Consider the following 52,529-nt stretch of genomic DNA (forward strand, 5'->3'; position numbering starts at 1 on the left):
CTCGACCAAGGCGCTCCCGCCGACTTCGCCTGCTACGCGTCCAATCCACTCGACGACCTGAGCGTGCTGCGTACTCCTGAGCGAGTCGTCCTCCGCGGAGTCGTCTACTAGCTCCGCAGTGCGGCTCTCGCCGCGTGCCGGACGGCGTCGCTGAGCAGGCCGAGGGCGGGAGAGTCGATCCGCCAACGCTGCCAGTAGAGCGGGACGTCGACATGAAGGCGCGCGCCGAGCCGCCGCAGGCTGCCGCGGGCGAGCGAGTCCCCGAGATCGGACTCCGGCAGCGCTCCCCAGCCAAGACCGGCGTGCACCGCCTTCGCGAAGCCCTCGGACGACGGCATCACGTGGCATACGTCGGGCCTGCTCACGCCGTGTGCCGCGAGGATGTCGTGCTGCAGGTCGTCCTTGTCGTTGAACCGGACGACGGGAAGCGCTTGCCAGTCGATCCGGCGTCCGCTGGTGTGCATCTCCAGCAGTCCGGGAGTCGCGACCGGGACATAGCGCATCGCCCCGAGTGGCTCCACCGAGCAGCCCTGCACCGGTGCCCGATCGCTGGCCACCGCCGCGAGCGCGGTCGCATCACGCATCAGGGCCGTCGTGTGCTCCTGGTCCTCGACGTACAGCCGCAGCTGGATTCCGCGATGTGCCGCTACGCGGCTCAGCACCGTGGGAAACCACGTGGCCAGCGAGTCCGCGTTGACCGCGACCGGGAGGTCGACGACGGGGCTCTGCGAGCCCATCCCGGAGAAGGTCTCACGCTCGAGCAGCTCGATCTGTCGCGCCATCCGCAGCAGCCGCGCGCCGGGATCGGTTACCCGGCAAGGGTTCGAGCGGATGACGACCACGTGGCCAAGCTGCGACTCGAGCGCCTTGATGCGTTGGCTGATAGCGGACGGCGTGACGTGCAGCGCGGCCGCAGCCGCCTCGAAGGTCCCGGTGTCGACCACGGCGAGGAGCGCGGCAAGATGTTCACGATTCGGGCGCATGAAGCAATGCTAATCAAGGTGCAGAAACATTCGCTGGTCTAATGCAGGCGAGATGCCTAGCGTCAGGGGCGTGACCTACCTGCTGACCGGACTGCTCACCGGGCTGTCGCTCATCATCGCGGTCGGCGCACAGAACGCCTACGTGCTGCGCCAGGGCCTGCTACGCAACCATGTGGGGGTCGCGGTGCTGATCTGCGCCGCTGCGGACATCGCCCTGATCGCAGCCGGCGTGGCGGGACTCGGTGCGATCGTCGAGCGGGTTCCCGACCTGCTCACCGTGCTGACCTGGGCGGGAGCGGCGTACCTGCTGTTCCTGGCGTTCTCGGCATTTCGCCGTGCCGCGGGCAAGGAGCAGCTGGACCCGTCGTCCGTGCCGGCTAGCACGCTGAAGACGGTGGCGCTGACCACGCTCGCGCTGACCTTCCTCAACCCGCACGTTTACCTCGACACCGTGCTGATGCTCGGCTCGCTGGCGAACGCGCACGACGGAACGCGGTGGTACTTCGGCGCGGGCGCGATGATCGCCAGCGTCGTGTGGTTCTGCGCTCTGGGATTCGGGGCGAAGGTGCTCGCGCGGTACGTGCGCAAGCCGTCGACCTGGCGGGTGGTCGACACCGTGGTCGGCGTCGTGATGGTCCTCGTCGCCGTGCGGCTGCTCACCATGTAGTGGGCGAGGCGATGTGAGCGGGATCGCCTCTGGGTAGGCACTACGATCGTCCGCATGGCCAAGAGCGTTCTCACCCCGCAGTCCGACGACTTCCCTCGTTGGTATCAAGATGTCATCGCCAAGGCAGAGATGGCCGACAACGCACCGGTTCGCGGCACGATGGTGATCCGCCCGTACGGATACTCCATCTGGGAGCGCATGCAGCGCGAGATGGACGACCGCATCAAGGCCGCCGGCGCGAAGAACGCCTACTTCCCGCTGTTCATCCCCGAGTCCTATCTGACCCGTGAGGCCGAGCACGTCGAGGGCTTCAGCCCCGAGCTCGCCGTCGTCACCCATGCCGGTGGCAAGCAGCTCGAGGAGCCCGTCGTCGTCCGGCCGACCTCCGAGACGGTCATCGGCGAGTTCATGGCCAAGTGGATCAACTCCTATCGCGATCTGCCGCTGCTGCTGAACCAGTGGGCGAACGTGGTCCGGTGGGAGCTGCGTCCGCGGGTGTTCCTGCGCACCAGCGAGTTCCTGTGGCAGGAGGGGCACACCGCGCACGCCACCCGCGAGGACGCCGCGGCGTACGCCGCTCGAATCCACCGCGAGGTCTACGAGGACTTCATGGTCAAGGTGCTGGCGATGCCGGTGATCCGGGGCCGCAAGACCAACGCCGAGCGGTTCGCCGGCGCCATCAACACGCTCGCACTCGAGGCGATGATGCGCGACGGCAAGGCGCTGCAGATGGGCACCTCGCACGAGCTGGGCCAGAACTTCGCCAATGCCTTCGGCATCAAGTACCTGTCGGCGGACGGCAAGCAAGAGACCTGCTGGACGGCGTCCTGGGGCACCTCGACCCGCATGATCGGAGGCCTGATCATGACGCACGGTGACGACAACGGCCTGCGGATCCCGCCGCACCTCGCCCCGGTCCAGGCGCTCGTCATGGTGGTCAAGGACGGCGAGGGGGTCTCGGAGGCCGCGCACTCGATCGTCTCCGAGCTCACCAGGTCCGGCGTCCGCGCCGAGCTCGACGACCGCACTGACACGCCGTTCGGTCGCCGCGCAGTGGACGCCGAGCTCAAGGGCATCCCGCTGCGCATAGAGGTCGGCCCACGCGACGTCGCAGAGAGCAAGGTCACCGTCGCGCGACGGATCGTCGGCGGCAAGGAGCCGGTGGGGCTGGACGCCGTGGCGGGCTACTGCCTGAGCGCACTCGATGCCGATCAGCAGGCGCTGTACGACGAGGCCGTCGCGCGACGTGACGAGAAGACCTCGGACGTCAAGACCATCGACGAGGCGCGGGAGGCTGCGCAGACCGGGTTCGCGCGCATCCCGTGGGCCACGCTCGGGGTCGAGGGGGAGAAGAAGCTCGCCGAGTCGGCGATCACGGTCCGTTGCCTCGTGCGCCCGGACGGCGAGATCCCCGAGTCCGACGACGAGGACGGCGCCATCGCGGTCGTCTCCCGCGCCTACTGAGCAGGAGTCGAGGGCGTTCCTGGGCCTAGCTCAGCTGGAGCGTGGTGACGCACGTCGGGTCGTCGGCGCCGGTGGCGAACGGCGCCTCGACCGACTTGCCGTCGTACGACACGCTGATCGTGCCCGCGATGTCGCGCGGCAGCCAGAACCCGACGAAGCCGTTCTGGTAGGTGGTGACCGTCTCGTCGACGAGCACCTCGCCGTCGTCGGCGGTGATCGTGACGTCCAGCTGCTGGTCGACCAGCTCGCCCTGGCAGGAGGCCAGGTTGTGGTAGTAACATTCGTGGGTCTTGTCGACATACGGCGCCATCGAGAGGTAGAACTCGTCCTCGATCGGCAGGCTCACCGTCTCCGCGGTCTCGCCGTCGGTCAGCTCGACGACGTCGTAGCGCACTGAGCCGACGAGCTGCGTCATGAGATCCTCGTCGGTCTTGTCGAGCTCGGTGATGATCTCCTTGGTGCTCTTGCCCTCGAGATCATGCACCTCGATGAAATCCGCGGCCGCACTGCTGGCGGCGGGCGGCGTGTCGGTGTCGGCGTCCGAGTTGCAGCCCGAGAGCAGCAGGGCGGTGCCGCCGATCACGGCGGCGAGGGCGCGGGTGACTCGATGTGGCACGGTTGCCTCCAGCTGACTGCGGTGTCCTTCCATTGTGGTCCCGGCAGGCACTCAGCGCAGTGTGATCCCGAGGACTGCCTCCAGCTCGCCGAGCGCGACGTCCGGGTCGCCGACCTTGATCGTCTGCATCCCCATCGCCTTGGCGGGCTTGAGGTTGATGCCGAGGTCGTCGAGATACACGCACTCGTCGGGCTGCACGCCGAGCAGCTCGCACGCAGTCTCGTAGAACTTCGGCTCCGGCTTGCGATAGCCGACCTTGCTGGACTCCACGACCGCGTCGAAGCGCGCCATGATCGGCTTGACGTCCTCGCGCTCGTTCGCGGTCGGGTCCAGACCGTCCTGCTTCTTCATGACGTTGTTCGTCAGGCAGGCGATCTTGTATCCGGCCGCCTTGACCGCATCGAGCGCGGCGACCATCTGCGGACGCACCTCGCCGGCGAGCAGCGCCAGGATGTCCGCGCCGCGGATCTCGTGTCCGAGCTTCTTCGACTCGGCGGCGAAGGCCTCGTCGAACTCCTCGTGGCTGAGCTCGGAGCGCTCCAGACGCGCCCACGCGTTGGCATCCGGGTCGTGCGTGTTCACCGTCCGCACGAAGTCCGCGGGCAGGCCGCGCTCCGACTCGTACCGGTTGAAGGCCTCGAATGGGCTGGAGAGGATGACGCCGCCGAAGTCCCACAGCACGGCCTTGATCTGGTTCGCCTCAGTCATGCCAGCGAGCGTAGCGACGTACGCATCCGGTGTGGACTTGGGTCTACCGGTCGGTGACGCGTCCGAGGCAGAGGTACTTCATCTCCAGGTACTCCTCGATGCCGTGCCGGGATCCTTCGCGCCCGAACCCGGACTGCTTGACTCCGCCGAAGGGCCCGACCTCGTTGGAGACGATGCCGGTGTTGATGCCGACGATGCCGTACTCCAGCCGCTCGCTGATCCGCCAGTACCGGTTGAGGTCGTTCGTGTAGACATACGACGCCAGACCGAACTCGCTGTCGTTGGCGAGCTCGACGACCTCGTCATCGGTGTCGAAGACGAACACCGGGGCCACCGGCCCGAAGGTCTCCTCGTGGGCTATCTGCATCTCGTGCGTGGCCCCCGTGATCACGATCGGCTCGACGACCTGCTTGCCCTTGGGAGGTAGCGATCCGGCGACCACCTTCGCGCCCTTGGCCTCGGCGTCGTCGACGTGCTCGCGGACCTTGTCCACGGCGTCCTGGCTGATCATCGGGCCGATGACGACGTCCTTGCCGAACCCGTCGCCGGCCTTCATCCGGCGCACCTTGCCGGCTAGCTTCTCGACGAAGGCGTCGTGGACGTCGCGGTGCACATAGATCCGGTTCGCGCACACGCAGGTCTGCCCGGCGTTGCGGTACTTCGACGCGATCGCGCCGTCGACCGCGGCATCGAGGTCTGCGTCGTCGAAGACGATGAACGGGGCGTGCCCACCGAGCTCCAGGGCAAGGCGCTTGACCGTCTGACCGCACTGCTCCATGAGGATCCGGCCGACAGCCGTGGAGCCGGTGAACGACAGGTGGCGCACCACCTGCGACTCACACATGACCTTGCCGACCTCGCTGGAGCTGCTGCTGGTGACCACGTTGAACACGCCCGCCGGGATACCCGCGCGTGCGCCGAGCTCGGCCAGGGCGAGCGCGCACAGCGGCGTCTCGCCGGCCGGCTTCAGCACGACCGTGTTGCCCGCTGCCAGCGCGGGGGCCGCCTTGCGGGTGCCCATCGCGATCGGGACGTTCCACGGCGTGATCGCCGCGCACACGCCGACCGGCTGCTTGAGCACCACGATCCGCTGATCGCGCCCGACCGGAGCCGGGACGTCGCCGCACACCCGCTTCGCCTCCTCGGCGAACCACTCGATGAACGACGCGCCGTACGCCACCTCGCCCTTGGCCTCGGCCAGCGGCTTGCCCTGCTCATAGGTCATCAGGGCACCGAGATCGTCCTGGTTCTCCATGATCAGGTCGTACCAGCGCCGCATGATCCCGGCGCGCTCCTTGCCGGTCATCGCGCTCCACGCGGGCAATGCCTTCTCCGCCGCACCGATCGCCTTCTCGACCTGCTCGGGGGAGAGATCGGCAACCTCCGCGAGCACCTTGCCGTTCGACGGGTTGCGCACCTCGAAGGCCTTCTTGCCGGTTCCGTGCACCCACTTGCCGCCGACGTACGCCTCACTCTTGATGAGGGACCTGTCCTTCACGCGCTTCATCAGCTCAGCCATGGACCCACGATGCCACGTTCGCCGCCGCAAGGGGAGTCGCTCGCGCTGCGCCTCTCGCCGGTCTACGGTCGGGTGGTGATCAGCGGTCGATCGGTGACGGCGCAAGCCCTGCTGGGGATGACGGTCGCCATGGGCATCGGGCGGTTCGCCTACACCCCGCTGATGCCGCTGATGATGGCCGACGGCGTGCTCACCCGCGAGCAGGGCGCGATGGTGGCCACCGCCAACTACCTCGGGTATCTCATCGGCGCTGTCGTCCTCACCCTCTGGCCACAGCTGAACACCCGCTTCACGTACCGCGTCTGGACGATCATCCTGGTGCTGTCCGAGTTGCTCATGGTGCCGCTGGACGGCATGGCGGGATGGACGACGATGCGGTTCTTGGCCGGGTATGCCAGCGCGGTGCTGTTCATCGGCATCGCCAGCACTCTCGGTGCGTACTCCGGCAAAGGGGCGTCCGCGGGCATGGCCTTTGGCGGCGTCGGGATCGGCATCGCGCTCATGGGCGGGTTCTCGCTGCTGCTGGCCGAGCACCTGACCTGGCAGCAGATGTGGCTGGGTACGGCGGGGATCAGCGTGCTGCTGGCGATCGGGCCGTGGCTGTTGCCGGTGGAGGCCGAGTCCTCGCCTGAGCGTCGGGGATCGGGCAAGCGCCGCCTGCCCCGGCCGATGAGGCTGATCTGGCAGCTGCTGTTCGCCGCGTACTTCCTGGAGGGCCTGGGCTACATCATCATCGGCACCTTCATCGTCGCCGCGGTCGGTACCGGGACGGGGCCCAGCGCGGCCGTGTGGGTGGTTGCCGGCCTGGCGGCGATTCCGGCGACCGTCCTCTACGGGCGCCTCGCCCAGCGGGTGCCGATGAGCATCGTGCTCGTCGGCGCCTACCTCCTGCAGACCATCGGCGCGCTGCTGCCTGTCGTCGTCGACGCGACCTGGGCCAGCTTCGTCTGCGCCGCGCTCTACGGCGGGACCTTCCTCGGCATCGCGATGCTCACCACCAGCCAGGGCCGGCGGCTGCCGGTGGAGCGAGCGGCCGCGGCGCTCACTGCCGGCTACAGCATCGGACAGGTGCTGGGGCCGATCGTGGTGACACCGGTGATCGGAAGGTCGTACGGCACCGCGTTCCTAGTGGCCGCCGTCGTGATCGCCGCCGGCGGTCTGCTGATGACGGCGGTCGCCGTGCTGATCGCGCGGCACGGGGAGGGCGACGGGGCTCCGGGCGTGAGTGCCGTCTCGCCGGTGCGGGGCTGACTGCCGGCGCATCGTCTGGCAGAATGAACAGGTTGACTTCTGCGGTCGCATCGGGCCCTCTACCTGACTTTGCCCCGCGGATTCACCACGGTGCACTCCCGCACGTACCCCCACGCGGCGCGGGGCGTCCCGACCCGAATACCAAGATGGAGCACTAGGAAACAGTGGCAACCAAGATCAAGCTCATGCGCCTGGGCAAGACGCGCGCCCCGTACTACCGGATCGTCGTGGCCGACGCACGCACCAAGCGCGACGGCCGCTCGATCGAGACGATCGGCAAATACCACCCGAAGGAGGAGCCCTCCTTCATCGAGGTCGACTCCGAGCGGGCGCAGTACTGGCTGGGCGTCGGCGCGCAGCCGACCGAGGCCGTCACCGCGATCCTGAAGGTCACCGGCGACTGGCAGCGGTTCAAGGGCGAGCCGGCCCCGGAGCCGATGAAGACCAAGAGCGCCGCGGAGGACAAGAAGGCCCGGTACGAGGCCGCGCTGTCCGGAGCCATGGCCGATGCCGAGGCGGGCAAGGGCCAGGCCACTACGCCGAAGAAGAAGGCTGCTCCGAAGGCCGACGAGGCCGCGGAGCCCAAGGCCGATGAGCCAAAGGTTGACGAGGCCAAGGCCGAGGAGCCGAAGACCGAGGCTCCCGCTGACGAGGCGAAGGCCGAGGAGGCCCCCGCCGAGGAAGCCAAGTAGTGCTCGAGGAAGCCCTCTCGCACCTGGTGCGCGGCATCGTCACGAACCCCGACGACGTTCAGGTCGACATGGTCACCACTCGGCGTGGCCGGGTGCTCGAGGTGCGGGTGCATCCTGAGGATCTCGGCAAGGTGATCGGTCGCAGCGGACGCACCGCCAAGGCGTTGCGCCAGGTCGTGTCCGCGGTCGGCGGCAAGGGTATCCGCGTCGACGTCGTGGACGTCGACGAGTAGACCGGGCAGCGATGGATCTGGTCGTCGGACGGATCGGCAAGGCCCACGGCATCCGCGGCGAGGTCAACGTCGGCGTCCGGACCGACGAGCCCGATGAGCGCTTCGCCGTCGGCGCCGTCCTGCGCACCGACCCCGCCGAGCGTGGGCCGCTGACGGTGCGCTCGCAGCGATTCGTCAGCGGTCAGAAGCTCGTGCTGGGTTTCGACGAGGTGCCCGACCGCACGGTCGCCGAGACCCTCCAGGGCACGATGCTCGTCATCGGCATCGACGAGCTGCCCGAGCTCGACGATGACGACGACTTCTACGACCATGAGCTGATCGGGATGCAGGCCCAGACCGAGGACGGCGAGCTGATCGGCGAGGTCGTCGACGTCGTACACGGCCCGGGCGGGGACACCTTGGCCATCAAGGCATCCGGCCGCGGCCGGGAGATCCTCGTGCCGTTCGTCCGGGACATCGTCCCGACGGTCGACCGCTCCACGCGCACGATGACCCTCACCCCGCCCGAGGGACTGCTCGAGCTGTGAGGATCGACGTCCTGACCGTCTTTCCGGAGTATCTCGACCCGCTCCGGCAGTCGCTGGTCGGCAAGGCCATCGACCGCGGTGACATCACGGTCGGCGTCCACAACCTGCGCGACTGGACGCACGATGTCCACCACAGCGTCGACGACGCGCCGTACGGCGGCGGCCCCGGCATGGTCATGAAGCCCACCGTCTGGGGCGATGCCCTGGACGAGGTCCTGTCCGGCGGGTCGGTGCTTATCGTGCCGACCCCGGCCGGGCGGCTGTTCACCCAGCGTGACGCCGAGCGGCTCGCAGGCGAGCAGCACCTGGTCTTCGCCTGCGGGCGTTACGAGGGAATCGACCAGCGAGTCGCCGAGGACGCCGCCCGGCGGGTACGCGTCCTCGAGCTGTCGATCGGTGACTATGTGCTCGCCGGGGGAGAGGTCGCCGTCCTCGTGATGGTCGAGGCGATCGCCCGGCTGCTCCCCGGCGTCCTGGGAAACCGGGACTCGGCCCGGCTGGACTCGCACGCCGACGGACTGCTCGAGGGCCCGTCGTACACCCGGCCCGAGGTGTGGCGCGAGCTGGCCGTGCCCGACGTGCTGCGCTCGGGGAACCACGCCGCGATCGAACGCTGGCGCCGCGACGAGTCACTTCGGCGTACCGCGCGCAGGCGCCCGGACCTGCTCGCCGCCTACGATCGAGCGCTGCTCGACTCGCATGACCTGGCGGTTCTCGAGGACGTCGAGCAGGCCGGGTAGTGAAGGTCACGCGCCGGCTTCCGGGGGTCGGTGTTCCCTAAGCCGGCCCGATAAGGCACACTAGACAGGTTGCCTTTGGCCAGAAGTGCGCTCGACGCCCCGGCCCGGCAGCCACCAGACTTCGATGCTCGAGGCCCCGGCATGAGCATCACATGTACGCAAGACGAAGGAAGCGACAGACATGAACGTCCTCGACGATCTCGACCGCGAGCTGCTGCGCGACGACATCCCCGAGTTCCGCCCCGGCGACACCCTGAAGGTGCGCGTGAAGGTCATCGAGGGCACCCGCTCGCGCATCCAGGACTTCCAGGGCGTCGTCATCCGCCGTCACGGCGCGGGCGCCCGCGAGACCTTCACCGTCCGCAAGATCTCCTCCGGCGTCGGCGTCGAGCGCACCTTCCCGGTGCACACCCCGGTCATCGAGGCCATCGAGGTCATGACCCGCGGCGACGTCCGCCGCGCCAAGCTCTACTATCTGCGCAACCTGCGCGGCAAGGCCGCCAAGATCAAGGAGCGTCGCTTCAAGTAGCGCATGCTTCAGGAAGCGCGGACCGGCCGCCGGCTGGTCCGCGCTTCGTCGTCCGATGTCCTTTCTGACCCGGGCGCCTGACGAGCCGCACGCCGCCGGTCGCCTACCCTTGGATCCGATGAGCACGAACGAACCTGCCGGGCGCGACGACGAGTTCGTCGACCCGCAGCCGCGGGTCGAGTCCGAGCAGGATCCTGACGGCGGCGGCGCAGGCGCCCCACCGGAGGACGACGAGCCCGCGACCAAGCGCCGCAGCGGCTTCGTGCAGTGGCTCAAGGAGCTCCCGATCATGCTCGCGATCGCGTTCGTGATCGCGGTGCTGCTGAAGTCCTTCGTCGTGCAGGCCTTCTGGATCCCGTCAGGCTCGATGGAGCAGACCCTGCACGGCTGTCCCGGTTGCACCGGCGACCGGATCCTGGTGAACCGGATGAGCTACTGGTTCTCCGATCCCGAGCCCGGTGACATCGTCGTGTTCCAGTCCCCGAGCGGCTGGGAGCCCGAGGTCCAGGTGGACGAGCCGGACGACCCCTTCGGCCAGGCCTGGTTGTGGCTCAAGCGGATGGTCGGGGCGGCGCCGCCCGCCGAGCGGGACCTCGTCAAGCGGGTGATCGCCACCGAGGGCCAGACCGTCTCGTGCTGCGACGCCGAGGGCCGGGTGATGGTCGACGGCCAGCCGCTGGAGGAGCCCTACGTCTTCCTCGACGGGCAGCCCCCGACAGCTGCGTACGCGCTGCGTGACTTCGGGCCGGTAACCGTGCCCGAGGACCGGCTGTTCGTGATGGGCGACCACCGCAACGCGTCGGCGGACTCCCGCGCCCACATCGACGACCAGTACCAGGGCACCATTCCCGTCGACTCCGTGGTCGGTCGCGCCTTCGTGATCCTCTTTCCGTTCGACCGGTTCGAATGGCTCTCGAGCGAGAACCCGCAGACCCAGAACGCCGCGGCCGGCCCGCTCAGCCTGGCCCTCCACCCGCCGGTGCTGGCACTGGTCTTCGTCGCACCGCTGAGCGGGCTGCAGGTGGCTCGCCGGGAACGGGAGCGTGACCGGTGTACGCGGTAGCCGACCTCGCCCCTCCCCGCTACGTGCTGCGCCACGCCGCGCACGAGGCCTTCGTCCCGATGGAGACGGTGCTGGCCCGAGCCGGATTCCGCATCGTCGCGGGCGCCGACGAAGCCGGCCGGGGCGCGTGCGCAGGACCGCTTACCGCAGCCGCCTGCATCCTGCCCGCCGGACGCCGGGGGCAGATCGCGGGGCTGGCCGACTCCAAGCTGCTCACCGAGGCGACCCGAGAGCAGCTCTACGACGAGATCGTGGGGCGGGCGCTGGCCTGGCAGGTGGTGAGCATCGAACCGGACGAGGTCGACCGCATCGGGCTGCACGTGGCCAACCTGCAGGCCATGCGCCGCGCCGTCCGCGGGCTGCGGATCGAGCCCGCGTACACCCTTACCGACGGCTTCCCCGTCGACGGGCTCTCCGTGCCGACGCTCGCGGTGTGGAAGGGCGATCGGGTGTCGTGCTCGATCGCCGCGGCGAGCATCCTGGCGAAGGTCACGCGTGACCGGCGGATGCGAGAGCTCGCCCGGCAGTTTCCCGAGTACGGCTTCGATGTGCACAAGGGCTACGGGACGGCGATGCACGAGCAGGCGCTGCGGGAGCACGGGCCCTCTTCCCAGCACCGGCTGCGATACGCGAACGTGCGCCGCCACCGTGTGGTTAACTCGCAGGCGACGTGGCTCGATGGGCCGGTGGAGCACGCGCTGGCGGAGGAGGCGACCCGATGAGCGCAGAAGACCTCGAGCGGTACGAGACCGAGCTGGAGCTGCAGCTCTACCGCGAGTACAAGGACATCGCCCGCCAGTTCAGCTACGTGGTCGAGACCGAGCGCCGCTTCTATCTCGCCAACTCCGTCGACCTGCAGGTGCGCAACGCCGGCGGCGAGGTGTACTTCGAGCTGCAGCTGCAGGACGCCTGGGTCTGGGACATCCACCGCCCCGCCAGGTTCGTGAAGAACGTTCGCGTGGTGACCTTCAAGGACGTCAACGTCGAGGAGCTCGACAAGCCCGACCTCGAGGTCCCGTAGCCCTGCTCAGCCCGATCCGCCGGTCCCGGGCTCTGGCGGCTCGACCTGCTGGTGGCCGGGGAAGACATAGACGCGGAAGCGTTGCTCGCCCGAGCCGTCCTCGACCTGGACGTCCACCCGGCTCTCGGTGGCCTCCTCGTCCGCGGTCGCGAGCACCAATGCTGCGGAGGCCGGATCCGACAGCTCCTCGCGCAGGACGAGGATCGTCGCGCCGTCCGGCGCCGGGTTCAGCTCCTCGGTCGGCAGGCCGATCCAGAAGGTGTACGTCGTGGCCTCGAGGTTCGTGAACACTGCGGCACGACCGTCGTCCCACGCCTCGGGCTGCCGCGCCGGGTGCAGGGTGTTGCTGAACTGGACGGTCCAGGGGTTCTCGACGACGCGGCACGCATCGGGATCGAGCGAATCCGGGATCTGCCCGTCGCAGTCGAGCATCGTGAAGCTGATGGACGCCGACTCGACCGGCGGATTCGCACTGACGTACTCCACGATGTGCCAGGTGGAGGTTCCCGCACGTACCTCGATCTCGCGCTCCCAGGAACGCTCACCCATCGGCCGGTTCGTCATGGCCGAGAAGGTCGTGGCGAGCCGGAAGTCCTCGCCGTCCTGCTCGTAGACGAAGACGCTGCGTGCTGCGCGATCGGCCGACAGCTGCGCCACGACGGGAAAGGCGCCACTGGGCAGGTCCAGGGCGGACCCTGACTCGAAGGTGTCGATCGGCTCGGAGTCGCGGCGTTCTGCCACGAGCGCGTGCGAGTGACGGGTGGAGCTGCGCGATGTGCAGTGCGCGAGATCCTCCCGGGACTGGACGAAGGTCTCCAGCGAGCACGACCAGTGCTCGACCGCGACTCGACGCTCGTCCGGGATCAGCAGCGCGATGGCGGGGACGCCGGCCACGAGAGAGAGCGCGGCGAATGCGACGGTGATGCGACGCGTCGCACCCGCCGACAGCAGCGCTGCCCAGGCCAGCAGGGTGAGGGCGAGCAGCACCAGAGCCGCCGCCGGGAGCCACGGAGTCCACCGGGCCGCGAACAGGCTGTCGAACCGTGCCGAGCTCCCCACGCCGCTGCGGCCGAGCACCCACCAGATATAGAGAGCCGCAGCGACCGTCGCCCCGGTGGCGATGATCGCTGCGGTCTTCATGCCGCGGTGGCGCCTGGGCATCATGTCGACTGGGTCCCGTCCGTGCTGAGGGTTCGAGGACCCTTCCGACCGTGACTCGTGCGCCGTGGTTCCCCGCTCGTCGGGCGCTAGCACACCACACCCTCGATTCCGCCATTGGATCGCGTTCTCGTCCACAGGTGCCGTGGGCGCTCCACAGCACCGGTGCGCCGGCCCCGGCACCTGGCCCGTGCGGGCACTCTCTACGGCGAGGAAGGGAGGGTGCGAGATGGCGCTCAAGGATGACCTCGGCCGTCTGGGCGAGGATCTCGCCGCCGCGGAGCTCGAACGGTCCGGACTGCGGATCGTGGCCCGCAACTGGCGGTGTGACGCGGGGGAGATCGACATCGTGGCGATCGAGGGATCGACGCTGGTGATCTGCGAGGTGAAGACCCGCTCGTCCAACCGGTTCGGCACGCCGATGGAGGCGTTGACCCCGGCGAAGGTCGAACGCATCTATCGGCTCGCCACGATATTCCGCCGGCAGCACCGAGTCGGCGCCGAGCGGGTCCGCTATGACGTCGTGTCGGTGATGGCCCCCCGTGGCTACCGGCCGGTCGTGGAGCACCTGCGAGGAGCGCTGGGATGAACGGGGTCAAGATCGCCGCGGTGTCCTCGATGACCATCGACGGTGTCACCGGCATCCCGGTCGGGGTCGAGTGCGGGCTGAGCCCCGGCTCGCCCCAGGACTCGCGCATCCTCGGGCTACCCGACACCGCGGTCCGCGAATCGTTCACCCGGATGCGGTCGGCCCTCGCCAGCTGCGAAGGGTATGAGTGGCAGACCCGCAAGATCGTGTTCAATCTGTCGCCGGCGCACGTCCGAAAACAGGGCAGTGCCTTCGATTTGGCGTTCGCGATGGCCATGCTGGTCCTCGACGAGAAGGTCGAGAAGTCGCGTGTCGAGGACACCGTCTTCTTTGGCGAGCTCGGCCTCGACGGACGCCTGCACCCGGTGCGCGGAGCGCTGCCGGTACTGCTGGCCGCAGCCCGCGCCGGTGCCCGGCGGGTCGTGCTGCCGTTGGCGAACCGGGCCGAGGCGTCGATCTCGCTCGGCTCCGAGATCGACCTCGAAGTGCTGTGCGCGCCGTCGCTGAACGAGTTGTATCGCATGTACTGCGGCCACGACCACGCGGTCGAGACGATCCGGCCCGCAGCCCCGGCCCGTCCGCCACACTTGCCGGACCTGGCCGACGTGAAGGGACAGCCGGTCGGCAAGCGGGCGCTGGAGATCGCCGCTGCCGGCGGGCATCATCTGATGCTCGGCGGTCCCCCGGGCGCCGGCAAGACGATGCTCGCGCAGCGGCTGCCAGGCATCCTGCCAGCGCTGACCGAGCAGGACGCTCTGGTCGTCACCTCGATCCGGTCCGTCAGCGGGAGCATCGATCCCGACTATCCGCTGCAGACCTGGCCGCCGTTCGAGGACCCCCACCACAACGCCAGCCCGGTCTCGCTGATCGGTGGGGGCTCGCCGGTCGTGCGGCCGGGGGCCGTGAGCCGCGCCCACCGCGGCGTGCTGTTCCTCGACGAGGCGCCGGAGTTCGCCGCACACGTGCTCGACCAGCTCCGCCAACCGCTCGAATCGGGCACGGTCACCGTGCATCGCGCCGTGGGCAGCTACACCTTCCCGGCGCGTTTCCAGCTCGTTCTGGCCGCCAACCCGTGCCCGTGCGCGGCGGCGTCGGGCACGTGCGTCTGCACGAGCATCGTGCGCCGTCGCTACCAGTCCCGGCTCTCGGGCCCGTTGCTGGACCGTGTCGACCTCCTGGTCGACCTGCTGCCGCCGGCCCGCGGTGCGCTTCTGGACCACTCCGGTGCCGAGGAACCGAGCGCGGCCGTGGCGCAGCGGGTCACCGCCGCACGCGAGCGAGCCGCGGCCCGATGGACCGGCCGGCTGAACGCCGAGGTCGCCAGCAAGACGTTGCGCCGTCACTGGCAGCCCCAGGGGACCAGCCGCGACATCCTCGCGAAGGCATACGACGCGGGACGGCTGACCGGCCGCGGATACGAACGTGTCCTGCGCGTCGCCTGGACGATCGCGGACCTCGCCGGGCACGAGCAACCGGCGTTCGACGACATTGCCGAGGCGCTCGCGTTCCGGCAGCGGCTCCGCGGGGTGGCGGCATGAACGGGCTCCGGCAGGTCGGCGACGGCTCCCCGCGCGCGGCGTACGCCTGGCTCAGTCGCGCCTGTGAGCCCGGCAGCCGCGAGCTGTGGGCCTACGTGTGCTCGCTGGGCGCGGTCGAGGTGGCGGCCCAGCTGCGGGCGGGAGATGCGCCGTCCCGCCTGCAGCACGCCGTCGGTGCTCGCGCCGGCGAGGACCGCAGCCTGCACGATCTCGATCTCGTGCACCGGGCCGGGGGCCGGTTCGTGATCCCCGAGGACGACGACTGGCCGGGTGAGGTGCTCGAGCCCATGGCGGCGGCGTCCGCCGGCGGCGAGGTGCGGGTCGTCCCGCCGTTGGCGCTGTGGGTCCGCGGCAGCGCCCCGCTCACGCCGATGCTCGAGCGAGCCGTGGCGGTGGTCGGTGCCCGCGCATCGAGCAGCTACGGAGAGCTGGTGGCGGGGGAGATCTCGTACGGTCTCGCCGAGCGCGGGGTGGCGGTGATCAGTGGTGGCGCGTTCGGGATCGACGCCGCCGCGCACCGCGCCGCCCTGGCCGCGAACGGCGTCACGGTCGCGGTGCTGGCCGGGGGAGTGGACCGGGTCTACCCGAAGGGAAACGCGCACCTGCTCGACGAGATCGCGCGGCGCCACGCGTTGATCAGCGAGTTCCCGCCCGGGGCCGCGCCGATGAAGCAGCGCTTTCTGATCCGCAACCGGCTCATCGCCGGGCTCTCGACCGGCACCGTGGTGGTCGAGGCCGCGCTGCGCAGCGGTGCGCGGTCGACGGCTGCTCGCGCTCGAGAGATGGGCAAGGCAGTCATGGTGGTCCCAGGGCCCGTTACCTCGGCCGCCTCGGCCGGCTGTCTGCAGATGCTGCGGGAGGAGTCGGTGATCGCAGTCGGCAGCACCGCGCACGTGCTGGACGCCGTCGGGGCAGCGGGCGTCGACCTCGCGCCGCTCGAGCGCGCGCCCGACCGTGTAGGTGATGACCTCGATCCGGGGCTGAAACGGCTGCTCGATGCAGTCCCCGCGCGCCGCGCGGTACCAGCCGACTCCATCGCCGGCGTGGCCGCGACCTCCGCCTCCGAGGCGCTACGCGGGCTGATCGTGCTCGAGATGATGGGCCTCATCGAGCAGCATGACGGGCGATGGCGGCTCATCCCCCGCAGTTAGGGATTAACCAGCTCGGTACATAACGATCCAGGACGCTGGCGGCGCGTCGGTTTGGACGCGGCCGGGACCGCTGGTCACGGTAGGCGAGTGGACGAGTTCGACCTTCCGGACGATCTGGCCCGCGTGCTGGGCCAGTACGAGCGGAGCCTGACGCTCGAGCGTGCGGTGTCCGCGCACACCGTCAAGGCCTACATCTCGGACGTCCGCGGCCTGCTTGATCATCTGGTGCGCATGTCGGGCGAGTCCGTGAGCGCACTCGACCTAGGTGTGCTGCGCTCCTGGCTGGCCAAATCGCGCACCATGGGTGCCTCCCGCAGCACTCTGGCCCGCCGGGCGGCGAGCGCCCGGTCGTTCACCTCGTGGGCGGCGGCCAAGGGTCTGATAGACGCCGATCCCGGGCCCCGGCTGGCCTCACCTTCCGCGCGCCGCGCATTGCCGGAGGTGCTCAGCCAGGAGCAGGCCGCCGGCTTGGTCGACTCGATCGAGGGCGATGATCCCGTGGCGCTGCGCGACCGCGCGATGCTCGAGCTGCTGTACGCCGGGGGGATCCGGGTCAGCGAGCTGGTCGGGCTGGACCTCGACAGCTACGACGCGGCCCGGGTGCTGCTGCGCGTGCTCGGCAAGGGTGACAAGGAGCGCAGCGTGCCGATCGGGTCGCCGGCCCGCGCGGCGCTCGAGGGCTACCTACGCCAGGGCCGGCCGGGCCTGGTCTCCAGCCGGACGACGACCGCCTTGTTCCTCGGCGTCCGAGGCGGCCGGATCGACCAGCGGGAGGTCCGCCGGATCGTGCATCGGGCCGCGAGCGCCGTTGACGGAGCCCCGGACATCGGTCCGCACGGCCTGCGGCACAGCGCGGCGACGCATCTGCTCGAGGGCGGCGCGGACTTGCGCTCGGTGCAGGAGCTGCTGGGACACGCCTCGCTGGCCACCACCCAGATCTACACGCACGTCTCGGTCGAGCGGCTGCGTGCCGCGTTCAACCAGGCCCACCCGCGCGCCTAGCCGATCGCGGCCGCCCGATCGAGAGCGGCGGTCAGATCCGCGACCAGATCCGCCGGATCCTCGATACCCACCGAGAGCCGGAGCAGCCCGTCGCTGATCCCGGCGACCGCGCGGGCCTCCGCGGTCATCGAGGCATGCGTCATGGTCGCCGGGTGCGCCACGAGTGACTCCACGCCACCCAGCGACTCGGCGAGGCTGAACAGCGCGAGGCCGTCCAGGAACGCCCGCACCGCGGACGTGCCGCCGGCGAGCTCGAACGACAGCATGGCGCCGTATCCATCCTGCTGCCGCGCCGCGATCTCGTGACCCGGATGGCTCGGCAGCCCCGGGTAGTTCACCTGCGCGACCGCCCGGTGCGCACAAAGCGCGTCGACAACGGCTGCCGCGCCGTCCTGGTGCGCCCGCATCCGGGGGGCGAGCGTACGAAGTCCACGCAGCGTCAGGAAGGAGTCGAACGGGCTGCCCGTGATGCCGATCGTGTTCGACCAGTAGGCCATCTGCTCATGCAGCTCGGGCGTCGCCGAGACGATGGCGCCGCCGACCACGTCGCTGTGCCCGTTGAGGTACTTGGTAGTCGAGTGGACGACCACATCGCAGCCCAGCTCGATCGGGCGCTGCAGCACCGGTGACAGGAAGGTGTTGTCGGCGACGACGGTGGCGCCCACCTCGTGCGCGCGCCGCGCGACGTCGGCCACGTCGGTGATCCGCAACAGGGGGTTGGACGGCGTCTCGATCCACACCACGCTCGGCGCGGGCTGCGCCGTGAGCGCCGCGTCCAGGGCGCGGGGATCGGTGAAGTCCACGAGGTCCACGTCGAAAGCGCCCTTCTCGCCGAGCGAGTCCAGCAGCCGCCAGGTGCCGCCGTAGCAGTCATGCGGGGCGAGGATCCGCTGGCCGGGGGAGAGCAGCGCGTGCAGGACGACCGTGATGGCCCCCATGCCGGTGGCGGTGATGATCCCGCCGGCCCCGCCCTCCAGATCGCTGATCGCGCCGCCCAGCTGGTCTCGGGTCGGGTTGCCGCTGCGCGTGTAGTCGTACTGGCGGGGCTCGCCGAACCTGGCGAAGGTGAAGTTGCTCGACAGGTGCAGGGGCGGGACGACGGCCCCGTGCTGGGTGTCGGACTCCAGCCCGGCGCGGACGGCGCGGGTCACGGGGGAGTGCTGCTGAGTCATGGTGTGGCACCTCTCGGTCGAAGGGCACGACGCCATGCGGATCGACCAGGTGCAATCGCGCCGGCCGCGGCCTGGCGCAACCCATCTGCCGGTCAGCCCGAGGGCTACCGCAGGACTTGGCACCGGCCTTCGATCTTGCGTGTCGAAGGTGGTTGCCCCGGCGTCAGCGGGCCTGTCCCTCAGCCGGTCGTGATGGTTGTGGGAACACCCTACTACAGCGGCAGCAGCCGGACGCGACGTGGTCGCAGCAGGCTCAGCGGGTCGAGGTACCGCTCGCCGCGACGGGCTCCCCAGTGCAGGCACGCCGCCGCTGCGCACTCAGGATGCGCGGCCTGCAGGACGCCAATCGGCTGTTCTCGCGTCACGGGGGCGCCCGCGCTCACGGAGGCCACCACCGGCTCGTACGTCGTGCGGATGCCGTCGGGGTGGTCGATGGACACGACCGGTTTGCCCGCGACCTCTCCCGCGAACGCGACGACGCCGTCCCCCGCAGCGAGGACCGTGGCGCCGGGCGACACCGCAAGGTCGACTCCGCGGTGTCCCGGGAGCCACGGCTTGTCGGGCGGATCGAACTCCCTCGAGACCGTCGGGTTCCCGGCCAGCGGCCAGTCGTAGCGCGAGGACGCCGCGTCCGCCCGTTCGACCAGCGCGGCGATCGATAGGAGCGCCATCAGCAGGGTGATCGCGGCGCGACGCAGTGGGTGGGTTCGGGTCATGGCGCGATCCAACGCTGTACCGGTCGCGCCGTCGCGCGGCCCGGCCTGGGCTGTGGACGATCCACGGGAGTGTGGACGGCGAGCGGCGTGCCGCGTCTTTCCACCTCGGGGTGTGCTACCGACCGGCGGCCCGCCCGCCTCCGCTGCCCCGCAGAACCTACGCGCGGCCGATCCCGTATGATTCTTGCCAGCGGTTCGTGCGGGGCAGACCGGCGAGCCGACTTCGCGCGTCCAGACCCGTTCACGGGTCGACTCAGCTACGGTCCGGCGAGAGCCGGTGGAGTCGGGGCGCCAGGGGCCCTGCCGAACCCGGCCGGGCCGACAACCATAGAAAAGGACCGTCCGGCGTGCTTGGCCGAGACGGTCAGAAGAAGGAGAACGGCAATGGCCGTCGTCACCATGCGTCAGCTGCTCGACTCGGGCGTGCACTTCGGACACCAGACCCGCCGCTGGAACCCGAAGATGAAGCGCTTCATCCTGACCGAGCGCAACGGCATCTACATCATCGACCTGCAGCAGACCCTGTCATACATCGACAAGTCCTTCGAGTTCGTCAAGGAGACCGTCGCGCACGGCGGCACCGTGCTGTTCGTGGGCACCAAGCGCCAGGCCCAGGAGGCGATCTCCAAGGAGGCCACCCGCGTCAACATGCCGTACGTGAACCACCGCTGGCTCGGCGGCATGCTCACCAACTTCGGCACCGTGCACAAGCGCCTGCAGCGGCTCAAGGAGCTCGAGCAGATCGCCGAGACCGGCGGCGACACCGTGATGACCAAGAAGGAACAGCTCATCCTGGACCGCGAGCGCGAGAAGCTATCGAAGACTCTCGGTGGCATCCGTGACATGGCCCGGGTCCCGTCGGCGATCTGGATCGTCGACACCAAGAAGGAGCAGATCGCGGTCGGCGAGGCCAAGAAGCTGAACATCCCGATCGTCGCCATTCTCGACACCAACTGCGATCCGGACGAGGTCGACTACCCGATTCCGGGCAACGACGACGCCATCCGCTCGGCCGGCCTGCTGACCCGCGTCATCGCCGACGCGTGCGCCGAGGGCTTGCTGGCGCGTGCCTCGCAGACCGGCAAGGCGGAGGGCGAGGACAAGCCCAATCGCGACGAGGTCGCCGCGGACGAGCCGCTGGCAGAGTGGGAGCGCGAGATCCTCGAGGGCGCCAAGCCGGACGAGGCCGCTGCGCAGCCCCCCGCTACCGAGCAGTCCGCCGGGCAGGCCGCCGCCCCGGCCGGAGACGAAGAAGCCAAGTAGCCACGCTGCCGGGTCTCGGCCCGGCTCCACCACCACTTGCGATCTACATCCGCGAGCCGCGGATAGATGGGACAGCCCACCATGGCAAATTTCTCTGCCGCTGATGTCAAGAAGCTGCGCGAGCTGACCGGCTCGGGCATGCTCGACTGTAAGAAGGCGCTCGCCGAGACCGACGGGGACTTCGACAAGGCCGTCGAGTTGCTGCGCATCAAGGGAGCCAAGGACGTCGGCAAGCGTGCCGCGCGCACCTCGTCCAACGGCCTGGCCACCGTCAAGGACGGCACCGCGATCGAGCTGCTGTGCGAGACCGACTTCGTCGCCAAGAACGAGGACTTCATCGCCCTGGGTGACAAGATCGTCGACGCCCTGGCGGCCGCGAAGGTCGACGGGGTCGAGGCGGCCCTGAAGCACGAGATCGACGGCACCACCGTCGAGGCGCTCGTGCAGGAGCTGTCGGCGAAGATCGGCGAGCGCCTCGAGCTGCGCCGCGTCGTCCGCTTCGACGGGCAGACCACCGCCTACCTGCACCGCCGTTCCGCGGACCTGCCGCCGCAGGTCGCCGTCCTGGTCGAGTACACCGGCGACAACGAGGAGGCCGCGCGCCAGGCCGGCATGCAGATCGCCGCGATGCGCCCGAGGTACGTCTCGCGCGACGAGGTGCCCGCCGACATCGTCGAGAACGAGAAGCGCGTCGCAGAGGAGACCGCCCGCGGCGAGGGCAAGCCCGAGCAGGCGATCACCAAGATCATCGAGGGCAAGGTCAACGCCTACTTCAAGGACTTCACCCTCAACGAGCAGGCGTCGGTGCAGGACTCCAAGAAGAACGTCAAGGCCGTTCTCGACGAGGCCGGCGTCGCCGTGACCCGATTCGCTCGCATCGAGGTCGGCGAAGAGCTCTAAGCGCTCACCGCACGATCAGAAGGGGGCCGTCACTGCCGTGATCCGGTACTGACGGCCCCTTTCTCGCACCATCACCGCGGGGAGAACGCACACCGCGCCGAGCCCGCACATCCTCGAAGGGACAGATCGCAGATGAGTGGCTACAGACGAGTCCTGCTCAAGCTCTCGGGAGAGACCTTCGGCGGCGGCAAGGTCGGTGTCGACACCGAGGTCGTCAAGAGCATCGCCCACCAGATCCGCGAGGTCGTCGAGACCGGCGTGCAGGTCGCGATCGTCAACGGCGGCGGCAACTTCTTCCGGGGAGCGCAGCTCTCGCAGGCCGGCATGGACCGCGCCCGCGCCGACTACATGGGCATGCTCGGCACGGTGCTGAACTGCCTGGCACTGCAGGACTTCCTCGAGAAGGAAGGGGTGGCCACCCGCGTGCAGACCGCCATCACGATGGGGCAGGTGGCCGAGTCCTACATCCCGCTGCGCGCCATCCGCCACCTGGAGAAGGGGCGCGTGGTCATCTTCGGCGCCGGTGCCGGCATGCCGTACTTCTCCACCGACACCGTGGCCGCGCAGCGCGCGCTCGAGATCGGTTGTGACGTCCTGCTGATGGCCAAGAACGGCGTGGACGGCGTCTACAACGCCGATCCGCGGATCGATCCGACCGCCACGAAGTACGACTCGCTCACCTACGATCAGGTCCTCACCGAGCATCTCGCGGTCGCCGACGCGACGGCGATTAGCCTGTGCATGGACAACAACATGCCCATCGTTGTATTCAACATGCTCGAAGAGGGCAACATCGCTCGCGCCGCCGCCGGCGAGCGGATCGGGACTGTGATCACCAACGCGCCCGCGAGAGGCTAGGAGAAGAAGATGATTGACGAGACCTTGTTCGAGGCCGAGGAGAAGATGGAGAAGGCCGTCGGCGTCGCCAAGCACGACATGACGACCATCCGCACCGGGCGAGCGAACGCCTCGATGTTCGAGAGCATCCAGATCGACTACTACGGCGCGCCCACGCCGTTGACCCAGATGGCGACCATCAACATCCCCGAGGCGCGGATGGCCACGATCAAGCCCTACGACGCCAGCCAGCTCGGTGAGATCGAGAAGGCGATCCGCGAGTCCGATCTCGGCGTCAACCCCGGCAACGACGGCCAGATCATCCGCGTGGTCTTCCCGCAGCTGACCGAGGAGCGGCGCAGAGAGATGGGCAAGATCGCCCGCGGCAAGGGCGAGGATGCCAAGGTGGCGATCCGCAACATCCGCCGTACCGCCAAGGATGCGCTGGAGAAGATCAAGAAGGACGGCGACGCAGGCGAGGACGAGGTCGACCGCGCCGAGAAGGAGCTCGAGACGCTGACCCACAAGTACGTGCAGCAGGTCGACGACGTCGTCAAGCACAAGGAAGCCGAGCTGCTCGAGGTCTAGCACCTCCAGCCCGACGATGACCCAGCATTCCACGACGCAGCCGAGCAGCCCCGGCTCCGGCCCCGCCAAGAGGCCGGCCGGCCGGGCTGGCCGCGACCTCGGCGCCGCGATCGGCGTGGGCCTGGCCATCGGCGTCCTGGTCGTGCTGGCGCTGTACCTGTACCGGCCCGCGTTCGGGCTCATCGTGCTGGCCGCCGTCGTCGTTGCCGTGCGCGAGGTGGCCCTGGCCGTCCGGCATGCGGCCATCGAGGTCGCGGCGGTCCCGCTGATGCTCGGCGGCGCGGCGATGTGCCTCAGCGCCTGGTTCTACGGCCTGCCCGGGCTCGCGATCGCGCTGCTGATGACCTTCCTCGCCGCTACCACGTGGCGCATGTCCAAGCCGGTGGACGGCTTCCTCATCTCGGCCGCGATCTCGGCGTTCATCGCCGTCTACATACCCTTCCCCGCCGGATTCGCGATCCTGATGGCCAACCGCGAGGCCGGCGCGCTGTGGATCATCACGTGGGCGCTGGCCGTTGTCTGCAACGACACCGGTGGCTATGCGGCCGGTGTGCTGTTCGGCAAGCATCCGATGGCGCCGTTCATCTCGCCCAAGAAGTCATGGGAGGGCTTCGCCGGGTCGCTCGTCGCGGCCTCGGTCGCCAGCGTGCTGATGCTCTCGCTCGCGCTCGACGGGCAATGGTGGCACGGCATCATGTTCGGGCTGGCCATCGCCATGATCGCGACCCTGGGCGACCTCGCTGAGTCGATGATCAAGCGCGATCTCGGCATCAAGGACATGAGCAACCTGCTGCCTGGTCACGGCGGCGTCATGGACCGGATGGACAGTCTGCTATTCAGTGCCCCGATCGCCTGGATGCTGCTCACTCTGTTCGTCGCCTAGATCGATGCGTGCTGGCGGATCCACGCATGCATCGCGATCCCGGCTGCCACCCCCGCGTTCATCGACCGGGTCGACCCGAACTGGGTGATCGAGTACACGGCGTGACAGGCGGTCGCCATCTGCTCGCTGAGCCCGACGCTCTCCTGACCGAACACCAGCACGCACTGCTCGGGCAGCGACGCCCGCTCGATCGACGCCGACCCAGGCAGGTTGTCGATGCCGATCAGCGGCAGGGAGCGCTCTGCGGCGTAGCCGGCCAGCGCGGCGGCATCGGCGTGGTGGCGTATGTGCTGGTATCGGTCGGTGACCATCGCGCCCCGGCGATTCCACCGGCGCCGACCCACGATGTGAATCTCCCGGGCGAGGAAGGCATTGGCGCTGCGCACGATCGTGCCGATGTTCATGTCGTGGTGCAGGTTCTCGATGGCGACGTGGAAGCCGTGGCGTCGGGTGTCGAGGTCCGCCACGATCGCCTCGACCGACCAGTATCGGTACTGATCGGTGACATTGCGCCGATCGCCCTCGCGCAGCAGGTGTGGTTCGAGGCGCGGATCATCCGGCCAGGGCAGCGGGTGCGGTCCGACTCCGACCTCGGGCGCGTACCCAGGCGCGGTGCCCTCGTCGTACTGCCGGTCGCTCACTCCATGAGCCTACCGACCGCGTGTGAGTGCCGATGGGGGCTGCGGCCATAATGGGCGCCATGCGCTTGCTGCTGATCCGGCACGGTGAGACCACCGCCAACGCTGGACGAGTCCTCGACACCGCCCCACCCGGGCATTCGCTGACCGAGCTCGGCAATGAGCAAGCACAGTCGCTGGTAAACCGGTTGCGCGGCGAGGACATCGGCGTGATCGTCACCTCCGACCTCGTCCGCACGCAGGAGACCGCGGCGCCCCTTGCCCAGGACCGCGGGATCCGGATCGAGATCCACGCCGACGGCCGGGAGATCTCCGGCGGCAGCCTCGAGGACGCCACGCACGATGCGGCCTTTGAGGAGTACTCGCAGACGGTGTTCTCCTGGCCGGACGGCGACCGCAGCGTCCGGCTGGCCGGGGGAGAGTCCGGTGACGAGGTGCTCGCGCGCTTCGACCGGCAGGTCGAGCGGGCGGCCAAGGCGACCGCGCGCTCCGGTCGCGAGGTCGGCGTCGTCGTCGCGCATGGCGCCATCATGCGCCTGTGGACTACCTGCCGCGCGGTCGGCGCGGACGCCTCGTTCATTGCCTCGCACCCGATGCCCAACACCGGGATCGTCGAGATCGAGCCGAACGGCGACGGCCGCTGGCGGCTGTTGAGCTACGACGGACTGACCGTGGAGCAGATCGCCGACGGCATCGACGACGCACTTGCCGAGCAGCTCGCCCGCGACGAGCGCCAGCGATTCGGCGGCTGAGCACCAGTTGGCGGCCGCGGGCCGCTCGTCGTCTGCGATAGTTCACGCATGCAGATCCAGCAGCGCAGCGTGCGCACCGAACGGCACACCACCGCCTACCTGCAGACCGGCCCGGACGACGGGCCGCTGCTGATCTTCTGCCACGGCTGGCCGGAGCTGTCGCACTCCTGGCGGCATGTCCTCCCCGTGCTCGGGGGCCTGGGATTTCGGTGTGTTGCTCCGGACATGCGCGGCTACGGCGAGTCGAGCGTGCCGGAGGGCACGGCAGCGTACGCGCAGGAGGAGATCGTCGCCGACATGATCGAGCTGATCGATCACCTGAACGCGGAGCGCGCCGTGTGGGTCGGGCACGACTGGGGATCTCCGGTCGTCTGGAACGTCGCCGCGCACCATCCCGACCGGGCCCGAGCGGTCGCCAGTCTCGTCGTCCCGTTCCAGCCGGGCGGGTTTTGCAAGCAGACGCTGATCGACCTCGTCGACCGCGAGCGGTACCCGGAGGCGGAGTACCCGGCGGGGCAGTGGGACTACTTCCTGTTCTACGAGGAGAGCTTCGCGCAAGCGCAACGCGATTTCGAGCGGGACGTCGACGCCACCGTCCGAGCCGTCTTTCGGCACGGCAAGCCGGCCCACATCAACCGGCCCTCGCTCAACGCGAGCACGCGGCGGGACGGCGGCTTCTTCCGCGGCCCGGTCGCCCCCGACCTTCCGCTCGACACCGCGGTACTGACTGAGGAGGAGAAGGAGGTCTATGTCGCGGCGCTGAGCCGGAACGGGTTCGCGGGCCCCGACGCGTGGTACGTCAACGACGCGGCGAACGCCGAGTACAGCCGCCGCGGTGCGCAACGGCTCGACCTTCCGGTGCTGTTCCTGCACGGCCGCTACGACTCCGTCTGCCAGACCGTCACGGGCGCGCTGGCCGACCCCATGCGCGAGGCCTGCCCCGATCTCACCGAGCAGGTCATCGACTGCGGGCACTGGATGGCGCAGGAGAAGCCGACCGCCGTGAACGCCTACCTCGCCCGGTGGCTGGCGACCCGGGTCGCCGACTGGTGGCCCCGGCCACGGTAGGCCCTCTCACACTCGAAGACCCACATCGGCCGCTCAAGCGTGGGAGAATCGTCCAGTCATGACCGCACTCCCGCTGGTCTTCAGCCCGCCCAAGGGCGCGAAGAAGCCGCCACGCCATCTCGCCGACCTCGACGTCGAGGGCCGGCGCGTCGCCGTGTCCGAGCTCGGGCTGCCGCCCTTCCGGGCAAACCAGCTCGGCAAGCACTACTTCGAGCGCTACACCCGCGATCCCCGGCAGATGAGCGACCTGCCTGCGGCCGACCGGCAGCGGATCGCCGACGAGCTGTTCCCGACGCTGCTGACCGGCGTCCGCGAGCAGACCTGCGACGAGGGCATGACCCGCAAGACCCTGTGGCGGCTGTTCGATGGCGCGCTGGTTGAGTCGGTGCTGATGCGCTATCCGGACCGGACGACGCTGTGCATCTCCAGCCAGGCCGGCTGCGGCATGGCGTGCCCGTTCTGCGCGACCGGCCAGCAGGGACTGACCCGCAACCTCTCGACGGCCGAGATCGTCGACCAGGTTGTCGTCGCCGCGAAGGCCATGCGCGACGGCGCGATCGACGGGGGACCCGGGCGACTGTCGAACATCGTGTTCATGGGCATGGGCGAGCCGCTGGCGAACTACAACCGGGTCATCGCCGCCGTGCGTCGCATCACCGACCCCGGCCCGGCAGGCCTGGGCATCGGCCAGCGCGGCGTCACCGTCTCGACCGTCGGGCTGGTCCCCGGCATCGAGCGACTGACGGCGGAGGGCATGCAGGTGCGCCTCGCGCTGTCGCTGCACACCCCGGACGACGAGCTGCGCGACACCCTGGTGCCGATCAACAACCGATTCAAGGTCGACGACGTCCTCGACGCCGCCTGGGGCTACGCGAAGCACACCGGTCGCCGCGTGTCGATCGAGTACGCGCTGATCCGCGACGTGAACGACCAGCCTTGGCGCGCCGACCTGCTGGCCAAGCGGCTGCGCCAGCGGGGCGACTTCCCGTGGGTGCACGTCAACCTGATCCCGCTCAACCCGACCCCTGGCTCGCAGTGGGACGCCAGTCCCAAGCCCGTCGAGCAGGAGTTCGTCCGCCGCCTCATCGCCGGCGGCGTGACCACCACCGTCCGCGACACGCGTGGGCGCGAGATCGATGGCGCCTGCGGACAGCTGGCCGCCCTGGAGGAGAAGTAGTGGCAGAACCACGTCCGGTGTTCACCCGCCTGAAGCTCGGCCGCAAGGGGTACGACGCCGACCGCGTCGACGCCTTCGTGGATCGTGTCCTCGACCGCGTCAACGGGGGTGTCCAGGACTCCGAGGGTCTGTCCTCGCACGAGCTGGCGATCGAGACCTTCGACGAGGCCCGAGGTTCCTCCGCGTATGCGGAGGAGGAGGTCGACCAGTGGCGTCGCGAGATGCGCCAGCAGATCTCCGATCTCGAGAAGCGGTTGCACGAGGAGGACATCCCGCAAGAGCGCGAGGGCTCGGCGATGGACATGGGCGCGCCGCCGCACTACGCCGACCGATTCCCGCGGGTGAGCCGCGCTGTCCTGGGGTTCGACGTTCACGAGGTCGATCAGGCGATGGACCAGATGCGCGCTGCCTTCCAGGCCGGTCAGGGGCCCACCGCCCAGGAGATCCTCAGCCTGACCTTTCACGAGGAGAACGGCGGTTACCGTCAGGTCGCCGTGGCCCAAGCGCTCGAGCTGATCGCGATGGCGCGCAACGCCCGGTAACTCACTCGAAGTGCCTGGCGAGTGCGGGGTCGAAGTTCGCCAGCTCGCTGACCCGGTTCCCGCGCAGGCCGAGCACCTCCAGCGCGAACGGCCGGTAGGGCGAGCAATCGTCCGGCCTGATCGACGACAGCACCACCGGACGGCCGGCGCAGGAGCCGATCAGCTCCAGCCGCGCCCCCACCGGGGAGCCCGCGGCCAGTAGCGGCGCCCACGACCGCAGGACCTCCTCGTGGCCGCGAAGCACCTGGGGTCGTCGCTGCTGATTGCCCGCCGCACCCGGCTGATGAGTGACGATCACGTCGTGCCGTAGGCACTCGGCGACCACTCGGTCGTCGCCGGACTCCACGGCCCGGCAGTAGCGCTCGGCCGCCGTGCGGTCCTCCTCGCTGAGACCGGCTCGGGCGGACGGCGGCGTGGTCCGCCCCAGCCGCGCACGGAGCGCGTCTCGGCCGCGTTGGGTGGTGCTGTGCGCGCCGAAGATGCTCAGGCCGAGCGCCTCGGCAGTCACCGGTGTGCTCCAGCCGAGCCCGTAACGCAAGACGATGCAGGCGCGTTGGACGGCGGACAGGTGCGCCAGGGCGGTAACCGTGTCCAGACCGATAGGTCTCTCGGCGCCGTCCGCGAGATCGGGCAGTGGCTGCACCCACGGCGCCTGGGCCGCGACCACGACGGTGGCCTCTGGCGGCAGCGGAACCGCGACCACCTGCCGGTGGTGCCGTTCGCGCTCGGCGATCTCGACGCAGGCGCGGGCTGCCAGCGTCAGCACAAGGTGCTCCACGCCGCCGTCCGCCGCGATGCGGCTGCGTTCCTTCCACAGCAGGCGATCGACAGCGGTGGCCTGCTCCTGGGCGGCGTCCACCGAGCCCAGCATGCGGTAGCACAGCTCCAGCAGGCGGCGCTGAAACGGCCTGACCGCTTCCGTGAGCTCGGCGCGGGTGCGGGGGCGGCTCACCGTTTTCTCCTCCGGCAGGTCAGCGGTAGTGAACACGAGGGCGGTTGCGATCGGTTGATCGCAACGGCCCTCGTCGAGCGGATGGTGGCTACTTGCGCCAGATGGACTTGCGCTTGTTGCCCAGGCTCACGACGATCATGATCAGCATGATGCCGGCGACCGCGAGCAGCCACAGGTCCTCGACCTTGCCGTTGTGATTGCCCAACATCATCAGGAGGATGAAGCCCACGACGGCGATGCCGGCGATACGGGAGGTCTTGCCGTCGCCCTCGTGGTGCCAGCCCCAGATGCGCGGGTCGTCGTCGGCCAACTCGATCTCGCGCTTGTCGGCCTTCGCCGGATGAGCGCTACCGCGATGGACCAGTCCGTGATCCTCGGTACGGGTGCGTGCCACTGTCGCCTCCTCATGGGACTACTTGCGCTACATCATTCCATCCTGGGCTCGCGACACGGTGGAGGGGTTCACCCACGTCACGAGATGACCGCCGCGGCCTCGTCGATCGTCTCGACGAGGTGGATGGCGCGTTGCATGGCGCGTCCGGCGCCGAGGCGCTCCAGCAGCGGCCAGGCGGGCAACGTGCGGGTCCAGTAGTCCCGGCCGACTAGCACCGTGGGGACCAGCTCCCCGAGGGTGTAGTAGTTGCGGACCGTCGCCTGGAAGATCTCCTGCACGGTTCCGGCCGCGCCGGGCAGCACGACCAGTGCCTCGGCGCGGGCCAGCAGGATGTCCTCGCGGATCGCGTTCGAGAAGTACTTCGCCACGAGGTGGGCGAACACGTTCGGCGGCTCGTGACCGTAGTACCAGGTGGGGATGCCGAGCGAGCGGGTGCCGCGGACGCCGGTGGCGTCGATCAGCTGCCGGGCGGCGAAGCCCGCCCCGGCCCAGGCGGCGACATCGTCGAAGGGCACCACCTGCGCGACGACCGCGAGCGCTTCATCAAGCACCGTCTCGTCGGCACCGTGGGTCGCCGCACCCAGATTTACCGCCTCCATGGCTCCCGGCCCGCCGCCGGACAGCACGCAGAACCGGTCGGCGAGCAGGCGGCCGAGCCGGGCCGCGTGGCGATAGTCGTCGCTCCCGCGTGCCATGGCGTGCCCGCCCATCACCGCAACCGGCCGGGCGCCGGCGTCCGCGAGAGCCTCGCCCAGCGCATCGGTGATCACGGTGTCGTGCAGCGCCGCATAGAGGTTGTGCTCGATGTCGTGCGCGCCGTCGGGTGCCTGCGACCAGCGGTAGCAGCGTGCATCGAGGGTACTCGCGTACCCGTCCTGGACGCCGGCGAACAGCTCGGCGGGGGTGTAGAGCACGGTGTGGGAGGGATCGAAGGGAACCTTCGGGTTCGAAGGCAGCAGCAGCGCGCCCTGCCGGCTCAGGGCCGGCGCGATCGCGGGGGCGAACGTGTCGCCCAGCACCAGCATGCCGTGCACCTCGCGGGTCATGATCTGCCCGACCAGCGGGTCGTCGGCATCGAGCCGCAGTCCCTGCAGCCGCACCGCCGACAGCGAGCCGTCGTTCGCCGCGAGGAATGCTGCCAGCTGCTCGCGTGAGTGGATCTCCACGCGGTTCATTGTGCCGCCTGGCGGCGGTCCGGCTGGACGATGGGGGACAATCGCCTGCGTGACCCAGCAGCGCACCATCGTGATCCTTGGCTCCACCGGCTCGATCGGCACCCAGGCCATCGACGTCGTACGCCGCAATCGCGACCGGTTCTCGGTGCGGGCGATCTCGGCGGGTGGGGGCCAGCCCGCGGTGCTCGCCCAGCAGGCGCTCGATCTCGGCGTCGAGACGGTCGGGGTGTCCCGCGCGACAGCCGCCGAGGACGTCATCCTGCACCTCAAGGCCGAGGCCTCCCGCAGAGGCGTGGCCGCGACCCCGAAGGTGATCGCCGGTCCGCGCGCGACCGCCGAGCTGGCGGCACTGCCGTGCGACGTCGTGCTGAACGCCGTCGCCGGTTCGGTCGGGCTCGCGGCGACCGTCGCGTGCTTGCGGGCGGGGACCAGCCTGGCGCTGGCCAACAAGGAGTCACTCGTCGCAGGCGGCAGCTGGGTGCGCGACATGGCCGCCCCCGGGCAGATCGTGCCGGTCGACTCGGAGCACTCGGCGATGGCGCAGTGCCTGCGCGCCGGGCGTCGTGACGAGGTCGCGCGGTTCATCCTCACAGCCAGCGGCGGGCCCTTCCGCGGCCGCACCCGCGATCAGCTCGCCTCGGTCACCCTGCAGGAGGCCATGGCCCATCCCACCTGGGCGATGGGCACCTCGGTCACCCTCAACAGCGCAAACCTGGTCAACAAGGGTCTGGAGCTGATCGAGGCGCATCTGCTGTTCGACGTCCCGCCCGACGACATCGAGGTCGTCGTCCACCCGCAGTCCACGATCCACTCGATGATCGAGTACGCCGACGGCTCGACGATCGCGCAGGCCTCGCCGCCGGACATGCGGATGCCGATCGCGCTCGCCCTCGGCTGGCCGGACCGGGTGGCCGGCGCCCAGCCCACCTTCGACTGGACCCGCGCGCACTCGTGGACCTTCGAGCCGCTGGACGACATCGCCTTCCCCGCGGTCGGCCTGGCGCGGCAATGCGCCGCGATCGGCGGGGTGGCGCCGGCCGCCTACAACGCGGCCAACGAGCAGGCCCAGGCCGCGGTCATCGCGGGAACCGCCGGCTACCTCGACGTCGTTGACACCATCGGCGCAACCCTCGACCGGCTCGGTGCGTCGCATGACCTGGCGCGGCCGCGCAGCAGCCTCGAGGGGATCGTCGCCTTCGAGCAGGACGCGCGGACGGCCGCCGATATGTTGCTTGCTGCTCTCGCGAAGGACGGACACCCCTCTTCATGTTGACCGCCATCGGCATCCTGCTGTTCGTCGTCGGGCTGCTGTTCTCCATCTGGTGGCACGAGCTCGGCCACTTCCTGGCCGCGAAACGGTTCGGGATGCGGGTCAGCCAGTTCATGGTCGGGTTCGGCCCGACGATGTGGTCGCGGCAGGTCGGCGAGACCGAGCACGGCATCAAGTGGATCCCGCTCGGCGGCTACATCCGCATCATCGGGATGATCCCGCCGCCTCCGCCGGACCGCCCGCAGGGCAAGGGCCCGTTCGCCGGCCTGATCCGGGAGGTGCGGGAGCAGTCTGCCGCCGAGCTGCAGCCCGGCGATGAGAACCGCACCTTCTTCAGCAAGCCGTGGTGGCAGCGCGCGATCACCATGATCGCCGGGCCCATCCAGAACCTGATCCTTGCGTTCGTGCTGTTCGCGATCATCCTCACGACCTTCGGCGTGCACACTCCGTCGCTGACCGTGCAGACGGTCAGCGAGTGCGTGCTTCCGTCCACGACCAACGCCAAGGACTGCACCAAGCCTGTCGACGAGGACGGCAGGCTCTGCGAGAACGGCACGGACGGGTGCGCCCTGCCACCGGCCAGCCCGGCCGCCGAGGCCGGCTTCCGCGCCGGCGACACGATCACCGAGATGAACGGCCAGGCCGTCGCGAGCTGGGACGCCGTCCGCGCCGAGATCCGGCGCAGCCCCGAGAAGAGCATGACCTTCACCGTCGAGCGCCAGGGTGACTCGATCGAGCTGAGCGTGACCCCGATGCGCAACACCGTCCGATCGGACGACGACCCCGACCGGACCGTCGAGGTGGGCTATCTGGGCTTGGCGCCGACGACCCCGATGACGACGATGCCGATCACGGAGGTGCCGTCATACGTCGGGAACTTCATCGTGCTGGCCACCGAGCGGATCATCCAGCTGCCCGAGCGGGTGCCGCAGCTGGTGCGCGCGACCTTCGCGGGGGCGCAGCGCGACCCGGAGGGCCCGGTCGGCATCGTCGGGGTCGGACGGCTCTCCGGTGAGATCTTCGCGCTGCCGCAGCCGGCCCAGGAGCGCATTGCGTACCTGCTGTCGCTGCTGGCGAGCCTGAACATGGTGCTGTTCCTGTTCAACCTGGTGCCGATCTACCCGCTGGACGGCGGGCACATCGCCGGGGCGTTCTACGAAGGCCTGCGCAATGCGATCTACCGCATCCGTGGCAAGACTCCGCCGGGGCCGATCGACATTGCGAAGGTGATGCCGGTGGCCTACGTGGTGGCCGGGATCTTCGTCCTGTTCTCGGGTCTGCTGCTGGTCGCGGACGTGATCAACCCGATCACCCTCAACCAGTAGCGAGCGAGCCAGCCGCCGCGGCCGGCGGACTAGCATTGAGTGCATGAGCGTGAACCTCGGTATGCCGAAGCTGCCGCCCCCCACCCTCGCCCCCCGACGCAAGTCGCGACAGCTGGACGTGGGCGGCGTGCTGGTCGGCGGCGACGCGCCCGTGTCGGTCCAGTCCATGACTACGACTGTCACCGCCGACATCAACTCGACCCTGCAGCAGATCGCCGAGCTGACGGCGTCCGGCTGCCAGATCGTGCGCGTGGCGGTCCCCAGCCAGGACGACGCCGACGCACTGCCGGCAATCGCCAAGAAGTCCCAGATCCCGGTGATCGCCGACATCCACTTCCAGCCCAAGTACGTCTTCGCCGCCATCGAAGCGGGCTGCGCCGCCGTACGAGTGAACCCCGGCAACATCAAGGCCTTCGACGACAAGGTCGGCGAGATCGCCAAAGCCGCCAAGGCGGCGGGCACCCCGATCCGCATCGGCGTGAACGCCGGCTCGCTCGACAAGCGGCTGATGGACAAGTACGGCAAGGCCACCCCTGAGGCGCTAGTTGAGTCTGCGCTGTGGGAGTGCTCGCTGTTCGAGGAGCACGACTTCCGCGACATCAAGATCTCGGTCAAGCACCACGACCCTGTCGTGATGGTGCGGGCCTACCAGCTGCTGGCGGAGCAGTGCGACTACCCGCTGCACCTCGGCGTCACCGAGGCCGGGCCCGCCTTCCAGGGGACCATCAAGTCGGCGGTCGCCTTCGGTGCGCTGCTGAGCCAGGGAATCGGTGACACGATCCGGGTCTCGCTGTCGGCGCCGCCGGTCGAGGAGGTCAAGGTCGGGCTGCAGATTCTCGAGTCGCTGAACTTGCGCGAGCGTGGTCTGGAGATCGTCTCGTGCCCCTCGTGCGGTCGCGCCCAGGTCGATGTCTATACGCTCGCCGACCAGGTCACGGCCGGGCTCGAGGGGCTGAAGGTCCCGTTGCGCGTCGCCGTCATGGGATGCGTCGTCAATGGACCTGGCGAGGCCCGCGAGGCCGATCTCGGCGTCGCCTCTGGCAATGGCAAGGGCCAGATCTTCGTCAAGGGCGAGGTCATCAAGACCGTTCCCGAGTCGCAGATCGTCGAGACACTGATCGAGGAGGCCATGCGGATCGCCGACGGGATGGGCATCGACGTCGAGGGCGAGCCCTCGGTCAGCGTCTCGTAGTGGCCACTGCGCGGATCGCGAGTTCGCGCGACTACGAGCAGGTCGCGGCGATACTGCAGCGCGACCCCGTCGAGGCTCTGCCGGTGGCGGCCTGGCTCGGCTCCGGTGGGCCGACCCAGCTCGGTACTCGCCGGATCTGGCTGTGCGGCGACGCGCTGTGCTACTCGGGCGCCAACCTGCTGCCGATCCATGCCGACGAGCAGGCGGCCCGGGCCTTCGCCCGCCTGGCGATCGAGGAAGGACGCCGCTGCTCCTCGATTGTCGCGCGCCTGCCGTCGGCGCACGCGCTGTGGGCGGAGCTCGAGCCCACGTGGGGGCCGGCCCGCGCGATCCGGCAGCGGCAGATCGTGATGGTCAGCGACAGCCCGGCACCGGTCCCGGCCGATCCCGATGTGCGGGTGGCCGTGGCTGCGGACTTCGACCGTTTCTACGCGGCGTCGATCGAGATGTACATCGAGGAGATCGGGATCTCACCGGTCGCCCATGACGGCGGGCACGCCTACCGCTGGCGGGCTAGCGAGCTGATCAGCTCGCGGCAGGCCTACATCCGCACCGACGGGCCCGACGTGGTGTTCAAGGCGGAGCTCGGGGCGGTGAGTGCCGACTGCGCCCAGCTGCAGGGCGTCTGGGTGCACCCGGACCTGAGGGGGCAGGGAATCGGCACCGCGGGCACCGCGCAGGTGCTGGCGCTGGCGCGCCGCCGAGGCGTGTCGCTGATCAGCCTCGCCGTCAACGACTTCAACCACGCCGCGCTGCACAGCTACGCGCGCTGCGGCTTCCGGCAGGTCGCCGAGCAGATGGTGGTGCTGTTCTAGGGGGGCGTCAGGGCGACCACTCGGTGTGAGGTCGACGGCTCGGCCGCCCGGCCGCAGGACGCTGGCCGCGGCGCGCTTGCGCTCGGCACGACCCGCGCGACCCACGTCTCGCCGTCGGCGGTGCGCAGGCGGACGGCGGTGTGGTCCTCCCCGACAGTGATCTCTTCGACGTCGACCGCGTCCAGCGCGCGCAGCCCCAGCCGCACGCGCAGCGCGACGTCGGCGGCCTGCGCCACGGGCGGTAGTGCGCTGATGCCGCGCAGCGAGCGCGGCTCGACCATGCCGTCGGCAGCCAGCTTCAGCGCTCGCGTCGCGGACTCGAGGTCGAGACGCCCGTAGACCGCGCCGGACGGCAGGCTCAGTGCGGTTGGGGCGAAGCGGTGCCCGCCGAGATGGCTGCACTCGAACACCTGGCCCGGGTGTGCGCGCGCAAGGGAGCGGGCCAAGGGGCCGCCTTCGATCGCGCAGCACTGGTCGCGCTTGGCGTGCGTGCACACCAGGAGCAGGGGGTGATCGATCTCGACCGCCTCCGGGTGGATGTCGCACAGATCGCCGGCGTACGCCGCAAGGTTCAACCCCAACAGCTCGGCGGGCTCGCCCACGGAGAAACCGACCAGCCGGCGACGCCGACCGTGGACGGCGGCGAGCACCCGTCGCCGCACCGGGTGCCCGCGGCCTTCGCGGTGAGTCGCCCGCATGACGAGCACCTTCACCCCGGCGGCCTTGGCCAGCGACTCGAGCGATGCACCCGTCTCGCCCAGCCCGCTCTCGCTGATTCCGGCGCGGCCCCACGGGCCGGCGTCCTCGACCGCGAGATAGCCGCGGTCCACGTGGCCGGCGGTGCCCGCGAGCTGCTCATGGACCTCGATCGATCGCAACGCGCACCGCTCGCCGGGGGACACCTGGGTCACTGTTGCTCCTCACAGTCGGCATTGCTCACCTGGATACGCACCGATCGTGCTAGGCGCAGCGCATGGTCGACGGCGGCCCGCCGCGGCTCGCCGACGTCGATGTGCCGCCGCTGCACCCAGGTGAGTGCGGTGAGCGGCGGCCGGCGCAGCAGGTCGTCGACCAGCCGCGAATCGCCTCCGGTCACCAGCAGATCGACGCTGTCGGGACGGTCTCCGAGCACCCGCCGGGCGGCGTCAGCGGCCTCGCCGACCAAGGCGTCCGCCTGGTTGCCGCGGCGGCGGGCGTATCGCTGTTGGCTCTGCCCGCCGGCCGCGGTACGGCCCTGCACGTAGCGCCGTCCGGTCTTGCTGGCCAGCACGTGGTGTCCCGCCCCGGCACACGCCGCCCGCGCGATCGCATAGCCACCGCGCCGGATCAGCAGCACCGCCGCGCTCGCCGGCGGCAGCAGCTGCGCGCACAGCGCATCGACGTCCGCAGCAGCCAGACGCCGTCCGCGGATCTGCGCCCGCCCTCCGCGGTCGGTGGTCACGATCGTCTCGTCGTCCGCCTCTCGGATCGCGACCACGTCGCCGTTGCGCCGCGTGAATCCCGCGAACCACACCGCGAGCCGCTCCGGGGAGACGACGACCTCGCGGCTCACGCGAGCCCCGGGAAGGCGGGCACGGACAACGGGACCCCGGCGGTCTGCCGCCAGCGAACCGCTGCGCCGGCGGCGCTGGTGAGCGCGTCGATGCAGAAGGTCCGGATCGGGACGGCGTCGACGCGGCCGGAGCAGTATCGCCAGTGAGCGCACATCGCGTCCTCGAGAGCTGCCGCGGCGTGCAGCGCGCTGAGGTCGTCGGCGACGGGCATCGGCAGGGTGTAGCCCGGCTGGGATGCGACCGGTTGCTCGCCCAGCCCGCGGACGACGTCCTCGAGCTGGCCGCGTAGCCCGCGGTAGGCGTTGTCCGCCGCCGCCACCGCGGCGAGGTGCTGGTCGCTGACCGTCGCGCCGATCTCGCCGTACGCCCAGATGGTCGCGTGGACGCCGGCGAGGGCATCCTGCAGCGCGGAGACGTCGTCGCTCACGACAGCACCCCTGCGGCGGCGCCGTGCGAGGCGGTCAGCGAAGCGAGCAGGGGGGCTCGTTCGGCCCGTTGCGCGATCGCGAGCTCGCGGCAGTGGGCGTGCAGCGCCAGCTCGGCCTGCGCGAGCGCGGGAACCAAGGTAGCGGGATCGGCGGACGGCGCCGGGCTCGCGGCCGCCGATCCGCTCGCCGACGCCTGAGGGGCGCCTTCGGGCGGGGTCATCGCCAGGGCCGCGGCGAGCGCCGCGACATGCTCGTCGACGTTCGCGCGCATCCCGGCCAGGCGGGAGTCGTCCGGGGCGGCCGCGATGGCCGCGTCGTACTGGTCGCGGAGTGCGACGTGCTCGTCGAGAAGATCCTCAAGCGGGTCACGGGGCGGCTCCGGCGGGGGCGCCGGTGCTCCGGTGCACCCGGCGAGCGCGGCGCCGAGCACCGCGCCGCCGGCCAGCAGCCGACGCCGGCTGAGCAGGACGGGGTCCGTGGCGCGCATGGCTCCTGAGTGTGCCAGCAGACCGCGTGGCGCCGGTTCGCGCCTCGCCGGTAGGCTCGAGGTCACAATTGCCCGACCACTGGTGCATCCACAGCACAGCAAGGAGTACGTCGATGACGAGACGCCCTACAGGTGCAGGATCCCGGGAAACCGACCGCCGTCAGCACGAGCTCGAGGTGCAGGTGCGGCCCGTGGTCGAGGGAGCCGGTTTCGATCTCGAGGCGCTGACCGTCACCCAGGCCGGGCGCCGCAGCGTGGTGCGCGTCATCGTCGACTCGGACGCCGGGGTCAGCCTCGACGACATCGCCACGCTCAGCCGCGCGGTCTCGCAGGAGCTCGATGCCGGTGACGACGGGTTCGGCTCCCAGCCCTACACCCTGGAGGTGACCTCGCCAGGGGTGGATCGACCGCTGACCGACCAGCGGCACTGGCGACGGGCGGTCGGACGCCTGGTCGAATGGGTCGACGACGGACGCAAGGTCCAAGGGCGGGTGGTGAAGGTGGCTGGCGACGTCGTCACCCTCGACATCGGCGGCACCACCCGAGAGCACCAGCGCGAGACGGTCTCGCCGGCGAGGGTGCAGGTCGAGTTCAGCAAGCCGGACGGCGGCAAGGAGCAGAGATCGTGAACGTAGACATTGCCGCGCTGCGGGCGATCGAGCGAGAGAAGGACATCTCGTTCGACACCGTCATCGACGCGATCCAGACCGCGTTGCTGTCGGCCTATCGGCACACCGACGGCCATGCGCCGCGGGCGCGCGTGGAGATCGACCGCAAGACCGGCCTGGTGCAGGTGCTTGCGCAGGAGCTTGACGACGAAGGGAATGTCGCCCGCGAATGGGACGACACCCCAGAAGACTTCGGCCGGATCGCCGCGATGACCGCCAAGCAGGTGATTCTGCAGCGACTGCGAGAGGCGGAGCAGGACCACACCTTCGGCGAGTTCGTGGGTCGCGAAGGCGACCTTGTAGGCGGGGTGATCGAGGCCGACGCGATGCGCAACGAGCGGGGCGTGGTCGCCGTCCGCCTCACCCCCAAGCTGGAGGCGGCACTGCCGTCCAGCGAGCAGGTGCCGGGGGAGAGCTACGAGCACGGCAGCAGGATCAAGGTGCTGATCGTCTCGGTGGTCCGGGGGCATCGCGGACCGCAGGTGACCGTCAGCCGCAGCCACCCCAACCTGGTACGCAAGCTGTTCGCGCTCGAGGTTCCCGAGATCGCCGACGGGACCGTCGAGATCGTGTCGATCGCGCGCGAGGCGGGGCATCGCACGAAGATCGCCGTGCGCTCCAGCTCCCGAGAGGTGAGCGCGAAGGGCGCCTGCATCGGCGAGATGGGCGCCCGGGTGCGCAACGTGATGAGTGAGCTGCAGGGCGAGAAGATCGACATCGTCGACTACTCCGACGACCCAACCGAGTTCGTGAAGTCGGCGCTGTCGCCGGCGCAGGTCATCAGCGTGCACGTGACCGACCGCTTCGCGCGCGCCGCCCGCGTCATCGTGCCGGACTTCCAGTTGTCGCTGGCCATCGGCCGCGAGGGGCAGAACGCTCGGCTGGCCGCGCGGCTCACCGGCTGGCGCATCGACATCCGCAGCGATGCGGAGGCGGACGGACCCTCGGCCACCGCCGAGCCAAGCGGGCCGTCCGAGACGCCCCGGCCGCCGCGGGCCGGGATGCCGCAGCGCCCGAACGTGCCACCTCGGCGTCCGCAGCCGCCTGCCTAGCGCGTCCGCTCCCCAGGCGTACGCCGCCCGCCGTCCCCCGGCACGGGCGCGCGAGGTATGCTGTTGGGTGGTGTCTCGCCTCTCAGGCGGCATGCGCGGTGAGGAGTGTTCCAGGATGAACCCCCGCACCTGCATCGGATGCCGCCAGCAGGCGGACGCCAGTGAGTTGATCCGCTTCGTGGTGGACGCCGCGGACCCGGGCCGCCTTCGGGTGGATCCGAGACGGCGTCTCCCCGGCCGGGGGGCGCACCTGCATCCCACGGTGTCCTGCCTCGAAGCGGCCACTCGCAGGCGAGCGTTCACCCGAGCACTGCGTGCCGCGGCCCCGCTGCGGAGCGACGAGCTCGAGCGCTTCATCTGCAAGATGGACGACTCGATGACCACTACCCGTGACCCGATTGGTGATGGATTCCGATGATCAAGGCATCCCGATGAATCAGGCAGCCCGATGAAGATGCAGCGATGACTGTTCTTCACTGGAAAAACACGAGGTCGTAGCGGAGAGCCTGCTGCGGCTTCAAGAATTGGAGACCCGTGGCAGGCAAGGCCCGCGTACACGAGCTCGCGAAAGAGCTCGGAGTCACGAGCAAGCAGGTACTGGCGAAGCTCGGTGAGATGGGCGAGTTCGTCAAGAGTGCGAGCTCGACCGTAGAAGCTCCCGTAGCGCGCAAGCTCAAGGAGCAATTCTCCGCTGGCGACAAGCCCAGCGGCAAGCCGGCGGCGAAGTCCGCCCCGAAGGTCGAGGTCAGCGGCCCAGTGCCGTCCTCGATCGCCCCGAAACCCGGCCCCAAACCGGCGCCCAAGCCCAGCGCGCAGCCCGTGCCTGAGGCGCCGCCGGTCGCTTCCGAGCCGCCCACGCCGGGCCCACGTCCGCCCGCAGCGGCGCCCCCGGCGCCCGGACCGCGTCCGCGCCCGGCCGGCGGTAACAACCCCTTCGGTGTCGGTCAGAGCGCCGCGCCGCGCCCGCCGATGCCGCGTCCGCCGGCCGGCCGGCCGAGCCCGGGTGGCGTGCCTGGCGTGCCTCGTCCGGGCGCTCCGCGTCCGGGTGGGCCGCGTCCTGGCCCCGGTCAGGGTGGCCCGCGTCCGGGCGCTCCGCGTCCGGGTGGGCCGCGTCCTGGCCCCGGTCAGGGTGGCCCGCGTCCGGGCGCTCCACGTCCGGGTGGGCCACGCCCCAGCCCCGGTTCGATGCCCGGTCGCCCCGCGCCCGGTCTGAGCCGGCCGGGCCAGGGTGGCGGTGGCCGTCCCGCCCCCGGCGGCGGCGGCCGCCCCGGTGGCGGTGGATTCCGACCGGGTGGCGGCGGTGGCCGTCCGGGCGGCCGCGGTCGCGGTGGCGGTACCGCCGGAGCCTTCGGCCGTGGCGGCCGCGGGCCGGTGCGTGGCCGGAAGAGCAAGAAGCAGCGCAGACAAGAGTTCGACCAGATGGACGCGCCGACGATCGGCGGCGTCCAGGTCCCACGCGGCGACGGGTCGACGATCCGGCTGTCGCGCGGTGCCTCACTGACCGATCTCGCCGAGAAGATCAACGCCTCGCCGGCGTCGCTGGTGACGGCGCTGTTCCACCTCGGAGAGATGGTCACCGCGACCCAGTCGGTCAACGACGACACCCTCGAGCTGCTCGGCGCCGAGCTGAACTTCAAGATCGAGGTCGTCTCCCCGGAGGACGAGGACCGCGAGCTGCTCGACGACTTCGACATCACCTTCGGTGAGGACGCCGACAGCGAGAACCTCGCTCCGCGTCCGCCGGTCGTCACAGTCATGGGCCACGTCGACCACGGCAAGACCAAGCTGCTTGATGCCCTCCGGCAGGCCGACGTCGCCGCCGGCGAGTCCGGCGGGATCACCCAGCACATCGGCGCGTACCAGGTGCGCACCGAGCACGAGGGCGCCGATCGGGCGATCACCTTCATCGACACCCCCGGCCACGAGGCGTTCACCGCCATGCGTGCCCGCGGTGCGCAGACGACCGACATCGTCATCCTGGTCGTCGCCGCCGACGACGGCGTTATGCCGCAGACGGTCGAGGCGATCAACCACGCGCAGGCCGCGGACGTGCCGATCGTCGTCGCGGTGAACAAGATCGACAAGGAGGGGGCCAACCCCGACAAGATCCGCTCCCAGCTCACCGAGTACAACCTGGTGGCCGAGGACTATGGCGGCGAGACGATGTTCGTCAACATCTCGGCACTGAAGCGCGAAGGCCTGGATCAGCTGCTCGAGGCCGTTCTGCTGACCGCAGACGCGTCGCTGGAGCTGGAGGCCGATCCGGACATGGAGGCTCAGGGCGTGGCCATCGAGGCGCACCTGGACCGCGGCCGCGGCTCGGTCGCCACGGTCATCGTCCAGCGCGGCACGCTGCGCGTGGGCGACTCGATCGTCGCCGGCGATGCGCATGGCCGGGTCCGCGCGATGATCGACGATCAGGGCGAGAACGTGACCGAGGCCGGGCCGTCCACCCCGGTGCAGGTGTTCGGCTTCACCTCGGTGCCGGGCGCCGGTGACACCTTCCTCGTCGTCGACGAGGATCGGGTCGCCCGCCAGATCGCCGAGCGCCGCCAGGCCCGCGAGCGCAACGCCCAATTGGCGAAGTCGCGTCGCCGCATCACCCTCGAGGACCTCAACAAGGCTCTGGAGGAGGGCAAGGTCGAGAGCCTGAACCTGATCCTGAAGGGCGACAACTCCGGCACCGTCGAAGCGCTGGAGGACTCGCTGCTGAAGATCGAGGTCGGCGACGAGGTCTCGCTACGCATCATCCACCGTGGTGTCGGCGCGATCACCGAGTCCGACATCGACCTCGCGACGGCGTCCGACGCGGTCGTGCTCGGGTTCAACGTCCGCACGCAGGGCAAGGCCACCGAGCGGGCGAACCGCGAGGGCGTCGACGTCCGGTTCTACTCGATCATCTACCAGGCGATCGAGGACATCGAGAACGCGCTCAAGGGCATGCTCAAGCCGGAGTTCGAGGAGGTCGAGCTCGGCACTGCCGAGATCCGCGCCATCTTCCGCTCCAGCAAGTTCGGCAACATCGCCGGTTGCATGGTGCAGTCGGGCGTCATCCGCCGCAATGCAAAGGCGCGGCTCATCCGCGACGGCGCGGTGGCGGCTGACAATCTGACGATCGCATCGCTGCGCCGCGAGAAGGACGACGCGACCGAGGTCCGTGAGGGCTTCGAGTGCGGTATCAGCCTTGGGTCGTTCAACGACATCAAGGAGGGCGACATCATCGAGACCTTCGAGATGCGCGAGAAGCCGCGCAGCTGACGTCGCGACCCTTCACGGTCGTCGAGCGAGCGGAGCGACGTCGAGACGCGATGCGTGTCTCGACGTCGCTTCGCTCATGAACCAAGGAGGACAACATGGCCGATGAAGCTCGCGCCCGCCGACTGGCGGTGCGCATCCGGGAGATCGTCGCCGACACCCTCGAGCGGCAGGTCAAGGATCCGCGGCTCGGCATGGTGACGATCACCGGCAGCAGGCTCACCTCGGATCTGCGCGACGCGACGGTGTTCTACACCGTCTACGGCAGCGACGAGGAGAAGCTTGCCTCGGCGGCGGCTCTCGAGTCCGCCAAGGGTGTGCTGCGCAGCACGGTCGGCAAGCGCACCGGCATCAAGTTCACGCCCACGCTGAGCTTCGTGGCCGACGAGGTGCCGGAGCACGCCGCGACCATCGACGACCTGCTGGCCAAGGCGCGGGCGGCCGACTCCGAGCTCGCGCGTTCCCGCGAGGGCAAGGCGTACGCCGGCGAGGAGGATCCCTACCGGCACGACGACGACGAGGACGACGCGACCGCGTGAGCGAGTACGCGCTGTTGGTCACGCCGTCGGCCAACCGGGTCTACTCAGGTGACGCGCCGCGGCTGCTGGCCGCCGAGCTCGACGTCACGGCGCGTGCCCTGGGGCTCGGTGATCCCTCGGTGCGAGTCGTGCAGCTCGCCGGGATCGACCACGTCGTGCTGCGCGCGGACGACGAGCCCCGGCTGGCCGCCCTGGCCGGATCGGCGTCCGCCGCGTATGCGCTGTATGCGCGCGAGGGCGATCTGCTGCGGCCGGTGCCCATGCCGCGGCCGGTGGCCTTCACCGACGACCTGGTGACGATCCAGAAGTACACCGGGAAGACCAACGAGCAGCTCACCGCGCTGCTGACGAACGTCACGATCGCGGCGTCCGCGCGCCCGCACCTGCTGCTCGGCGGTCGCGGGCGGCTGCTGGACCCGGTGTGTGGCCGCGGCACCACGCTGAACCTGGCGCTGCTGCGCGGGTTCGATGCCTTCGGTGTCGACGTGGACCGGCGCGACGTCGAGGCCTACTCGACGTTCCTCAAGACCTGGGCGCGCACCCACCGGCTGCCACATACGCACTCGTACGCGCCGGTCCGGCGGCACAAGAAGACGATCGCCCACCGACTCGACGTCGAGCTGTTCGTGGACCGCGCTGCGCAGAAGGCCGGGCGTGGGCAGTCGGTGTCGGTGGCGGTGGCCGACACGACCGCCGCATCGCAGTTCTTCACGGTGGGATCGATGGACGCCATCGTCGGCGACCTGCCGTACGGCGTCGCGCACGGCTCGCACCGCGGCCACGACCTCAGCCGCCGTGCTGACGAGCTCGTAGCCGACGCGATGCCGAGCTGGGCCGCGATGCTGCGTCCGGGCGGGGCGATCGGCCTGTCGTTCAACACCAAGACGCTACGCCGTGAGCAGGTCGAGGGTCAGTGCATCCGGGCCGGTCTGGCCGTCGCGCCGTACGGCGATGTCTTTGAGCACCGCGTCGACTCCTCGATTACCCGAGACCTCGTGGTCGCCGTCCGACCGGCCGGGCCGTGACGCGACAGGCCGGGCCGAGGCCACGAACGCTCATCGTCCAGGCGGTCACAGTCCTCGGGTGGGTGGCTGCTTCAGCGGCCACCAGTCGATCACCGGGTAGCGCCAGACGACGAGGAGGATCGCGGCGACCGCGATCATGATGGCCGCCGTCAGCGCCAGGACGGCGTTCTGGCTGGGCGCGAGGGCGCGCAGCGCCGCGTGGGCGGCCCGCCGGTTGCGAAGACCGCCAGGGCCGAACCAGAGGATGAGCAGACCCACACCGGCGCCGATACCTACCGAGAGGTTCCCGGTATAGCCGGTGGAGCTGGCGTACCTCGGCAACAGCTCGCGCGCCACGTAGGTGACGCCGGCGGCGGTGAGCAGCGGCAGCAGCATCGTGACGAAGGCACCGGCCGCTGACGACAGGGCGCTGACGGGGCTCGCGATGACCTGCATCGTGACCGCTCGCCGGCGGCTGCTGCTGACCTCCTCGCGCCACCGCAGACCCGTCATGAACGACTCGATCGTCCGGGCCGTCGTCAGCAGCAGAAACAGCAGGATGGTTGCCGCGATCGGCATCGACATAGCGGCCGCGACGACCAGCGCGGCGCAGGCCAGTACCGGCGCAGTCGTGGACACCCTGCGCGCGGTGACCGCCTCTCGCGCGCGGGAGCGCTTGACCGGTCGCGGCTGCTCGCCGGTTGGTTCCTCGGGGCGGCGCAGCGGCGGCGCGGGCCTGCTCACCGGAGGACGCCCGGTGGTAGTGGCCGGGAGTACCGCGGTGCGGGCGGGCTGCGCAGCAGGTCGCTGAGGCGCAGGGGACGGCGACGGCGTGAGGTCGCCGGGCGGTGGGGTCGACCGGGCGACCGCGGTGCTGCCGCCCGCGGCATACCGCCCGAACCGCCCGCGGATCTCCGCCTCCGACGGCCGGTCGGCGGGCCGGACCGCCAGACAGTCGGCCAGCAGCGGCCGCAGGTCGGCGTCCACGGTGTCCAGGCGCAGCTCGCCGCGCCGGATGCGGTCCAGCACCGCCTCGACCGGGCCCTTCCCAGACGGCGAGCTGCCGGTCGCCGCGTACGCCATGACCGCCGCCCAGGCATACCAGTCCGTCGCGGGGGTCGCTGGATCGCCGTACACGGTCTCCGGTGCGACATAGCCCGGCGTCCCGACGAATAGACCGGTGACCGTGAGGCGGACGTCGTCCGCCAGCTGGGCGATGCCGAAGTCGATCACGACGGGACGGTGCCCCTCGAGCAGGACGTTGCCGGGCTTCAGGTCGCGGTGGACGACGCCTACAGCATGGATGGCGCTCAACGCGCTGATCAGCCCGCGGCCGAGGGTCATGAGCCCCTCGCGGCCGAGCGGGCCGACCTCGTCGACATAGTGGTCGAGCTGGGGACCGCGCACGAACTCGGTGACGATGTACGGGCGCGCGGCCTCGAGATCGGCGTCGATGACGTCAGCGATGTTGCGATCGCGCACCCGCCGCATCGTCTGCAGCTCGCGCCGGAGCCGGGCGCGCGCGTGCGGGTCGTCAGCGATGTGCTCGCGCAGCACTTTCAATGCCACGGGCCGCTCGTCGGCGTCGACCGCGAGGTAGACCACGCCCATGCCACCCGAGCCGGCTTTGCGGATGATGCGGTAGGGCCCGACGTACTCGTCGCTCCGGGCTGCCGTCGGCAGCCAGAGGTCGGCGCGGTCGGGTGCGGTCATGGGGTCTACGGTACGTCGCGCCTGCCGTGCAAGCATCCGCCCGTGGTCGTAGGACCGGGGGTCGGAACGGGATCGTGACGTGCCAGACTCGGGGCGTGCCGACCCGTTCCGATCCCGATGTCAAGCAGGTGATCGGGCTGGCGCTGCCCGCCTTGGTAGTGCTCGCAGCGGAGCCGATTTACGTCCTGGTCGACACCGCCGTGATCGGCCATCTGGGCGCGCTGCCGCTGGCCTCTATGGCGATCGGGGGGACCGTGCTGGCCCAGGTCTCGGGTCAGCTGAACTTCCTCGCCTACGGCACGACAGCTCGCGCCGCCCGCCGGCACGGGGCCGGCGACCGGCCGGGCGCGGTTCGTGAGGGCGCGAACGCGACACTGCTGGCGCTCATCATCGGAGCCGCGCTGATCGTGCTCGTGCAGCTGCTGGCCTGGCCGATCGCCCGGCTGATCGGCGGCGCCGACTCGCCGGCGCTGGCGGGAGCGGTGGAGTGGATGCGGATCGCGATCCTCGGCGCACCGGGGATCCTGGTGGCGCTGGCCGGCAACGGGTGGCTGCGCGGGCTGCAGCGGGTCCGCGAGCCCACCGTGTACGTTGTGGTCGGCTTTGGCCTGTGCGTCGTCCTGCTCCCGCTGTTCGTCTATGGGTTCGGCTGGGGGCTGGCGGGTTCGGCGCTGGCGAACGTGATCGCCCAATGGCTGACTGGCGGGTTGTTCCTACGAGCGCTGCTGCGTGAGGGCGTGTCGTTGCGCCCCGACCGCGCCGTGATAGCCGGGCAGCTGCGCACCGGACGCGACCTGTTCATCCGTACCCTCGCGTTGCAGGGTTCGTTCGTGCTCGCGGCCGCGCTGTGCTCCCGGATGGGGCCGGAGGTGCTCGGGGCGCACCAGATCGGCCTACAGCTGTTCATGCTCACTGCGCTCGCCCTGGACGCTGTCGCGGTCGCGGCGCAGGCCCTGGTCGGTGAGGCGCTCGGGCGCGACGACCCACGGCTGGCCCGGCGCACGGCAGCGCTCTGTGGCCGGGTCGGCCTGTTTGCGGGGGTGCTGTTCGCGGCCGTGCTGCTGGCCCTCCGGCCGTGGGGTCCGTTGCTGTTCACCTCGGACGCGGGCGTTCTGGAGCAGGCGGGGGTGATGTGGTGGTGGCTCGCCGGGATGCAGCTCGTGGCGGGGGTCTTGTTCGCGCTCGATGGCGTGCTGATGGGGGCCAATGACGTCGCGATCCTGCGCACGATCACCATCGTGGCGCACGCCGCCGTCTACGCGCCGCTGTCCTGGCTGGCGTACCAGTCCGGCTGGGGGATCGGCGGAATCTGGTTCGGCCTGACGACCTCGTTGGCGGTGCGGTTGCTCCTCGGCGGGCTGCGGGTGAGAGGTGATCGGTGGCTCGCTGCCGGGGCTACCTGAGGCGTTCGCATGGCGAGTTGGACTCGACGCTGCGGCTGGCATTGCCCCGACCGGTTGCATAGGCTGCTGATCAAGCACGCCGCAGGGAGGATCCATGCCCCACGTCCGAATCAACTACTCCTCGAACCTGCCGGGGTTCGATGCCGGCCTGGTGATCGACCGCGTCGTCCGGGCACTGGTGGACACCGGGGACTTCAAGGAAGCGAGCATCAAGGCTCGTGCGTATCGCGCGGACGTGTTCGAGATCGGTCTGTCCTCCCACGGACGCGGGTTCGTCGACGCTGCGATCAAGGTGATGCCGGGCCGCTCCGACGAGGCGAAGGCGAAGGTCGCCGAGCTCGTCTGCGAGACGATCAAGAGCTGCGGGTCATGGCCGAAGGACGTCGAGGTGCAGATCAGCGCCGACGTGACCGACCTCAGCCCGGCATACTCCAAGACCGTCGTCGGATCGTCGGCGAGCTGACCGGCGACAACGGGTCAGCGGGCGCGGCGCATCAAGACGCGCGGGAAGCACCAGGCGACGTTCGAGGTCGGGTTCTTCGGCCCCACCACGAGCGCCACGTCGTCGAAGCGGGACGCCGTCGATGGACGCCTGCCCGGTCACATGAACGTGCTGCTGGCTCCCTACCTCGGTCTCACGCTCGAGACCAGCATTCTGGTCATCGGCATCGCGCTCGCGATCGGGGGAGTGAGCGTGCCGTGGCGTCCCTCCACTCGCGAGGCCGTCACAGAGATCGAGCGGGTGCTCGCGGCCCCGACCGCTGCGTTGGCCGGGCAGCGAGGGGGCAACGTCGTCGTGCCCACCTCCAGCTCCTCACGCCGTACGCCAACTGAGCAGATGACAGGCTGTCAGCTGCGATGGTAGGTGAGGAACCGGTAGCGGAGACCGTCGCTCGCGGACTCGTGCCAGCCTTCTGAGGGCGAGCGCCCGTGGACGATCCAGTCCGGGCCGATCAGCGGCGCGTACGTGTCGCCGGAGACGTCCAGGTCGACCTCTGTCACCTCGAGGACGTCTGCCCGATCGATCGCCGCCGCGTATACGTTCGCACCGCCGATGACCCAGGTGTCGGCGTCCGTCTCGAGGGCCTCATCGAGCGAGCGCATGAGTATCGCCCCGGGGGCGTGGTACGTCGGATCGCTAGTCAGGACGACGTTCTCGCGGCCCGGGAGGGGACGGAAGCGCTCGGGTAGCGACTCCCAGGTGCGTCGTCCCATGACGACCCGAGAGCTGCCGGTGAGCTCCTTGAAGCGGCGTAGATCCTCTGGGATCCGCCACGGGATGCCGTTGTCACGGCCGATCACGCGGTCGTGTGCCTGCGCCCAGATCAGCCCGATCGTCATACGGCGACCGGTGCCTTGATGCCCGGGTGCGGGTCGTATCCAAGCACCTCGAGGTCGTCGTACTCGTAGTCGAAGATCGACGCCGCCCTGCGCAGCTTCAAGGTCGGATAGGGTCGCGGATCGCGAGCGAGCTGGCGCTCGACCTGCTCGACGTGGTTGTCGTAGATGTGGCAGTCGCCGCCGGTCCAGATGAACTCGCCGACCTCGAGGTCGCACTGCTGCGCGAGCATGTGGGTCAGCAGCGCGTACGAGGCTATGTTGAACGGCACGCCGAGGAACAAGTCGGCCGAGCGTTGGTACAGCTGGCAGGACAGCTTGCCGTCGGCGACATAGAACTGGAACAGCGCGTGGCAGGGGGGCAGCGCCATCTGGTCGACCTCAGCTGGGTTCCAGGCGGTCACGATGTGCCGCCGGGAGCTCGGGTCGGCCTTAAGTCGCTCGACGAGCCGCTCGATCTGGTCGATGTGCCCGCCGTCCGGCGTCGGCCACGAACGCCACTGGACGCCGTACACCGGTCCCAGGTCGCCGTTCTCATCGGCCCACTCGTCCCAGATCGTCACGCCGCGCTCCTGAAGCCAGCGGACGTTCGAGTCGCCGCGCAGGAACCACAGCAGCTCTAGTGCCAGCGACTTGAAGTGCACCTTCTTGGTCGTCAGCAGCGGGAAGCCGGCCTGCAGGTCGTAACGCAGCTGATGCCCGAAGATCGACCGGGTGCCGGTGCCGGTCCGGTCGTCCTTGTGGGTACCGGTCTGCATGACGAGCCGCAGGAGGTCTTCGTACGGCGTGGGGATCGGCGGAGACATGAGGACAGGGTAGTGGTTGGGTCATGCTGCCGTGAGCAGCGCTGCTGACAGCAGAACGGCATGCGGGCAACCCCGAAGCCGGCGACCGTGGACTCATGACTGATCAGAAGACGCATCCCGGCGCCGGGCTGGACGAGGATCTCTACCGATCGCTGTTCGACCGGCGGATCCTCCTGCTCGGCGAGCCGCTTGAGGACTGGAACAGCAACCGGCTGTGCAACGGTCTCGTGCTGCTGTCGCTTGAGGACCACGACGCCGACATCCGGCTGCTCATCAACTCGCCGGGCGGGTCCGTTCCAGGAATGCTCGCGATCCGCGATTGCATGCGCGCGATTCCGAACGATGTCGTGACGATCAACGTCGGGATGGCCTACAGCGCTGGACAGTTCCTGTTGAGCGCGGGGACGAGGGGCAAGCGGTACTCCATGCCGCATGCGAAGGTGCTACTGCACCAAGGGTCGGCGGGCATCGGTGGTACGGCGATGGACATCGCGATCCAGGCCGACGACCTTAGGCGGACTCGCGACACGGTCCTCGCGCTCGTCGCTGCCGACACGGGTCAACCCGTCGAGAGGGTCGAGCGCGATTCACGGCGGGATCGGTGGTTCGATGCCGAAGCGGCCCGGGAGTATGGATTCATCGACCACGTCATCGCATCGATCGATGAGGCTATGCCGGTCCGTCGCCGACGAGGTTGGGAGCCGGGCGCATGACCAGCTACCCGATCCCGCACGTCATCGCGAGGACACCCGACGGAGAGCGATCCTTCGACATCTACAGCCGCCTGCTCTCCGACCGCATCGTCTACCTGGGGACGCCGATCGACGATGGAGTCGCGAACGCCATCATCGCCCAGCTGATCCACCTCGAATCCGAGAGCCCGGACCTGCCGATCGACCTCTACATCAACTCCCCGGGAGGCTCGATTCCCGCGATGTTGGCGATCTACGACGCGATGCAGTTCGTGCGATCCGAGATCCACACCACCTGCGTCGGGCAGGCAGTGAGCACGGCAGCGGTGCTCCTGGCCGGTGGGTCGTCCGGACGACGGTCGATCCTGCCGCACGGCCGGGTGGTCGTGCACGCTCCGGCAACCGAGGGACGCGGGACGATCCCGGACCTGATCCTCGAGGCCGACGAGGTCGAGCGGGTCCGCACGATGCTCGAAGAGATCCTCGCCGCGCACACCGGGAAGAGCAGGGAGCAGATCCGAGCCGACACGGAGCGCGACCTCACGCTACCGGCCGCAGCGGCCGTCGACTACGGCATCGTGGACGCGGTGGTCGCCACCCGCGGCGAGTAGCCATCCGGCCAGCGAGTAGCTATGCGGCCAGGCAGACCGGTCCCTGGCCAAGACGGTTCGCCGTCCTGGCGACGAGCTCGCTGGTGCGCAGGCCCAGCGCGCCGGCAATCGCAGAGAGGACCTCGGAGGACGGATCCTTGCGCCCGCGCTCGACCTCGGAGAGGTACTGCGGAGCGATTCCGGCCCGATCGGCGACGTCCACTATGCGCTCCCCGCGCGCCTGCCGCTCCTCGCGCAGCACTTCGCCGGCGGCCTCTCGCCACAACGGTTCCGGAGCGCGCTTGCCATGAGACTGCGCATCGCGGCGCTCGAATCGGACGACGTTCGTCATGGACTCAGCATAGGTGCAACGCCCAGTGTGTTCTCGCGAGACGAGTCTGTGGGTCGGTGGTTGCGGTTACTGGCGTCGTAGGCGGGCCCCCGCATCACGTTCAGCGATGACTGGCGTAGCCGGGTGGAGACGTCGCGGGGTGCTGGTTCAGGACACCACGGGCGTGCTGGTGCAGGTTGGCCAGTCCGCCAGCGTGCAGTCGAGTGGTGGAGGGGCCGGTAGCAGATGAGGCGGACGGGGACCGGGGCTGGGGCGTCGGTTGTCCACGGACCGGTGGTTGTCCACAGATGTCCCCAGATCGGTTTTCGTGTCGGCGGAAGTGTCGGTACTGGTCCGTAGCGTGTGTGTCATGGATCCCAGGCAGGACGGCGAAGCAGCGGTCACGCTCGCGGGCGATACGCGCCCGATCGAGTCGCGCCCGATCGAGTCGTTGCGGGCTGCCCTGGAGTGCCTGGGGTCGTTGGCGGGCGCGGACGCCGATGGGCGACTTGCTCAGGTGAGTGATGCCGGCCTGATCGACCTGCTGCAGGCCTACCGGCGACTGCGCTCGGTGCTCGCTGCGGGCGAGGCGCGGGTGCAGGTCGCGTTCGATGCTTCGCAGCGTGCCGCGGCGGAGCAGCGTGGGGTGCCGAGGGCCGAGCGGGGGAAGGGGATCGCCGATCAGATCGCGTTGGCACGTGGGGTGAGTGCGCATCGCGCCGCGAACGACCTGGCTGTGGCCAAGGGCCTGGTGGGCGAGCTGCCGCAGACCCTGGGCCGGTTAGCGTGCGGCGCGGTGAGTGAGGGTGCGGCCCTGGCGGTGGCGAAGGAGACGGTGTGCCTGATGCCGCAGGACCGCGCACTCGTGGATGAGCGGGTCGCGCCCCGGCTCCGCGCCGGCACCAGCGCCCGCCGCGCCGCGGCAATCGCTCGCGCGGAGGCCGCGCGGGTGGATGCCGCGTCGGTGACGCGGCGGATCGCGATGGCGCACAAGGACCGCACCGTGACCACCCGCTCCGCACCCGACGCCATGATTTACCTCACGGGCTTATTGCCGGTGAAGGAAGGCGTGGCAGCTTACGCCTCCCTCGCGAAGCACGCGGACGCGCAGAAAGCGGCCGGCGATCCCCGCTCACGCGGGCAGATCATGGCCGATGAGCTGTTCGCCCGCCTCACCGGGATCAGCGATGCTGATCTGGTGCCGGTGGAGATCCAGCTCGTCATGCCCGCCGAGACTCTCCTGACCCCCACCGAGCCAGCCGCCTCGCCCGGCTCGCCCGGATCGCCCGGATCGCCCGGCGCTGACGACGCGTCATCCTGCGGCGATCACGCGGAACCGGCGGCACCGGCGGAGCCGGTGGGTGGGTGCGGTGAGCTGCCGGGGCGGATCGGTGAGCACGTCATCCCCGCGCCCCTGGCCCGACAGATCGCGCTGATCGCCGACGAGAAGGCGCGGCGGTGGATCCGCCGCGTGTTCACCGACCCGGTCTCCGGTCAGGTCCGCCAGGTCGACGAACGCCGCCGCTCCTTCACCGGAGCCCTGCGGCACGCGATCCAGGT

The 52,529-nt window shown here is 69.9% G+C and carries 60 protein-coding genes, 1 pseudogene and 1 riboswitch (1 of these 62 running past the window's edge); of the genes and pseudogenes, 42 read left to right on the forward strand and 19 right to left on the reverse strand.

Annotated elements, in window-relative coordinates:
• A protein-coding gene (locus DAA40_RS15485) for an amidohydrolase family protein (protein ID WP_106850668.1) crosses the window boundary here: on the forward strand, nt 1–111 show its 3' portion. Its footprint begins 966 nt before the window's first position; the window shows 111 of its 1,077 coding nt (coding positions 967–1,077); its start codon lies off the left edge, out of view; its stop codon occupies nt 109–111.
• Here the strand turns inward: DAA40_RS15485 and DAA40_RS15490 are convergent.
• Complete coding sequence (locus DAA40_RS15490; protein WP_106850669.1) at nt 108–983, reverse strand: LysR family transcriptional regulator ArgP; 876 nt, start codon at nt 981–983, stop codon at nt 108–110. The genes DAA40_RS15485 and DAA40_RS15490 overlap by 4 nt on opposite strands.
• A gap of 70 nt (nt 984–1,053) precedes the next feature.
• Here DAA40_RS15490 and DAA40_RS15495 point away from each other — a divergent pair, with 70 nt between their 5' ends.
• A complete protein-coding gene (locus tag DAA40_RS15495; protein ID WP_234356425.1) occupies nt 1,054–1,650 on the forward strand; it encodes a LysE/ArgO family amino acid transporter in 597 nt (198 codons plus the stop codon).
• A 54-nt stretch (nt 1,651–1,704) separates the two neighbouring features.
• The gene (gene proS / locus DAA40_RS15500; protein ID WP_106850671.1) at nt 1,705–3,114 is read left to right on the forward strand and encodes a proline--tRNA ligase; all 1,410 of its coding nucleotides are present in this window, start codon (nt 1,705–1,707) and stop codon (nt 3,112–3,114) included.
• A gap of 25 nt (nt 3,115–3,139) precedes the next feature.
• Here the strand turns inward: proS and DAA40_RS15505 are convergent, their stop codons facing one another.
• Genes DAA40_RS15505 through DAA40_RS15515 form a run of 3 tightly spaced genes read right to left on the reverse strand, consistent with a single transcriptional unit; the run spans nt 3,140 to nt 5,957 of the window.
• Complete coding sequence (locus DAA40_RS15505) at nt 3,140–3,730, reverse strand: CueP family metal-binding protein (RefSeq protein ID WP_199849844.1); 591 nt, start codon at nt 3,728–3,730, stop codon at nt 3,140–3,142.
• Nucleotides 3,731–3,781: 51 nt separating this feature from the next.
• Entirely contained in the window at nt 3,782–4,438 is a 657-nt protein-coding gene (locus DAA40_RS15510) for an HAD-IA family hydrolase (RefSeq protein WP_106850673.1), read from the reverse strand.
• Between the two features lie 43 nt (nt 4,439–4,481).
• Nucleotides 4,482–5,957, reverse strand: a complete 1,476-nt coding sequence (locus DAA40_RS15515) for an NAD-dependent succinate-semialdehyde dehydrogenase (protein WP_106850674.1) — start codon at nt 5,955–5,957, stop codon at nt 4,482–4,484.
• A gap of 9 nt (nt 5,958–5,966) precedes the next feature.
• Here DAA40_RS15515 and DAA40_RS15520 point away from each other — a divergent pair, with 9 nt between their 5' ends.
• From DAA40_RS15520 to DAA40_RS15560, 9 genes are all read left to right on the forward strand, one after another.
• Entirely contained in the window at nt 5,967–7,208 is a 1,242-nt protein-coding gene (locus DAA40_RS15520; RefSeq protein WP_106850675.1) for a YbfB/YjiJ family MFS transporter, read from the forward strand.
• A 164-nt stretch (nt 7,209–7,372) separates the two neighbouring features.
• On the forward strand, nt 7,373–7,900 hold the full coding sequence (gene rpsP, locus DAA40_RS15525) for a 30S ribosomal protein S16 (RefSeq protein ID WP_106850676.1): 528 nt from the start codon (nt 7,373–7,375) through the stop codon (nt 7,898–7,900).
• Nucleotides 7,900–8,133 carry an RNA-binding protein gene (locus tag DAA40_RS15530; RefSeq protein WP_106850677.1) on the forward strand — a complete coding sequence of 78 codons (234 nt, stop codon included), beginning with the start codon at nt 7,900–7,902 and terminating at the stop codon, nt 8,131–8,133. Before rpsP ends, DAA40_RS15530 begins: the two co-directional genes overlap by 1 nt.
• 11 nt (nt 8,134–8,144) lie before the next feature.
• Nucleotides 8,145–8,660, forward strand: a complete 516-nt coding sequence (gene rimM, locus DAA40_RS15535) for a ribosome maturation factor RimM (RefSeq protein ID WP_106850678.1) — start codon at nt 8,145–8,147, stop codon at nt 8,658–8,660.
• Entirely contained in the window at nt 8,657–9,400 is a 744-nt protein-coding gene (gene trmD / locus DAA40_RS15540; protein ID WP_106850679.1) for a tRNA (guanosine(37)-N1)-methyltransferase TrmD, read from the forward strand. The genes rimM and trmD overlap by 4 nt, the downstream gene beginning before the upstream one ends.
• Before the next feature lie 181 nt (nt 9,401–9,581).
• A complete protein-coding gene (gene rplS, locus DAA40_RS15545; protein ID WP_106850680.1) occupies nt 9,582–9,929 on the forward strand; it encodes a 50S ribosomal protein L19 in 348 nt (115 codons plus the stop codon).
• A 118-nt stretch (nt 9,930–10,047) separates the two neighbouring features.
• Nucleotides 10,048–10,992, forward strand: coding sequence for a signal peptidase I (lepB, locus tag DAA40_RS15550; RefSeq protein WP_106850681.1), 945 nt, complete (start codon nt 10,048–10,050; stop codon nt 10,990–10,992).
• The gene (locus DAA40_RS15555) at nt 10,980–11,714 is read left to right on the forward strand and encodes a ribonuclease HII (protein WP_234356426.1); all 735 of its coding nucleotides are present in this window, start codon (nt 10,980–10,982) and stop codon (nt 11,712–11,714) included. Before lepB ends, DAA40_RS15555 begins: the two co-directional genes overlap by 13 nt.
• Nucleotides 11,711–12,013 carry a DUF2469 domain-containing protein gene (locus tag DAA40_RS15560; protein WP_106850682.1) on the forward strand — a complete coding sequence of 101 codons (303 nt, stop codon included), beginning with the start codon at nt 11,711–11,713 and terminating at the stop codon, nt 12,011–12,013. The genes DAA40_RS15555 and DAA40_RS15560 overlap by 4 nt, the downstream gene beginning before the upstream one ends.
• Nucleotides 12,014–12,019: 6 nt before the next feature.
• Here the strand turns inward: DAA40_RS15560 and DAA40_RS15565 are convergent, their stop codons facing one another.
• A complete protein-coding gene (locus DAA40_RS15565) occupies nt 12,020–13,177 on the reverse strand; it encodes a hypothetical protein (protein ID WP_158716476.1) in 1,158 nt (385 codons plus the stop codon).
• Nucleotides 13,178–13,400: 223 nt separating this feature from the next.
• Between DAA40_RS15565 and DAA40_RS15570 the strand changes: the two genes are divergently transcribed.
• From DAA40_RS15570 to DAA40_RS15585, 4 genes are all read left to right on the forward strand, one after another.
• On the forward strand, nt 13,401–13,760 hold the full coding sequence (locus DAA40_RS15570; RefSeq protein WP_106850684.1) for a YraN family protein: 360 nt from the start codon (nt 13,401–13,403) through the stop codon (nt 13,758–13,760).
• Nucleotides 13,757–15,298, forward strand: a complete 1,542-nt coding sequence (locus DAA40_RS15575; protein ID WP_106850685.1) for a YifB family Mg chelatase-like AAA ATPase — start codon at nt 13,757–13,759, stop codon at nt 15,296–15,298. The genes DAA40_RS15570 and DAA40_RS15575 overlap by 4 nt, the downstream gene beginning before the upstream one ends.
• Nucleotides 15,295–16,449 carry a DNA-processing protein DprA gene (dprA, locus tag DAA40_RS15580; RefSeq protein WP_106850686.1) on the forward strand — a complete coding sequence of 385 codons (1,155 nt, stop codon included), beginning with the start codon at nt 15,295–15,297 and terminating at the stop codon, nt 16,447–16,449. Before DAA40_RS15575 ends, dprA begins: the two co-directional genes overlap by 4 nt.
• 87 nt (nt 16,450–16,536) lie before the next feature.
• Nucleotides 16,537–17,451 (forward strand): tyrosine recombinase XerC, encoded by a 915-nt coding sequence (locus DAA40_RS15585; protein ID WP_106850687.1) that lies wholly within the window; start codon nt 16,537–16,539, stop codon nt 17,449–17,451.
• On the opposite strand, the gene metB is transcribed toward DAA40_RS15585, so the two are convergent.
• Both metB and DAA40_RS15595 read right to left on the reverse strand, forming a co-directional pair.
• Nucleotides 17,448–18,623: a cystathionine gamma-synthase gene (metB, locus tag DAA40_RS15590; RefSeq protein WP_106850688.1), complete on the reverse strand. Its 1,176-nt coding sequence runs from the start codon at nt 18,621–18,623 to the stop codon at nt 17,448–17,450. The genes DAA40_RS15585 and metB overlap by 4 nt on opposite strands.
• Nucleotides 18,624–18,701: 78 nt before the next feature.
• A riboswitch (SAM riboswitch) is annotated at nt 18,702–18,822 on the reverse strand.
• A 13-nt stretch (nt 18,823–18,835) separates the two neighbouring features.
• The gene (locus tag DAA40_RS15595) at nt 18,836–19,339 is read right to left on the reverse strand and encodes a murein hydrolase activator EnvC (RefSeq protein ID WP_106850689.1); all 504 of its coding nucleotides are present in this window, start codon (nt 19,337–19,339) and stop codon (nt 18,836–18,838) included.
• 384 nt (nt 19,340–19,723) lie between these two features.
• Between DAA40_RS15595 and rpsB the strand changes: the two genes are divergently transcribed.
• From rpsB to DAA40_RS15620, 5 genes are all read left to right on the forward strand, one after another.
• A complete protein-coding gene (gene rpsB / locus DAA40_RS15600) occupies nt 19,724–20,602 on the forward strand; it encodes a 30S ribosomal protein S2 (RefSeq protein ID WP_106850690.1) in 879 nt (292 codons plus the stop codon).
• Nucleotides 20,603–20,683: 81 nt separating this feature from the next.
• On the forward strand, nt 20,684–21,502 hold the full coding sequence (gene tsf, locus DAA40_RS15605) for a translation elongation factor Ts (protein ID WP_106850724.1): 819 nt from the start codon (nt 20,684–20,686) through the stop codon (nt 21,500–21,502).
• 132 nt (nt 21,503–21,634) lie between these two features.
• Entirely contained in the window at nt 21,635–22,360 is a 726-nt protein-coding gene (pyrH, locus tag DAA40_RS15610) for a UMP kinase (RefSeq protein WP_106850691.1), read from the forward strand.
• 9 nt (nt 22,361–22,369) lie between these two features.
• A complete protein-coding gene (gene frr / locus DAA40_RS15615; protein ID WP_106850692.1) occupies nt 22,370–22,927 on the forward strand; it encodes a ribosome recycling factor in 558 nt (185 codons plus the stop codon).
• 16 nt (nt 22,928–22,943) lie between these two features.
• Nucleotides 22,944–23,810: a phosphatidate cytidylyltransferase gene (locus tag DAA40_RS15620; protein WP_106850693.1), complete on the forward strand. Its 867-nt coding sequence runs from the start codon at nt 22,944–22,946 to the stop codon at nt 23,808–23,810.
• Here DAA40_RS15620 and DAA40_RS15625 read toward each other — a convergent pair.
• Nucleotides 23,807–24,451: a TrmH family RNA methyltransferase gene (locus DAA40_RS15625; protein ID WP_106850694.1), complete on the reverse strand. Its 645-nt coding sequence runs from the start codon at nt 24,449–24,451 to the stop codon at nt 23,807–23,809. The genes DAA40_RS15620 and DAA40_RS15625 overlap by 4 nt on opposite strands.
• A 59-nt stretch (nt 24,452–24,510) precedes the next feature.
• Between DAA40_RS15625 and DAA40_RS15630 the strand changes: the two genes are divergently transcribed.
• From DAA40_RS15630 to DAA40_RS15645, 4 genes are read left to right on the forward strand one after another with little or no spacing between them, the layout of a single operon-like run.
• On the forward strand, nt 24,511–25,200 hold the full coding sequence (locus DAA40_RS15630) for a histidine phosphatase family protein (protein ID WP_106850725.1): 690 nt from the start codon (nt 24,511–24,513) through the stop codon (nt 25,198–25,200).
• A gap of 48 nt (nt 25,201–25,248) precedes the next feature.
• Complete coding sequence (locus DAA40_RS15635) at nt 25,249–26,268, forward strand: alpha/beta fold hydrolase (protein WP_106850695.1); 1,020 nt, start codon at nt 25,249–25,251, stop codon at nt 26,266–26,268.
• 58 nt (nt 26,269–26,326) lie between these two features.
• Complete coding sequence (gene rlmN / locus DAA40_RS15640) at nt 26,327–27,445, forward strand: 23S rRNA (adenine(2503)-C(2))-methyltransferase RlmN (RefSeq protein ID WP_106850696.1); 1,119 nt, start codon at nt 26,327–26,329, stop codon at nt 27,443–27,445.
• Nucleotides 27,445–27,987, forward strand: a complete 543-nt coding sequence (locus DAA40_RS15645; protein ID WP_106850697.1) for a hypothetical protein — start codon at nt 27,445–27,447, stop codon at nt 27,985–27,987. The genes rlmN and DAA40_RS15645 overlap by 1 nt, the downstream gene beginning before the upstream one ends.
• 1 nt (nt 27,988) lies before the next feature.
• Here DAA40_RS15645 and DAA40_RS15650 read toward each other — a convergent pair whose 3' ends face one another.
• The 3 genes from DAA40_RS15650 to DAA40_RS15660 all read right to left on the reverse strand — a co-directional run bounded on the left by DAA40_RS15650 (nt 27,989) and on the right by DAA40_RS15660 (nt 30,499).
• The gene (locus tag DAA40_RS15650; protein ID WP_106850698.1) at nt 27,989–28,939 is read right to left on the reverse strand and encodes a sigma factor-like helix-turn-helix DNA-binding protein; all 951 of its coding nucleotides are present in this window, start codon (nt 28,937–28,939) and stop codon (nt 27,989–27,991) included.
• 88 nt (nt 28,940–29,027) lie between these two features.
• A complete protein-coding gene (locus tag DAA40_RS15655) occupies nt 29,028–29,333 on the reverse strand; it encodes a DUF2631 domain-containing protein (RefSeq protein ID WP_106850699.1) in 306 nt (101 codons plus the stop codon).
• 77 nt (nt 29,334–29,410) lie between these two features.
• The gene (locus DAA40_RS15660; RefSeq protein WP_199849845.1) at nt 29,411–30,499 is read right to left on the reverse strand and encodes an LOG family protein; all 1,089 of its coding nucleotides are present in this window, start codon (nt 30,497–30,499) and stop codon (nt 29,411–29,413) included.
• Nucleotides 30,500–30,557: 58 nt separating this feature from the next.
• Here DAA40_RS15660 and dxr point away from each other — a divergent pair, with 58 nt between their 5' ends.
• From dxr to DAA40_RS15680, 4 genes are read left to right on the forward strand one after another with little or no spacing between them, the layout of a single operon-like run.
• Nucleotides 30,558–31,781, forward strand: a complete 1,224-nt coding sequence (dxr, locus tag DAA40_RS15665) for a 1-deoxy-D-xylulose-5-phosphate reductoisomerase (RefSeq protein ID WP_106850701.1) — start codon at nt 30,558–30,560, stop codon at nt 31,779–31,781.
• On the forward strand, nt 31,775–33,103 hold the full coding sequence (locus DAA40_RS15670) for an RIP metalloprotease (protein WP_106850702.1): 1,329 nt from the start codon (nt 31,775–31,777) through the stop codon (nt 33,101–33,103). The genes dxr and DAA40_RS15670 overlap by 7 nt, the downstream gene beginning before the upstream one ends.
• 43 nt (nt 33,104–33,146) lie before the next feature.
• Nucleotides 33,147–34,295, forward strand: a complete 1,149-nt coding sequence (gene ispG, locus DAA40_RS15675; protein ID WP_106850703.1) for a flavodoxin-dependent (E)-4-hydroxy-3-methylbut-2-enyl-diphosphate synthase — start codon at nt 33,147–33,149, stop codon at nt 34,293–34,295.
• The gene (locus tag DAA40_RS15680; RefSeq protein ID WP_199849846.1) at nt 34,295–35,110 is read left to right on the forward strand and encodes a DUF4081 domain-containing GNAT family N-acetyltransferase; all 816 of its coding nucleotides are present in this window, start codon (nt 34,295–34,297) and stop codon (nt 35,108–35,110) included. The genes ispG and DAA40_RS15680 overlap by 1 nt, the downstream gene beginning before the upstream one ends.
• Here DAA40_RS15680 and DAA40_RS15685 read toward each other — a convergent pair.
• From DAA40_RS15685 to DAA40_RS16280, 4 genes are read right to left on the reverse strand one after another with little or no spacing between them, the layout of a single operon-like run.
• On the reverse strand, nt 35,107–36,021 hold the full coding sequence (locus DAA40_RS15685; protein WP_106850704.1) for a sucrase ferredoxin: 915 nt from the start codon (nt 36,019–36,021) through the stop codon (nt 35,107–35,109). The two genes, DAA40_RS15680 and DAA40_RS15685, sit on opposite strands and share 4 nt — an antisense overlap.
• Nucleotides 36,018–36,662, reverse strand: a complete 645-nt coding sequence (locus DAA40_RS15690) for an acVLRF1 family peptidyl-tRNA hydrolase (protein ID WP_106850705.1) — start codon at nt 36,660–36,662, stop codon at nt 36,018–36,020. The genes DAA40_RS15685 and DAA40_RS15690 overlap by 4 nt, the downstream gene beginning before the upstream one ends.
• A complete protein-coding gene (locus DAA40_RS15695; protein WP_158716478.1) occupies nt 36,659–37,090 on the reverse strand; it encodes a ferritin-like domain-containing protein in 432 nt (143 codons plus the stop codon). Before DAA40_RS15695 ends, DAA40_RS15690 begins: the two co-directional genes overlap by 4 nt.
• Nucleotides 37,087–37,578: a hypothetical protein gene (locus DAA40_RS16280; RefSeq protein WP_158716479.1), complete on the reverse strand. Its 492-nt coding sequence runs from the start codon at nt 37,576–37,578 to the stop codon at nt 37,087–37,089. Before DAA40_RS16280 ends, DAA40_RS15695 begins: the two co-directional genes overlap by 4 nt.
• Nucleotides 37,579–37,691: 113 nt before the next feature.
• Between DAA40_RS16280 and rimP the strand changes: the two genes are divergently transcribed.
• From rimP to DAA40_RS15725, 7 genes and pseudogenes are all read left to right on the forward strand, one after another.
• Nucleotides 37,692–38,207, forward strand: coding sequence for a ribosome maturation factor RimP (gene rimP, locus DAA40_RS15700; protein WP_106850707.1), 516 nt, complete (start codon nt 37,692–37,694; stop codon nt 38,205–38,207).
• Entirely contained in the window at nt 38,204–39,298 is a 1,095-nt protein-coding gene (gene nusA, locus DAA40_RS15705) for a transcription termination factor NusA (RefSeq protein ID WP_106850708.1), read from the forward strand. The genes rimP and nusA overlap by 4 nt, the downstream gene beginning before the upstream one ends.
• Nucleotides 39,299–39,413: 115 nt before the next feature.
• The gene (locus DAA40_RS15710) at nt 39,414–39,716 is read left to right on the forward strand and encodes a YlxR family protein (protein WP_234356427.1); all 303 of its coding nucleotides are present in this window, start codon (nt 39,414–39,416) and stop codon (nt 39,714–39,716) included.
• A gap of 116 nt (nt 39,717–39,832) precedes the next feature.
• Nucleotides 39,833–39,973 (forward strand): annotated as a pseudogene (locus DAA40_RS16805) (translation initiation factor IF-2 N-terminal domain-containing protein); the annotation flags it as partial.
• Between the two features lie 510 nt (nt 39,974–40,483).
• Nucleotides 40,484–42,556, forward strand: a complete 2,073-nt coding sequence (gene infB, locus DAA40_RS15715; protein WP_234356430.1) for a translation initiation factor IF-2 — start codon at nt 40,484–40,486, stop codon at nt 42,554–42,556.
• A 95-nt stretch (nt 42,557–42,651) separates the two neighbouring features.
• Complete coding sequence (gene rbfA, locus DAA40_RS15720) at nt 42,652–43,092, forward strand: 30S ribosome-binding factor RbfA (protein ID WP_106850711.1); 441 nt, start codon at nt 42,652–42,654, stop codon at nt 43,090–43,092.
• Nucleotides 43,089–44,117, forward strand: a complete 1,029-nt coding sequence (locus DAA40_RS15725; protein WP_106850712.1) for a TRM11 family methyltransferase — start codon at nt 43,089–43,091, stop codon at nt 44,115–44,117. The genes rbfA and DAA40_RS15725 overlap by 4 nt, the downstream gene beginning before the upstream one ends.
• 45 nt (nt 44,118–44,162) lie before the next feature.
• Here DAA40_RS15725 and DAA40_RS15730 read toward each other — a convergent pair whose 3' ends face one another.
• Nucleotides 44,163–45,809, reverse strand: a complete 1,647-nt coding sequence (locus tag DAA40_RS15730) for a serine/threonine-protein kinase (protein WP_158716480.1) — start codon at nt 45,807–45,809, stop codon at nt 44,163–44,165.
• A 95-nt stretch (nt 45,810–45,904) separates the two neighbouring features.
• Between DAA40_RS15730 and DAA40_RS15735 the strand changes: the two genes are divergently transcribed.
• The 3 genes from DAA40_RS15735 (at nt 45,905) to DAA40_RS15750 (ending at nt 48,077) form a co-directional block, all read left to right on the forward strand.
• Nucleotides 45,905–47,212, forward strand: coding sequence for an MATE family efflux transporter (locus DAA40_RS15735; RefSeq protein ID WP_234356428.1), 1,308 nt, complete (start codon nt 45,905–45,907; stop codon nt 47,210–47,212).
• A gap of 94 nt (nt 47,213–47,306) precedes the next feature.
• Nucleotides 47,307–47,675, forward strand: a complete 369-nt coding sequence (locus DAA40_RS15740; protein ID WP_106850714.1) for a 5-carboxymethyl-2-hydroxymuconate Delta-isomerase — start codon at nt 47,307–47,309, stop codon at nt 47,673–47,675.
• A gap of 141 nt (nt 47,676–47,816) precedes the next feature.
• Nucleotides 47,817–48,077: a hypothetical protein gene (locus DAA40_RS15750; RefSeq protein WP_106850715.1), complete on the forward strand. Its 261-nt coding sequence runs from the start codon at nt 47,817–47,819 to the stop codon at nt 48,075–48,077.
• Here the strand turns inward: DAA40_RS15750 and DAA40_RS15755 are convergent.
• Both DAA40_RS15755 and DAA40_RS15760 read right to left on the reverse strand, forming a co-directional pair.
• Nucleotides 48,062–48,553, reverse strand: a complete 492-nt coding sequence (locus DAA40_RS15755) for a dihydrofolate reductase (protein WP_106850716.1) — start codon at nt 48,551–48,553, stop codon at nt 48,062–48,064. The genes DAA40_RS15750 and DAA40_RS15755 overlap by 16 nt on opposite strands.
• On the reverse strand, nt 48,550–49,356 hold the full coding sequence (locus DAA40_RS15760; RefSeq protein ID WP_106850717.1) for a thymidylate synthase: 807 nt from the start codon (nt 49,354–49,356) through the stop codon (nt 48,550–48,552). Before DAA40_RS15760 ends, DAA40_RS15755 begins: the two co-directional genes overlap by 4 nt.
• A 95-nt stretch (nt 49,357–49,451) precedes the next feature.
• Here DAA40_RS15760 and DAA40_RS15765 point away from each other — a divergent pair, with 95 nt between their 5' ends.
• Nucleotides 49,452–50,069, forward strand: a complete 618-nt coding sequence (locus DAA40_RS15765) for a ClpP family protease (RefSeq protein WP_106850718.1) — start codon at nt 49,452–49,454, stop codon at nt 50,067–50,069.
• Complete coding sequence (locus DAA40_RS15770) at nt 50,066–50,659, forward strand: ClpP family protease (RefSeq protein ID WP_106850719.1); 594 nt, start codon at nt 50,066–50,068, stop codon at nt 50,657–50,659. Before DAA40_RS15765 ends, DAA40_RS15770 begins: the two co-directional genes overlap by 4 nt.
• Before the next feature lie 19 nt (nt 50,660–50,678).
• Here the strand turns inward: DAA40_RS15770 and DAA40_RS15775 are convergent, their stop codons facing one another.
• Nucleotides 50,679–50,990 (reverse strand): helix-turn-helix domain-containing protein, encoded by a 312-nt coding sequence (locus DAA40_RS15775; RefSeq protein WP_106850720.1) that lies wholly within the window; start codon nt 50,988–50,990, stop codon nt 50,679–50,681.
• Nucleotides 50,991–51,339: 349 nt separating this feature from the next.
• Here DAA40_RS15775 and DAA40_RS15780 point away from each other — a divergent pair.
• The coding region (locus DAA40_RS15780) for a DUF222 domain-containing protein (protein ID WP_158716481.1) at nt 51,340–52,529 on the forward strand (1,190 nt) is incomplete at its 3' end.

It is taken from the genome of Blastococcus sp. Marseille-P5729 (assembly GCF_900292035.1).
In the GTDB taxonomy this organism is placed as follows: domain Bacteria; phylum Actinomycetota; class Actinomycetes; order Mycobacteriales; family Antricoccaceae; genus Cumulibacter.

What these genes read in the sequence shown, in the direction of transcription:
- DAA40_RS15520 (WP_106850675.1), top strand. Translation starts at nt 5,967, where the DNA reads ATGCCACGTTCGCCGCCGCAAGGGGAGTCGCTCGCGCTGCGCCTCTCG.
- rlmN (WP_106850696.1), top strand. Translation starts at nt 26,327, where the DNA reads ATGACCGCACTCCCGCTGGTCTTCAGCCCGCCCAAGGGCGCGAAGAAG.
- DAA40_RS15765 (WP_106850718.1), top strand. Translation starts at nt 49,452, where the DNA reads ATGACTGATCAGAAGACGCATCCCGGCGCCGGGCTGGACGAGGATCTC.
- DAA40_RS15760 (WP_106850717.1), bottom strand. Translation starts at nt 49,356, where the DNA reads ATGTCTCCGCCGATCCCCACGCCGTACGAAGACCTCCTGCGGCTCGTC.
- DAA40_RS15740 (WP_106850714.1), top strand. Translation starts at nt 47,307, where the DNA reads ATGCCCCACGTCCGAATCAACTACTCCTCGAACCTGCCGGGGTTCGAT.
- ispG (WP_106850703.1), top strand. Translation starts at nt 33,147, where the DNA reads ATGAGCGTGAACCTCGGTATGCCGAAGCTGCCGCCCCCCACCCTCGCC.
- rbfA (WP_106850711.1), top strand. Translation starts at nt 42,652, where the DNA reads ATGGCCGATGAAGCTCGCGCCCGCCGACTGGCGGTGCGCATCCGGGAG.
- DAA40_RS15515 (WP_106850674.1), bottom strand. Translation starts at nt 5,957, where the DNA reads ATGGCTGAGCTGATGAAGCGCGTGAAGGACAGGTCCCTCATCAAGAGT.
- DAA40_RS15490 (WP_106850669.1), bottom strand. Translation starts at nt 983, where the DNA reads ATGCGCCCGAATCGTGAACATCTTGCCGCGCTCCTCGCCGTGGTCGAC.
- frr (WP_106850692.1), top strand. Translation starts at nt 22,370, where the DNA reads ATGATTGACGAGACCTTGTTCGAGGCCGAGGAGAAGATGGAGAAGGCC.
- rimP (WP_106850707.1), top strand. Translation starts at nt 37,692, where the DNA reads ATGACGAGACGCCCTACAGGTGCAGGATCCCGGGAAACCGACCGCCGT.
- DAA40_RS15630 (WP_106850725.1), top strand. Translation starts at nt 24,511, where the DNA reads ATGCGCTTGCTGCTGATCCGGCACGGTGAGACCACCGCCAACGCTGGA.
- rpsB (WP_106850690.1), top strand. Translation starts at nt 19,724, where the DNA reads ATGGCCGTCGTCACCATGCGTCAGCTGCTCGACTCGGGCGTGCACTTC.
- DAA40_RS15620 (WP_106850693.1), top strand. Translation starts at nt 22,944, where the DNA reads ATGACCCAGCATTCCACGACGCAGCCGAGCAGCCCCGGCTCCGGCCCC.
- DAA40_RS15755 (WP_106850716.1), bottom strand. Translation starts at nt 48,553, where the DNA reads ATGACGATCGGGCTGATCTGGGCGCAGGCACACGACCGCGTGATCGGC.
- DAA40_RS15565 (WP_158716476.1), bottom strand. Translation starts at nt 13,177, where the DNA reads ATGATGCCCAGGCGCCACCGCGGCATGAAGACCGCAGCGATCATCGCC.
- DAA40_RS15750 (WP_106850715.1), top strand. Translation starts at nt 47,817, where the DNA reads ATGAACGTGCTGCTGGCTCCCTACCTCGGTCTCACGCTCGAGACCAGC.
- metB (WP_106850688.1), bottom strand. Translation starts at nt 18,623, where the DNA reads ATGACTCAGCAGCACTCCCCCGTGACCCGCGCCGTCCGCGCCGGGCTG.
- DAA40_RS15710 (WP_234356427.1), top strand. Translation starts at nt 39,414, where the DNA reads ATGAACCCCCGCACCTGCATCGGATGCCGCCAGCAGGCGGACGCCAGT.
- DAA40_RS16280 (WP_158716479.1), bottom strand. Translation starts at nt 37,578, where the DNA reads ATGCGCGCCACGGACCCCGTCCTGCTCAGCCGGCGTCGGCTGCTGGCC.
- rimM (WP_106850678.1), top strand. Translation starts at nt 8,145, where the DNA reads ATGGATCTGGTCGTCGGACGGATCGGCAAGGCCCACGGCATCCGCGGC.
- pyrH (WP_106850691.1), top strand. Translation starts at nt 21,635, where the DNA reads ATGAGTGGCTACAGACGAGTCCTGCTCAAGCTCTCGGGAGAGACCTTC.
- infB (WP_234356430.1), top strand. Translation starts at nt 40,484, where the DNA reads ATGCCCGGTCGCCCCGCGCCCGGTCTGAGCCGGCCGGGCCAGGGTGGC.
- DAA40_RS15635 (WP_106850695.1), top strand. Translation starts at nt 25,249, where the DNA reads ATGCAGATCCAGCAGCGCAGCGTGCGCACCGAACGGCACACCACCGCC.
- DAA40_RS15570 (WP_106850684.1), top strand. Translation starts at nt 13,401, where the DNA reads ATGGCGCTCAAGGATGACCTCGGCCGTCTGGGCGAGGATCTCGCCGCC.
- tsf (WP_106850724.1), top strand. Translation starts at nt 20,684, where the DNA reads ATGGCAAATTTCTCTGCCGCTGATGTCAAGAAGCTGCGCGAGCTGACC.
- DAA40_RS15510 (WP_106850673.1), bottom strand. Translation starts at nt 4,438, where the DNA reads ATGACTGAGGCGAACCAGATCAAGGCCGTGCTGTGGGACTTCGGCGGC.
- DAA40_RS15770 (WP_106850719.1), top strand. Translation starts at nt 50,066, where the DNA reads ATGACCAGCTACCCGATCCCGCACGTCATCGCGAGGACACCCGACGGA.
- lepB (WP_106850681.1), top strand. Translation starts at nt 10,048, where the DNA reads ATGAGCACGAACGAACCTGCCGGGCGCGACGACGAGTTCGTCGACCCG.
- DAA40_RS15730 (WP_158716480.1), bottom strand. Translation starts at nt 45,809, where the DNA reads ATGACCGCACCCGACCGCGCCGACCTCTGGCTGCCGACGGCAGCCCGG.
- DAA40_RS15775 (WP_106850720.1), bottom strand. Translation starts at nt 50,990, where the DNA reads ATGACGAACGTCGTCCGATTCGAGCGCCGCGATGCGCAGTCTCATGGC.
- DAA40_RS15560 (WP_106850682.1), top strand. Translation starts at nt 11,711, where the DNA reads ATGAGCGCAGAAGACCTCGAGCGGTACGAGACCGAGCTGGAGCTGCAG.
- rplS (WP_106850680.1), top strand. Translation starts at nt 9,582, where the DNA reads ATGAACGTCCTCGACGATCTCGACCGCGAGCTGCTGCGCGACGACATC.
- DAA40_RS15575 (WP_106850685.1), top strand. Translation starts at nt 13,757, where the DNA reads ATGAACGGGGTCAAGATCGCCGCGGTGTCCTCGATGACCATCGACGGT.
- DAA40_RS15670 (WP_106850702.1), top strand. Translation starts at nt 31,775, where the DNA reads ATGTTGACCGCCATCGGCATCCTGCTGTTCGTCGTCGGGCTGCTGTTC.
- dprA (WP_106850686.1), top strand. Translation starts at nt 15,295, where the DNA reads ATGAACGGGCTCCGGCAGGTCGGCGACGGCTCCCCGCGCGCGGCGTAC.
- DAA40_RS15595 (WP_106850689.1), bottom strand. Translation starts at nt 19,339, where the DNA reads ATGACCCGAACCCACCCACTGCGTCGCGCCGCGATCACCCTGCTGATG.
- proS (WP_106850671.1), top strand. Translation starts at nt 1,705, where the DNA reads ATGGCCAAGAGCGTTCTCACCCCGCAGTCCGACGACTTCCCTCGTTGG.